Source organism: Klebsiella sp. GG_Kp173 (genome assembly GCF_040062415.1).
In the GTDB taxonomy this organism is placed as follows: domain Bacteria; phylum Pseudomonadota; class Gammaproteobacteria; order Enterobacterales; family Enterobacteriaceae; genus Klebsiella; species Klebsiella quasipneumoniae.
Genome location: NZ_JBEAFZ010000022.1, coordinates 1 through 57,074 on the forward strand (window position 1 = coordinate 1; position 57,074 = coordinate 57,074).

The 57,074-nt window shown below is 57.8% G+C and carries 52 protein-coding genes and 4 tRNA genes (1 of these 56 running past the window's edge); 14 read left to right on the top strand and 42 right to left on the bottom strand.

Annotation, left to right across the window (positions count from 1 at the left end; translation table 11 throughout):
• Positions 1-118: 118 nt before the first annotated feature.
• From hemG to pepQ, 4 genes are read right to left on the bottom strand one after another with little or no spacing between them, the layout of a single operon-like run.
• Positions 119-661 carry a menaquinone-dependent protoporphyrinogen IX dehydrogenase gene (gene hemG, locus ABLU50_RS12255; RefSeq protein WP_023319457.1) on the bottom strand — a complete coding sequence of 181 codons (543 nt, stop codon included), beginning with the start codon at positions 659-661 and terminating at the stop codon, positions 119-121.
• Between the two features lie 11 nt (positions 662-672).
• Positions 673-2,124, bottom strand: a complete 1,452-nt coding sequence (trkH, locus tag ABLU50_RS12260) for a Trk system potassium transporter TrkH (protein ID WP_004886724.1) — start codon at positions 2,122-2,124, stop codon at positions 673-675.
• 39 nt (positions 2,125-2,163) lie between these two features.
• On the bottom strand, positions 2,164-2,778 hold the full coding sequence (locus tag ABLU50_RS12265) for an IMPACT family protein (RefSeq protein WP_087832706.1): 615 nt from the start codon (positions 2,776-2,778) through the stop codon (positions 2,164-2,166).
• Positions 2,778-4,109, bottom strand: coding sequence for a Xaa-Pro dipeptidase (gene pepQ, locus ABLU50_RS12270; protein WP_087832705.1), 1,332 nt, complete (start codon positions 4,107-4,109; stop codon positions 2,778-2,780). The genes ABLU50_RS12265 and pepQ overlap by 1 nt, the downstream gene beginning before the upstream one ends.
• Before the next feature lie 191 nt (positions 4,110-4,300).
• On the opposite strand from pepQ, the gene fadB reads away from it, so the two are divergent.
• Positions 4,301-6,490, top strand: coding sequence for a fatty acid oxidation complex subunit alpha FadB (gene fadB, locus ABLU50_RS12275; protein ID WP_087832704.1), 2,190 nt, complete (start codon positions 4,301-4,303; stop codon positions 6,488-6,490).
• Positions 6,491-6,499: 9 nt separating this feature from the next.
• A complete protein-coding gene (gene fadA / locus ABLU50_RS12280; RefSeq protein WP_004886733.1) occupies positions 6,500-7,663 on the top strand; it encodes an acetyl-CoA C-acyltransferase FadA in 1,164 nt (387 codons plus the stop codon).
• 193 nt (positions 7,664-7,856) lie between these two features.
• Here the strand turns inward: fadA and fre are convergent, their stop codons facing one another.
• Together fre and ubiD are read right to left on the bottom strand one after the other, a co-directional pair.
• Positions 7,857-8,558: an NAD(P)H-flavin reductase gene (fre, locus tag ABLU50_RS12285; protein WP_004886735.1), complete on the bottom strand. Its 702-nt coding sequence runs from the start codon at positions 8,556-8,558 to the stop codon at positions 7,857-7,859.
• Positions 8,559-8,607: 49 nt separating this feature from the next.
• On the bottom strand, positions 8,608-10,083 hold the full coding sequence (gene ubiD / locus ABLU50_RS12290; protein WP_004886738.1) for a 4-hydroxy-3-polyprenylbenzoate decarboxylase: 1,476 nt from the start codon (positions 10,081-10,083) through the stop codon (positions 8,608-8,610).
• 178 nt (positions 10,084-10,261) lie between these two features.
• Between ubiD and rfaH the strand changes: the two genes are divergently transcribed.
• Positions 10,262-10,750, top strand: a complete 489-nt coding sequence (gene rfaH, locus ABLU50_RS12295; protein WP_004886742.1) for a transcription/translation regulatory transformer protein RfaH — start codon at positions 10,262-10,264, stop codon at positions 10,748-10,750.
• On the opposite strand, the gene tatD is transcribed toward rfaH, so the two are convergent.
• The 9 genes from tatD to udp form a co-directional block, all read right to left on the bottom strand.
• The gene (gene tatD / locus ABLU50_RS12300; RefSeq protein WP_023319455.1) at positions 10,747-11,538 is read right to left on the bottom strand and encodes a 3'-5' ssDNA/RNA exonuclease TatD; all 792 of its coding nucleotides are present in this window, start codon (positions 11,536-11,538) and stop codon (positions 10,747-10,749) included. The two genes, rfaH and tatD, sit on opposite strands and share 4 nt — an antisense overlap.
• 43 nt (positions 11,539-11,581) lie before the next feature.
• Positions 11,582-12,361 carry a Sec-independent protein translocase subunit TatC gene (gene tatC, locus ABLU50_RS12305; RefSeq protein ID WP_004886745.1) on the bottom strand — a complete coding sequence of 260 codons (780 nt, stop codon included), beginning with the start codon at positions 12,359-12,361 and terminating at the stop codon, positions 11,582-11,584.
• A 2-nt stretch (positions 12,362-12,363) separates the two neighbouring features.
• Positions 12,364-12,888, bottom strand: coding sequence for a Sec-independent protein translocase protein TatB (gene tatB / locus ABLU50_RS12310; RefSeq protein ID WP_057212548.1), 525 nt, complete (start codon positions 12,886-12,888; stop codon positions 12,364-12,366).
• A 3-nt stretch (positions 12,889-12,891) separates the two neighbouring features.
• Positions 12,892-13,143, bottom strand: a complete 252-nt coding sequence (gene tatA, locus ABLU50_RS12315) for a Sec-independent protein translocase subunit TatA (RefSeq protein WP_002883425.1) — start codon at positions 13,141-13,143, stop codon at positions 12,892-12,894.
• Between the two features lie 129 nt (positions 13,144-13,272).
• Entirely contained in the window at positions 13,273-14,913 is a 1,641-nt protein-coding gene (gene ubiB / locus ABLU50_RS12320) for a ubiquinone biosynthesis regulatory protein kinase UbiB (RefSeq protein ID WP_004886748.1), read from the bottom strand.
• Positions 14,910-15,515: an SCP2 domain-containing protein gene (locus ABLU50_RS12325; RefSeq protein ID WP_004886750.1), complete on the bottom strand. Its 606-nt coding sequence runs from the start codon at positions 15,513-15,515 to the stop codon at positions 14,910-14,912. The genes ubiB and ABLU50_RS12325 overlap by 4 nt, the downstream gene beginning before the upstream one ends.
• Positions 15,516-15,528: 13 nt before the next feature.
• Positions 15,529-16,284, bottom strand: coding sequence for a bifunctional demethylmenaquinone methyltransferase/2-methoxy-6-polyprenyl-1,4-benzoquinol methylase UbiE (gene ubiE, locus ABLU50_RS12330; RefSeq protein ID WP_004886751.1), 756 nt, complete (start codon positions 16,282-16,284; stop codon positions 15,529-15,531).
• 70 nt (positions 16,285-16,354) lie between these two features.
• The gene (gene rmuC / locus ABLU50_RS12335) at positions 16,355-17,803 is read right to left on the bottom strand and encodes a DNA recombination protein RmuC (protein WP_323084280.1); all 1,449 of its coding nucleotides are present in this window, start codon (positions 17,801-17,803) and stop codon (positions 16,355-16,357) included.
• 133 nt (positions 17,804-17,936) lie between these two features.
• Positions 17,937-18,698, bottom strand: a complete 762-nt coding sequence (gene udp, locus ABLU50_RS12340; RefSeq protein ID WP_002883419.1) for a uridine phosphorylase — start codon at positions 18,696-18,698, stop codon at positions 17,937-17,939.
• A gap of 272 nt (positions 18,699-18,970) precedes the next feature.
• Between udp and ABLU50_RS12345 the strand changes: the two genes are divergently transcribed.
• Positions 18,971-19,783 (top strand): dienelactone hydrolase family protein, encoded by an 813-nt coding sequence (locus tag ABLU50_RS12345; protein WP_004886756.1) that lies wholly within the window; start codon positions 18,971-18,973, stop codon positions 19,781-19,783.
• A gap of 58 nt (positions 19,784-19,841) precedes the next feature.
• On the opposite strand, the gene metE is transcribed toward ABLU50_RS12345, so the two are convergent.
• Entirely contained in the window at positions 19,842-22,106 is a 2,265-nt protein-coding gene (gene metE / locus ABLU50_RS12350) for a 5-methyltetrahydropteroyltriglutamate--homocysteine S-methyltransferase (protein ID WP_049116946.1), read from the bottom strand.
• 247 nt (positions 22,107-22,353) lie between these two features.
• Between metE and metR the strand changes: the two genes are divergently transcribed.
• Positions 22,354-23,307, top strand: a complete 954-nt coding sequence (metR, locus tag ABLU50_RS12355; protein ID WP_017899391.1) for an HTH-type transcriptional regulator MetR — start codon at positions 22,354-22,356, stop codon at positions 23,305-23,307.
• Here metR and ABLU50_RS12360 read toward each other — a convergent pair.
• The 3 genes from ABLU50_RS12360 to pldB all read right to left on the bottom strand — a co-directional run bounded on the left by ABLU50_RS12360 (position 23,195) and on the right by pldB (position 26,020).
• Entirely contained in the window at positions 23,195-24,094 is a 900-nt protein-coding gene (locus tag ABLU50_RS12360; RefSeq protein ID WP_002883414.1) for a carboxylate/amino acid/amine transporter, read from the bottom strand. The two genes, metR and ABLU50_RS12360, sit on opposite strands and share 113 nt — an antisense overlap.
• An 88-nt stretch (positions 24,095-24,182) precedes the next feature.
• The gene (yigL, locus tag ABLU50_RS12365; protein WP_017899394.1) at positions 24,183-24,983 is read right to left on the bottom strand and encodes a sugar/pyridoxal phosphate phosphatase YigL; all 801 of its coding nucleotides are present in this window, start codon (positions 24,981-24,983) and stop codon (positions 24,183-24,185) included.
• Between the two features lie 44 nt (positions 24,984-25,027).
• A complete protein-coding gene (gene pldB, locus ABLU50_RS12370) occupies positions 25,028-26,020 on the bottom strand; it encodes a lysophospholipase L2 (RefSeq protein WP_004886768.1) in 993 nt (330 codons plus the stop codon).
• Between the two features lie 109 nt (positions 26,021-26,129).
• On the opposite strand from pldB, the gene rhtB reads away from it, so the two are divergent.
• Both rhtB and ABLU50_RS12380 read left to right on the top strand, forming a co-directional pair.
• Complete coding sequence (rhtB, locus tag ABLU50_RS12375; RefSeq protein WP_002883411.1) at positions 26,130-26,750, top strand: homoserine/homoserine lactone efflux protein; 621 nt, start codon at positions 26,130-26,132, stop codon at positions 26,748-26,750.
• 162 nt (positions 26,751-26,912) lie between these two features.
• Positions 26,913-27,845 (top strand): Rpn family recombination-promoting nuclease/putative transposase, encoded by a 933-nt coding sequence (locus ABLU50_RS12380; protein ID WP_004886770.1) that lies wholly within the window; start codon positions 26,913-26,915, stop codon positions 27,843-27,845.
• 44 nt (positions 27,846-27,889) lie between these two features.
• Here ABLU50_RS12380 and rhtC read toward each other — a convergent pair whose 3' ends face one another.
• The 3 genes from rhtC to pldA all read right to left on the bottom strand — a co-directional run bounded on the left by rhtC (position 27,890) and on the right by pldA (position 31,326).
• Entirely contained in the window at positions 27,890-28,510 is a 621-nt protein-coding gene (gene rhtC / locus ABLU50_RS12385) for a threonine export protein RhtC (protein ID WP_087832702.1), read from the bottom strand.
• 61 nt (positions 28,511-28,571) lie between these two features.
• A complete protein-coding gene (gene recQ, locus ABLU50_RS12390; RefSeq protein WP_004886773.1) occupies positions 28,572-30,398 on the bottom strand; it encodes an ATP-dependent DNA helicase RecQ in 1,827 nt (608 codons plus the stop codon).
• A gap of 67 nt (positions 30,399-30,465) precedes the next feature.
• Complete coding sequence (gene pldA / locus ABLU50_RS12395) at positions 30,466-31,326, bottom strand: phospholipase A (RefSeq protein ID WP_087832701.1); 861 nt, start codon at positions 31,324-31,326, stop codon at positions 30,466-30,468.
• 152 nt (positions 31,327-31,478) lie between these two features.
• On the opposite strand from pldA, the gene yigI reads away from it, so the two are divergent.
• On the top strand, positions 31,479-31,943 hold the full coding sequence (gene yigI, locus ABLU50_RS12400; protein WP_087832700.1) for an acyl-CoA thioesterase YigI: 465 nt from the start codon (positions 31,479-31,481) through the stop codon (positions 31,941-31,943).
• Positions 31,944-31,991: 48 nt separating this feature from the next.
• On the top strand, positions 31,992-32,885 hold the full coding sequence (gene rarD, locus ABLU50_RS12405; RefSeq protein WP_004886781.1) for an EamA family transporter RarD: 894 nt from the start codon (positions 31,992-31,994) through the stop codon (positions 32,883-32,885).
• 87 nt (positions 32,886-32,972) lie between these two features.
• Here rarD and corA read toward each other — a convergent pair whose 3' ends face one another.
• From corA to ABLU50_RS12440, 7 genes are all read right to left on the bottom strand, one after another.
• Positions 32,973-33,923 carry a magnesium/cobalt transporter CorA gene (gene corA, locus ABLU50_RS12410; RefSeq protein ID WP_002883400.1) on the bottom strand — a complete coding sequence of 317 codons (951 nt, stop codon included), beginning with the start codon at positions 33,921-33,923 and terminating at the stop codon, positions 32,973-32,975.
• 355 nt (positions 33,924-34,278) lie between these two features.
• Positions 34,279-36,441 carry a DNA helicase II gene (gene uvrD / locus ABLU50_RS12415; protein WP_004886784.1) on the bottom strand — a complete coding sequence of 721 codons (2,163 nt, stop codon included), beginning with the start codon at positions 36,439-36,441 and terminating at the stop codon, positions 34,279-34,281.
• 63 nt (positions 36,442-36,504) lie between these two features.
• Positions 36,505-37,221: a 5-amino-6-(5-phospho-D-ribitylamino)uracil phosphatase YigB gene (gene yigB, locus ABLU50_RS12420; protein ID WP_057212559.1), complete on the bottom strand. Its 717-nt coding sequence runs from the start codon at positions 37,219-37,221 to the stop codon at positions 36,505-36,507.
• Positions 37,221-38,123 (bottom strand): tyrosine recombinase XerC, encoded by a 903-nt coding sequence (gene xerC, locus ABLU50_RS12425; RefSeq protein ID WP_004886788.1) that lies wholly within the window; start codon positions 38,121-38,123, stop codon positions 37,221-37,223. Before xerC ends, yigB begins: the two co-directional genes overlap by 1 nt.
• Positions 38,120-38,827: a DUF484 domain-containing protein gene (locus tag ABLU50_RS12430; RefSeq protein WP_004886790.1), complete on the bottom strand. Its 708-nt coding sequence runs from the start codon at positions 38,825-38,827 to the stop codon at positions 38,120-38,122. The genes xerC and ABLU50_RS12430 overlap by 4 nt, the downstream gene beginning before the upstream one ends.
• Positions 38,824-39,648 (bottom strand): diaminopimelate epimerase, encoded by an 825-nt coding sequence (gene dapF / locus ABLU50_RS12435; protein ID WP_002883394.1) that lies wholly within the window; start codon positions 39,646-39,648, stop codon positions 38,824-38,826. The genes ABLU50_RS12430 and dapF overlap by 4 nt, the downstream gene beginning before the upstream one ends.
• A gap of 35 nt (positions 39,649-39,683) precedes the next feature.
• On the bottom strand, positions 39,684-39,887 hold the full coding sequence (locus tag ABLU50_RS12440; protein WP_004886794.1) for a lipoprotein: 204 nt from the start codon (positions 39,885-39,887) through the stop codon (positions 39,684-39,686).
• Positions 39,888-40,033: 146 nt separating this feature from the next.
• Between ABLU50_RS12440 and cyaY the strand changes: the two genes are divergently transcribed.
• Entirely contained in the window at positions 40,034-40,354 is a 321-nt protein-coding gene (gene cyaY / locus ABLU50_RS12445) for an iron donor protein CyaY (RefSeq protein WP_004886799.1), read from the top strand.
• Positions 40,355-40,402: 48 nt separating this feature from the next.
• Here cyaY and cyaA read toward each other — a convergent pair whose 3' ends face one another.
• Positions 40,403-42,955 carry a class I adenylate cyclase gene (gene cyaA / locus ABLU50_RS12450; protein WP_002883383.1) on the bottom strand — a complete coding sequence of 851 codons (2,553 nt, stop codon included), beginning with the start codon at positions 42,953-42,955 and terminating at the stop codon, positions 40,403-40,405.
• 357 nt (positions 42,956-43,312) lie between these two features.
• On the opposite strand from cyaA, the gene hemC reads away from it, so the two are divergent.
• Genes hemC through hemY form a run of 4 tightly spaced genes read left to right on the top strand, consistent with a single transcriptional unit; the run spans position 43,313 to position 47,403 of the window.
• The gene (gene hemC / locus ABLU50_RS12455) at positions 43,313-44,254 is read left to right on the top strand and encodes a hydroxymethylbilane synthase (RefSeq protein ID WP_004886804.1); all 942 of its coding nucleotides are present in this window, start codon (positions 43,313-43,315) and stop codon (positions 44,252-44,254) included.
• Entirely contained in the window at positions 44,251-44,991 is a 741-nt protein-coding gene (gene hemD, locus ABLU50_RS12460; protein WP_017899402.1) for a uroporphyrinogen-III synthase, read from the top strand. The genes hemC and hemD overlap by 4 nt, the downstream gene beginning before the upstream one ends.
• Positions 44,992-45,012: 21 nt before the next feature.
• Complete coding sequence (gene hemX / locus ABLU50_RS12465; RefSeq protein WP_004886808.1) at positions 45,013-46,203, top strand: uroporphyrinogen-III C-methyltransferase; 1,191 nt, start codon at positions 45,013-45,015, stop codon at positions 46,201-46,203.
• Between the two features lie 3 nt (positions 46,204-46,206).
• A complete protein-coding gene (hemY, locus tag ABLU50_RS12470) occupies positions 46,207-47,403 on the top strand; it encodes a protoheme IX biogenesis protein HemY (protein ID WP_004886811.1) in 1,197 nt (398 codons plus the stop codon).
• A gap of 461 nt (positions 47,404-47,864) precedes the next feature.
• On the opposite strand, the gene ABLU50_RS12475 is transcribed toward hemY, so the two are convergent.
• From ABLU50_RS12475 to rfbA, 12 genes are all read right to left on the bottom strand, one after another.
• Positions 47,865-47,941, bottom strand: a tRNA-Pro gene (locus tag ABLU50_RS12475).
• Positions 47,942-47,983: 42 nt separating this feature from the next.
• Positions 47,984-48,070, bottom strand: a tRNA-Leu gene (locus ABLU50_RS12480).
• A gap of 23 nt (positions 48,071-48,093) precedes the next feature.
• A tRNA-His gene (locus ABLU50_RS12485) sits at positions 48,094-48,169 on the bottom strand.
• A 55-nt stretch (positions 48,170-48,224) separates the two neighbouring features.
• Positions 48,225-48,301 (bottom strand) — tRNA-Arg (locus tag ABLU50_RS12490).
• A 102-nt stretch (positions 48,302-48,403) separates the two neighbouring features.
• Positions 48,404-49,789 (bottom strand): amino acid permease, encoded by a 1,386-nt coding sequence (locus tag ABLU50_RS12495; protein WP_004886813.1) that lies wholly within the window; start codon positions 49,787-49,789, stop codon positions 48,404-48,406.
• A 205-nt stretch (positions 49,790-49,994) separates the two neighbouring features.
• The gene (wecG, locus tag ABLU50_RS12500; RefSeq protein ID WP_004886818.1) at positions 49,995-50,735 is read right to left on the bottom strand and encodes a lipopolysaccharide N-acetylmannosaminouronosyltransferase; all 741 of its coding nucleotides are present in this window, start codon (positions 50,733-50,735) and stop codon (positions 49,995-49,997) included.
• Between the two features lie 11 nt (positions 50,736-50,746).
• Positions 50,747-52,093: an ECA oligosaccharide polymerase gene (gene wzyE / locus ABLU50_RS12505; RefSeq protein ID WP_323084279.1), complete on the bottom strand. Its 1,347-nt coding sequence runs from the start codon at positions 52,091-52,093 to the stop codon at positions 50,747-50,749.
• Positions 52,090-53,166, bottom strand: coding sequence for a TDP-N-acetylfucosamine:lipid II N-acetylfucosaminyltransferase (locus ABLU50_RS12510; protein WP_087832699.1), 1,077 nt, complete (start codon positions 53,164-53,166; stop codon positions 52,090-52,092). Before ABLU50_RS12510 ends, wzyE begins: the two co-directional genes overlap by 4 nt.
• A complete protein-coding gene (gene wzxE, locus ABLU50_RS12515) occupies positions 53,163-54,413 on the bottom strand; it encodes a lipid III flippase WzxE (RefSeq protein ID WP_004886828.1) in 1,251 nt (416 codons plus the stop codon). The genes ABLU50_RS12510 and wzxE overlap by 4 nt, the downstream gene beginning before the upstream one ends.
• 1 nt (position 54,414) lies before the next feature.
• A complete protein-coding gene (gene rffA, locus ABLU50_RS12520; protein WP_004886831.1) occupies positions 54,415-55,545 on the bottom strand; it encodes a dTDP-4-amino-4,6-dideoxygalactose transaminase in 1,131 nt (376 codons plus the stop codon).
• 4 nt (positions 55,546-55,549) lie between these two features.
• Complete coding sequence (rffC, locus tag ABLU50_RS12525) at positions 55,550-56,224, bottom strand: dTDP-4-amino-4,6-dideoxy-D-galactose acyltransferase (protein ID WP_004886833.1); 675 nt, start codon at positions 56,222-56,224, stop codon at positions 55,550-55,552.
• Positions 56,202-57,074, bottom strand: partial view of a glucose-1-phosphate thymidylyltransferase RfbA gene (gene rfbA, locus ABLU50_RS12530; protein WP_004886836.1) — the 3' portion only. It continues 9 nt past the right edge of the window; 873 of the gene's 882 nt are visible here — the last part of the coding sequence; its start codon lies beyond the right edge, outside the window; it ends in the stop codon at positions 56,202-56,204. Before rfbA ends, rffC begins: the two co-directional genes overlap by 23 nt.

Below are 57,074 nucleotides of genomic sequence, written 5' to 3' on the forward strand. Positions count from 1 at the left end.
GCGGCTTGCTTGCCGTTGTTCCGTGTCAGTGGAGGCGCATTATAGGGAGTAATTCCGAGGTGACAAGGGGAAATGCAAAAAAACTTTTCGTTCGCTCGCTTTTCCATCAAGACGCTGTTTAAACGCCCTGTTTGCGGATCATTTGCGCGATTTCTCGGGCAAATCGGGAGACCTGTTGCCAGTCGGTATAGACCACTTCTTTACGGGTATCCGTTTCGCCCCCGGTCATTTTCATAATCAGGCGGATCATAAACCGATCGTACCAGCGGTAACGCGGGTAACGTAGCGCCCCGGCAAACACCGCGCAGCTCTGCGGCTGCCAAGGCGAGTTGAGCAGAAACTTGCGCGTATAGCTATTGGTCTGCGGCGTGCGCTTTTCGGGTTTGCGCGCAACCAGGTTCACCGAAAAGAATGCCCCCGGCAGCGCCTGCAATGCTGCCAGGTGCTTTTTCACAAAGCGGTCCACCGCCGGATGAAAGTGTCCGTAGCGAATCGACGCGCCAATCACCACGCGATCATAATGATGCCATTCCACGTTATCGGTACGGTTCAGATTCAGGGTATCCGCATCGATACCCAGCTCTTTCAGCTCCGAGGCGAGAAACGAAGCGATTTCACGGGTCTGCCCGTCGCGGGTGGAAAAGAGAATTAAAGTTTTCACGAGCACTCCTGTTATTCGCGCCAGAAAGTGGGAGTAAAGAGCACCAGTAAGGTGAACACTTCCAGACGACCAAACAGCATATTAGCAATCAGGATCCATTTCGCGACCGGGTTCATGGTGGCAAAGTTGTCCGCGACGACGCCGAGCCCAGGCCCGAGGTTGTTCAATGTCGCCACCACGGAGGCGAAAGCAGAGAAGTCATCCACCCCGGTGGCGATAATAGCCAGCATACTAATGATAAAGACCAGCGCATAGGCGGAGAAGAATCCCCACACTGCTTCCAGAATACGTTCCGGCAGCGCGCGGTTACCTAATTTAATGCTATACACCGCATTCGGGTGAACCAGACGCTTAAGCTCACGGTTGCCCTGCTTGAACAGCAACAGGATACGGATCACCTTTAAGCCACCGCCCGTGGAGCCAGCGCAGCCGCCGATAAATGCGGAGCACAGCAGCAGCACCGGCAGGAACAGCGGCCAGCGCGCAATGCTATCGGTGGTGAATCCTGCGGTGGTCGCCATCGACACCACCTGGAAAAACGCCTGATTCAGCGTCGTCAGCACCGAGCCGTACACGTTATGAAGCCATAGCACCAGCGTACAGACGATGACCAGCGTCAACTGGACGCCAATGAACATTCGAAACTCAGGGTCGCGCCAGTACACCTTCAGGCTGCGTCCGCTCAACAACGAAAAATGCAGACCGTAGTTACAGCCGGAGATCAGCAGGAAGATGGCAATGATGGAGTTGATCATCGGGCTGTTGAAATAGCCGACGCTGGCATCGTGAGTCGAGAAACCGCCGATAGCGATGGTGGCGAAGCTGTGCCCTATCGCATCGAAGGCCGGCATACCGGCAAACCAGAGCGCCAATGCGCAGGCGACCGTTAGTAACACATAGATAAGCCACAATGTCTTTGCCGTCTCGGCGATGCGCGGGCGCATCTTGTTATCTTTCAGCGGGCCGGGCATTTCCGCGCGGTAGAGCTGCATCCCCCCGACGCCGAGGATAGGCAGAATGGCCACCGCCAGCACAATGATCCCCATGCCGCCGAACCACTGCAGCATCTGCCGGTAAAAAAGAATAGCGTGCGGAAGCGAGTCCAGCCCCACCAGGGTGGTCGCCCCGGTCGTCGTCAGGCCGGAAAATGACTCGAAGAAGGCATCCGTCACCGTCAGGTTCGGCTGTTCGGCGAATATAAAGGGCAAGGCCCCTACGCTACCCAGCACGGTCCAGAACAGCACCACGATCAGAAACCCTTCACGAGATTTCAGTTCGCCCTTTTGCTTACGGTTCGGCCACCACAGCATGGAGCCGATCGCCAGAGCGACAAAAAAAGTTTGAGTGAAGGCCCGTCCCGCGCCATCGCGATATATCAGGGCCACTAATCCCGGGACGATCATTGTCCCCGAGAATAAGATGACCAGCAGTCCAACGATTCGGGTTATGGCGCGAAAATGCATCTCTGGCGCTTCCTTTGATAGGCAAAAAAACAGAGGGGATTATTCGTTAATCTTCAGTAATTGCAATGAACCGCGACTAAAATCAGCCAGTTTTGCTGAAAAAGCCGCCACTTCGGCCTGGGGAAGCGCCACGCGCAGCCGAACCGACGCCAGATATTCGCTTTCAACGACATTCCCGGAAAATTGGGCGAGCAACGCTTCAACGCCGGCCAGTTGCCCATATTCACATTGCAAAGTATATGCCGTTAACGGCGTCTTGCGCAGCGTCGTCAACTGCGCCAGCGCCTGATGGACACCGCCGCCATAGGCTTTCACCAGGCCGCCGGTGCCCAGCAGGATACCACCGTAATAACGTACGACGACAGCGGTTATCTCACCGACGCCGCTACCCATCAACTGCGCCAGCATCGGTTTACCCGCCGTTCCCGCCGGTTCGCCATCGTCTGAGAACCCAAGCCGTTGCGAATCATCAGGCGGTCCGGCGACCCACGCCACGCAGTGGTGGCGGGCATCAGGGTGATCCGCTCTGACCGACTCGACAAAGGCTTTCGCCGCCGCCACGCCGTCGGTATGCGCCAACAGCGTGATAAAACGGCTCTTTTTGATCTCCTCAACGACGGAAACTGGCGCCGCCGGGATTAACCAGCTCTCCATCAGGCCAGCTTCAGATCGCGCGTCATGTTTTCGATACTGTTTTCGTGAACCACCACGTTATCTTCGATACGGATCCCGCCGAATGGCTTCATGGCGTCAATTTTTTGCCAGTTGAAGTGCTTGCTGAACGGGCCTTCACGCCACAGCGCCAGTAACGACTCGATAAAGTAGATGCCGGGTTCAATGGTCAACACCATCCGCGGCTCGATAATACGGGTGCAGCGCAGATACGGGTATTTCGCTGGCGCCGCCAGATGCGTACCGGAGTCGTCTTGCATAAAGCCAGCAACATCATGCACCTGCAGACCCAGCGGATGACCAATCCCGTGCGGCATAAATGGCCCGGTCAGATCGTTCTCCACCATCGCCTCTTCGCTCATGTCAGTGACTAACTGGTGTTTACGCAGCAGCTTCGCAATACGCTGATGGAACTGGATATGGTAATCAACGTAGCGCGTCCCGGCTTTCATGGTGCTAATCAGCGCCAGCTGCTCGTCGTTAACGTCTTTAATCAGATGGGCGAAATCGTTATCGCCGTGTGCCGCCCAGGTCCGCGTCAGATCCGCGGCATAGCCGTTATATTCCGCGCCGGCGTCGAGCAGGAAGCTGCGCATCTCCGCCGGAGCGCGATGGTCCAGTTTGGTGTAGTGCAGGACGGAAGCATGCTCGTTCAGCGCCACGATGTTGCTGTAAGGCACATCGGTATCGCGGTGACCGGTGGCGGTAAGATAGGCCTGGTTGATATCGAATTCGCTCATCCCGGACTGAAAAGCCTCATAGGCCGCACGATGACCATTCACCGCCGACTTCTGCGCTTCACGCATACAGGCCAGCTCGTAATCGGTTTTGTAAGCCCGGTAGTAATGCAGATAATCGATAACCCCTTTCGGGTTGATCTTATCCGCGGCGATTCCCAGGCCCAGCGCGCGCTCCGGCACCGGCCCGATATAGCCAATATTACCGCGAGCGGCAGGCAGTTGGCTGCCGATGCCATCGGCCTTCGGCAGCGCGACCACATCGACCTCTTCGGTCCAGAACGAGGTCGGCAGCGGCTCAACGTTATGCCAGTAATCAACCGGCAGATAGAACCACAGCTTCGGTTTATTCACACCGTCCACCAGCAACCAGCAGTTAGGCACCTGAGTCACCGGCACCCAGGCTTTGAACTGCGGATTGACCTTGAACGGGTATGGATGGTCATCAAGGAAGACGTTAACCAGCTCGCCGGAGTGAATCAGCAGAGCATCCATCTGAAAACGGGCCAGGACGTCGCGGGTACGTTCTTGTAGGGTAACAATATGATTTTTATAGAGCGCGGCCAGGGATTCCATCTTTTGTCCTTTGCTTTTATGGGATCGTGATACTCCGCATCTTAGCACATCGACCTGCGTACGGGTGATTTCCGCCGGATGTGATCCGACCAGCAATTATTTAAAGAGTAATTTGCAATTCTTTAACATAAATTCCACACTCCGTTTCATCTGGTATGACCAGATCATATTGCTGGATTCAGGAGACTGACATGCTCTACAAAGGCGACACCCTGTACCTCGACTGGCTGGAAGATGGCATCGCCGAACTGGTGTTCGATGCCCCAGGTTCGGTCAACAAGCTTGATACCGCAACCGTAGCCAGCCTCGGTCACGCGCTGGATGTACTGGAAAAACAAAACGATCTCAAAGGCCTGCTGCTGCGCTCTGAAAAAGCGGCGTTTATCGTCGGCGCGGATATCACTGAATTCCTCTCACTGTTCCTGGTCCCTGAGGAGCAGTTAAGCCAATGGCTGCATTTTGCTAACAGCGTCTTCAACCGTCTGGAAGATCTTCCCGTCCCCACTATCTCTGCCGTCAATGGTTACGCGCTGGGCGGCGGTTGTGAATGTGTCCTGGCGACCGATTACCGCCTGGCGACGCCGGATCTGCGCATTGGTCTGCCGGAAACCAAACTCGGCATTATGCCAGGCTTCGGCGGCTCAGTCCGTTTGCCGCGCCTGCTCGGCGCCGACAGCGCGCTGGAGATCATTGCTGCCGGGAAAGATGTCGGCGCCGAGCAAGCGTTGAAAATCGGCCTGGTGGATGGCGTGGTCGCCGCGGAAAAACTGCGCGACGGCGCGCTGGCGATCCTGCGCCAGGCGATTCAGGGCGACCTGGACTGGAAAGCGAAACGTCAACCGAAGCTGGAGCCGCTGAAACTCAGCAAAATTGAAGCGACGATGAGTTTCACCATCGCCAAAGGCATGGTCGCGCAAACCGCCGGGAAGCATTATCCGGCGCCGATCACCGCGGTGAAAACCATCGAAGCCGCTGCGCGTCTTGGTCGTGAAGAAGCTCTGGTGCTGGAAAATAAAAGCTTTGTCCCGCTGGCTCATACCAACGAGGCCCGCGCACTGGTCGGTATCTTCCTGAACGACCAGTACGTCAAAGCGAAAGCGAAAAAACTGACCAAAGATGTCGAAACACCGAAGCATGCTGCCGTACTGGGCGCTGGCATTATGGGCGGCGGTATCGCATACCAGTCGGCCTGGAAGGGCGTGCCGGTGGTGATGAAAGACATTAGCGACAAATCGCTGACCCTTGGGATGACTGAAGCGGCGAAGCTGCTGAATAAACAGCTGGAACGCGGCAAAATTGACGGTCTGAAGCTGGCCGGAGTCATAAGCATCATTCAGCCGACGCTGGAGTATAGCGGTTTTGATCGCGTGGACGTGGTCGTTGAAGCGGTGGTGGAAAACCCGAAAGTGAAGAAAGCGGTGCTGGCGGAAACCGAAGAGAAAGTGCGCCCGGATACCGTACTGGCATCCAACACCTCAACGATCCCCATCAGCGAGCTAGCCAGCGTTCTGCAGCGCCCGGAGAACTTCTGCGGCATGCACTTCTTTAACCCGGTGCATCGCATGCCGCTGGTTGAAGTGATTCGCGGCGAAAAAACCTCGGATAAGACCATTGCCAAAGTGGTGGCCTGGGCCAGCAAAATGGGCAAGACGCCAATCGTGGTCAATGATTGTCCCGGTTTCTTCGTCAACCGCGTGCTGTTCCCCTACTTCGCCGGATTTAGCCAGCTGCTGCGCGACGGGGCGGATTTCCGCAAAGTCGACAAAGTGATGGAGAAACAGTTTGGCTGGCCGATGGGCCCAGCTTATCTGCTGGACGTGGTCGGCATTGATACCGCGCACCATGCTCAGGCGGTCATGGCGGCGGGCTTCCCGCAGCGGATGCAGAAAGATTATCGCGACGCTATCGACGCCCTGTTTGACGCCAACCGTTTCGGGCAGAAGAACGGCCTCGGCTTCTGGCGCTATAAAGAAGACAGCAAAGGTAAGCCGAAGAAAGAAGAAGATGCTGCCGTCGACAGCCTGCTGGCCGAAGTCAGCCAGCCGAAGCGCGATTACAGCGATGAAGAGATTATCGCCCGCATGATGATCCCGATGGTTAACGAAGTCGTCCGCTGCCTGGAAGAAGGCATTATCGCCAGCCCGGCGGAAGCGGATATGGCGCTGGTATACGGCCTCGGCTTCCCTCCGTTCCACGGCGGCGCCTTCCGCTGGCTGGATACCATCGGCAGCGCGAAGTATCTCGATATGGCGCAGCAGTACCAGCACCTTGGGCCGCTGTATGAAGTCCCTGCCGGTCTGCGAGACAAAGCGCGCCATAACGAAGCGTATTATCCCCAGGTAGAGCCAGCCCGTCCGGTTGGCGCTCTGAAAACGGCTTAAGGAGTCACAATGGAACAGGTTGTCATTGTCGATGCTATTCGCACCCCGATGGGCCGTTCAAAGGGCGGCGCATTTCGCCACGTGCGCGCGGAGGACCTCTCCGCGCACCTGATGCGCAGCCTGCTGTCGCGCAACCCGTCGCTTGAGGCAAGCGCGATAGACGATATCTACTGGGGCTGCGTACAGCAAACCCTCGAGCAGGGTTTTAACATCGCCCGTAACGCGGCGCTGCTGGCGGAGATCCCGCATTCGGTACCGGCAAACACGGTTAACCGTCTGTGCGGTTCTTCCATGCAGGCGCTGCACGATGCCGCACGCATGATCATGACCGGCGATGCCAGCGTCTGCCTGATTGGCGGCGTGGAGCACATGGGCCATGTGCCGATGAGCCACGGCGTCGATTTCCACCCGGGCCTGAGCCGTAACGTGGCAAAGGCGGCAGGGATGATGGGGCTGACCGCTGAAATGCTGGCGCGTTTGCACGGCATTAGCCGGGAAATGCAGGATCAGTTCGCCGCGCGCTCCCACGCCCGCGCCTGGGCTGCGACCCAGTCCGGCGCATTCAAAGCCGAGATTATCCCCACCGGCGGCCACGATGCCGATGGCGTACTGAAGTCCTTTAACTATGACGAAGTGATCCGCCCGGAAACCACCGTCGAGACGCTGTCTACCCTAAGGCCGGCGTTTGACCCGGTGACCGGTACGGTAACGGCGGGCACCTCTTCCGCCCTTTCCGATGGCGCGGCGGCGATGCTGCTGATGAGCGAAAGCCGCGCCCGCGAACTGGGTCTGAAGCCACGCGCCCGCGTCCGTTCGATGGCGGTGGTCGGCTGCGACCCGTCTATTATGGGCTATGGCCCGGTTCCCGCTTCGAAGCTGGCGCTGAAAAAAGCGGGCTTATCCACCAGCGATATCGACGTCTTTGAAATGAATGAGGCCTTTGCCGCGCAGATCCTGCCGTGCATTAAAGATCTGGGCCTGATGGAGCAGATCGATGAGAAGATCAACCTCAACGGCGGGGCGATCGCGCTCGGTCATCCGCTGGGTTGTTCCGGGGCGCGTATTAGCACCACGCTGATCAATCAGATGGAGCGTAAAGATGCCCAGTTCGGCCTCGCCACCATGTGCATCGGCCTGGGACAAGGGATCGCCACCGTGTTTGAGCGGGTGTAAATTTACAAAAGGGTATCTCACAGCCAATGGCGTCAGAACAAGGCGGCAAGCGAGCGAATCCCGATGAGCTTACTGAAGTAAGTGATTCGGGTGAGCAAGCGCAGCCAACGCAGTGATGACGTCATTGGCGAAGAGAGACAGTTTAGTTGCCGTTCTTCCCGCCTGTCAGGGGCGGGTTTTTTATTTGCAGATATCAGATAAAAGCAAACGCGTCGCCAAACAGACGATCTTCGCGCGCGCCGCGTTCGTTGCAGAACAGGTCGCGAGCAATCTTAGCCATCTCGAAACGCCCGGCAATATAGATATCGTGATCGGCCAGGGTACCGTAATCCTGCAGCACCGCGGTCAGCACGGTGCCGGAACGCCCACGCCAGCCCTCTTCCGGCTGCTCAACCACCGGCTCGATGCGCAGATTTGGATGCTTGACGCTCAAGGCTTCCAGCTCGGCCAGATCGTACAGATGTTTGGTCTCGCGACCGCCCCAGTAAATCGCGATATCGCGCTGAGGATTGCGTGACAGCGCGGTGAGCAGAATAGAACGCACATAAGAGAAGCCGGTACCGCCGGCAATCAAAATCAGCGGGCGGTCTTCATCTTCACGCAGCCAGGCTTCGCCATGCGGAATATCAACCTCAATTTCACGCTCTTTCAGGATGCGATCCATGACCGCCATCGCGTACAGATTGAGCTCCGAGGCGCCGATATGCAGTTCGATAAACTCCTGTTCCGCCGGCGTGGAGGCCATGGAGAATGGGCGTTTGTCGCGCTCATCCATTACCACCATCAGATACTGGCCAGCGCGGAAAGAGAATGCCGCTTCCGGTACTAATCGAACACGATACACGGTATCGGTAATCGCCTCCACCGAGGTCACTTTACAGCTTAAGGTTGTCATGCGTCCCCTCTGTCGGGTCTAAAGAGCAAAACAGCGGCGTTAGCCCCGCTTACTGTTGTTTAAAGATGGCCAGATCATCCCAGATGGCGTCAATGCGCGCCGTGACGGCAGGATCTTTTTTGATTGGGCGACCCCATTCACGCTGGGTTTCGCCAGGCCATTTATTGGTGGCATCCAGCCCCATTTTTGAACCCAGGCCGGAAACCGGCGAGGCAAAATCCAGATAATCAATTGGCGTATTCTCTACCAGTACCGTATCACGAGCCGGGTCCATACGGGTAGTGATCGCCCAAATCACATCGTTCCAGTCGCGGGCGTTAACATCGTCATCGCAGACAATCACGAATTTGGTGTACATAAACTGGCGCAGGAACGACCAGACGCCCATCATCACGCGCTTGGCATGGCCTGCGTACTGTTTTTTCATCGTCACCACCGCCAGGCGGTAGGAGCACCCTTCCGGCGGCAGATAGAAATCGACAATTTCCGGAAACTGTTTCTGCAGGATCGGGACGAAGACTTCATTCAGCGCCACGCCCAGCACCGCAGGCTCATCCGGCGGACGGCCGGTATAGGTCGAATGATAAATCGCGTCTTCACGCTGGGTAATATGGGTAACCGTAAACACCGGGAACTGGTCTACTTCATTGTAGTAGCCGGTATGGTCGCCATACGGACCTTCCGGCGCCATCTCCCCGGCCTCGATATAACCTTCCAGCACAATCTCTGCGCTGGCAGGCACTTCAAGATCGTTCGAGACGCATTTCACCACTTCGGTTTTGGTGCCGCGCAGCAGCCCGGCAAAGGCATATTCTGACAGCGTATCCGGCACCGGGGTCACTGCACCAAGAATGGTCGCCGGGTCGGCGCCGAGCGCCACAGAAACCGGGAAGCGTTCCCCCGGACGCGCCGCGCACCACTCCTGGAAATCCAGCGCGCCGCCGCGATGAGACAGCCAGCGCATAATCAGTTTGTTTTTGCCAATCAGCTGCTGGCGATAAATCCCCAGGTTTTGCCGCTCTTTGTGCGGCCCACGGGTCACCGTCAGCCCCCAGGTGATCAGCGGCGCGGCATCTTCCGGCCAGCAGGTCATAATCGGGATTTTCCTCAGGTCGACGTCATCGCCCTGGATGATTTTTTGCTGACAGGGGGCGCCGCGCAGACGTTTGGTGGGCATATTCAGCACTTGCTTAAACTGCGGCAGCTTATCAAACAGATCACGGAAACCTTTGGGCGGCTCAGGCTCTTTCAGAAAGGCTAACAGCTTACCCACCTCGCGCAGCGAACTGACGTCCTCCTGGCCCATCCCCAGCGCCACGCGCCGCGGCGTGCCGAACAGGTTGCACAGCACCGGCATGGTATAGCCTTTCGGATTCTCAAACAGCAGCGCAGGACCGCCAGCGCGCAGGGTGCGGTCGGCAATTTCGGTGATTTCCAGGTGAGGATCGACCGGCAGAGTGATACGTTTTAGTTCGCCCTGTTGTTCCAGGAGTGTCAGAAAGTCGCGAAGATCGTGATATTTCATGAAAGTGTTATTGACCTCTCTACAGGCGGCTAATTATACGGTGTTCAACGGCGAGATGCTGTAATTTTGTTAAATTAGCGTGAAAGAACGCTGAAATTTGGATTTCAATTATAATGGCTTTCGCGATTACACCAGCCATTTGTTATGCTTGCCGTTATTAGAAGTGGAATGAGTCATTATGCAAGCCTGGTACTTACTGTATTGCAAACGTGGGCAGCTACAACGAGCCCAGGAACATCTGGAACGTCAGTCAGTTAACTGCCTGATGCCGACGATTGCGCTGGAAAAAATCATTCGCGGTAAACGCACCATGGTCAGCGAACCGCTGTTCCCGAACTACCTGTTTATTGAGTTCGATCCAGAGGTGATTCATACCACCACCATCAGCGCCACCCGCGGGGTTAACAACTTCGTGCGCTTTGGCGCCCTACCCGCTATCGTCCCCTCGGCGGTCATCCACCAGCTCTCTATCTACAAACCGGAAGGCATTACCGACCCGGAAACGCCGCATGAGGGCGATAGCGTACTGATCACCGACGGCGCGTTCGAAGGCTTACAGGCTATCTTTACCGAGCCGGACGGTGAAGCACGCTCTATGTTGCTGTTAAACCTGCTGAATAAGCAAGTCCTGCAGAGCGTTAAAAACACCGATTTCCAGAAAATCTAAGCGCCGTTAACGTCGACGCCAAACAGCGCCCTGACGTTTGCGTCCGTTTGCATCTCAAGCCACTGCGCCTCCTCGCCGCGCCAGGCCGCGACGCTGGCCAGGATATGCGGCAAATACGCGGGCTCGTTACGACGCGAGGCGGGTTTAGGCTTGAGGTCGCGCGGCAGCAGATAGGGCGCATCGGTCTCCAGCAGCAGACGTTCCGCCGGGATCGCCGGCAATAGCTCCCGCAGCTCGAGCCCTCGCCGCTCATCGCATACCCAACCGGTAATACCGATAAACAGCCCCAGATCCAGACATTCCTGCACCTCGCTGCGGCTGCCGGTAAAGCAGTGCAGCACCGCGCCCGGGATCTTCCCGAGCCAGGGTTTAAGCAGCGCCAGAAACCGGTCGTGGGCGTCGCGGCAGTGTAAAAACACCGGCATCGACAGCTCGGCGGCCAGCGCCAGCTGGGCACTAAACGCCTCCTCCTGCTCCTGGGGCGTGGAGAAATTACGATTAAAATCCAGACCGCACTCCCCTATCGCCACCACCTGCGGCTCGCGGGCGAGGGCATAAATCGCCTCGGCGACCGCTGGCGTCCAGCTGCTGCCGTCATGGGGATGAACCCCCGCCGTGGACCAGCAGCCGGCGTAATGACTCGCCATTCTCTGCGCCTGCTGGCTCTCCGGTAAATTTGTGCCGGTCAGCAGCATGCCGTGAACCCCTGCCGCCCGGGCGCGCGCCACCACCTCATCATGGTCGCGGGCAAACTGTGAACTGGTCAGATTAACGCCGATATCAAACATGATCGCTCCATATGCCAACCGCCCTGACGGGCGGTTGGCGGTATTACTCTTCTCTGTGCTCAGCGGCTTCAGCTTCGGCCGCGGCATCGTCATCACGCGTCAGGCGCTTCCCGGTGTAGAAGCGGGCGAAGAACACCCCGACTTCAAACAGGCAGTACATCGGAATAGCCAGCAGCGTCTGCGAGAACACGTCCGGCGGCGTCAGCAGCATCCCCACCACGAAGGCGCCCACCAGTACATACGGCCGCTTTTTGCGCAGCTCTTCCGGCGTGGTGACACCCATCCAGCAGAGCAGCACAATGGCGACCGGCACCTCAAAAGAGACCCCGAACGCCATAAACAGCGCCATCACGAAGTCGAGATAGCTGCGGATATCGGTCGAGACCAGCACCCCCTCCGGGGCAGCATGGGTAAGGAAGCCGAACGCCAGCGGAAACACGACAAAATACGCGAAAGCCATACCGATATAGAACAGCAGCGTGCTGGAGACCAGTAAGGGCACCACCAGCCGGCGCTCATGCTTATACAGCGCCGGCGCGACGAAGGCCCATACCTGATACAGAATAATCGGCACCGACAGGATCACCGACACCATGAAGGTCAGCTTTATCGGCGTAAAGAAAGGTGAAGCGACATCGGTGGCGATCATCGTCGCGCCTACCGGCATCTTGCTGATAAGCGGGGCCGAGACCAGCTGATAGATATCATTGGCGAAATAGACCAGCGCCAGGAAGATCACCAGGATAGCAATGATGCTGTTGAGCAGACGCTTGCGCAGCTCAATCAGATGCGAAATTAGCGGTTGTGTATCGTCTACGCCCATGTTTACGGTTTATCACTCGATGCGGGGGAAGAATGGGGGGCAGCCGCCGTAGCGGATGTTTTCTCTGCCGGTGAAGCGGGTTGCTCGTCGGCCACGGGATCCGGCGCATGAACCGGAGCGCTGGCCTGATGTTCTGCCGTCGCCGGCGTGACGTCCTGCCGCTGCGCTTCGCTGCCTTTCACCACCGGATTATGGATGGTATTCGCTTCGTCACTGGCCTTTTCCGGATCGTGGGCGCTATAGGAGCGCTTCATCGACTCCGCGGCCTCGCGCAGCTCATCCATGGAGGCTTTCAGCTCCGGCGTCAGGTTATTCAGGCTGGCCTTTTCCACCTTCTTGAGGCTCTCCTGGAACTCCTGCAGTTTTAGCTCCTGAGCCAGCTCATTCTGTACCGTGGTCGCCAGCGACCGTAGCGTACGGATCCAGCCAACCACCGTTTTAACCGCGACGGGAAGCCGCTGTGGCCCCAGAACGATGAGGCCAATCACAAACACCAGCAGTAGTTCACTAAAACCAATATCGAACACGAGTTACACCTGCTCTTTGTCGTGGCGTTTTGTCTCGTCTTTTTTTGCATCATCCTGTTTATCGGCGATAGTTTTCGCCGTGAAATCTGCGTCTGGCGCCGACTTTTCAGGTTTATCATCATCACTCATGGCTTTTTTAAAGCCTTTGATGGATGCCCCTAAGTCTGACCCCAGTGAGCTCAGCTTCTTCGTCCCGAAAAGCAGAACTACGATGACGACAACAATTAATAACTGCCAAATACTGATACCACCCATACACGTTCCCCTATGACAGATGATGAATTATGTGGACGCATTATACACGCCATCCTGCCAGCCGCCTCGCCGTCAGGCCACCGGCATGATTTTGCGCAAATAAGCCTGCGTCATGAAGAGGCGAACCGATCAGCGGGTTTTTCGCCAGCCAATCAGCCAGGTCACGATACCGCCGGCCATCAGCCAGCCGGGCATCATTCCCCACTCAGGGCGATGGATAAAGAGCAGCGTACCACTGAGCAATAAAACCGCGCCTATACCAAACAGATAGCGGGATTGGCCCTGGCGCACATGACGCACATGCATATCCCGCACGATAGTATCGACGCTGGTCTGCAGCTGTTTGCTCTGCTGCAGGCTCTGATACACCAGCTCAGGTATTTCAGGCATTCTTTCGATCCAGAACGGCGCTTTGTCTTTAAACGCGCGCACCAGCGCCGGAATACCGACCTGATCTTTGATCCACGACTCAAGGAAAGGCTTCGCCGTTTTCCACAAGTCTAACTGAGGATAGAGCTGCCGGCCTACCCCTTCTACGTAAAGTAATGTCTTCTGTAGCAAAACAAGCTGCGGCTGGACTTCCATATTGAAGCGCCGCGCGGTGTTGAACAGATTTAGCAGCACGTGGCCGAAGGAGATCTCCGCCAGCGGCTTCTCAAAGATGGGCTCGCAGACCGTGCGGATCGCGAACTCAAACTCTTCAACATTGGTGTCCGGCGGAACCCAACCGGAGTCGACGTGCAGCTCGGCAACCTTACGATAATCGCGGTTGAAAAAGGCGATAAAGTTTTCCGCCAGATAGCGCTTATCTTCTTTGTTCAGCGAGCCGACAATACCGCAGTCGATACCAATATACTGCGGATCTTCCGGGTGCTCGTAGCTGACGAAGATGTTGCCAGGGTGCATATCGGCATGGAAAAAGCTGTCGCGGAACACCTGGGTGAAGAAGACCTGCACACCCCGCTCCGCCAGCAGTTGCATATTGGTTCCCTGAGCCTCGAGCGCCTCCACGTCGGACACCGGAATGCCGTAGATGCGCTCCATCACCATCATGCTTTCGCTGCAGTAATCGGGGTACACTTCCGGCACATACAGCATCGGGCTGTCTTCGAAATTACGCCGCAACTGAATGGCGTTGGCGGATTCCCGCAGCAGATTCAGCTCGTCCAGCAGCGTTTTTTCATACTCACGAACCACCTCCTGCGGGCGCAGACGGCGGCCGTCAGGCAGCAGTCGCGGCACCCAGCGCGCCAGGCGATAGATGAGCTTCATGTCCGCTTTAATGATCGGCAAGATATCCGGACGGATAACCTTGATCACCACCTCTTTGCCGTTCTCTTTCAGACGCGCGGTATGCACCTGGGCAATAGACGCCGAGGCTAACGGCTCAACGGAGAAATCATCAAACCAGGCCTCCACCGGCAGGCCACCCATCGCTTTTTCTATCTGCTGCTGCGCAAGCTTCCCTTCAAAGGGCGCCACGCGATCCTGCAACAGCGCCAGCTGATCGGCAATATGCGGCGGAAAGAGATCCCGCCGCGTGGATAGCATCTGGCCGAATTTAATCCACACCGGCCCCAGCTCCTGGAGCGCCAGCCGCAGACGGGCGCCAAGAGGTTGATCCTGATGGCGGTTTGGCATCCAGAAGAGCATCCGCCGCCAGATACGCAGCGGCAGCGTGATCCGCATTTTGGGGATAAGCTCATCGAGCCCGTAGCTCAAAAAGGTGTGGATGATGAAATACAGGCGCCGTAATTCTCCTGGCGTCATTTGCCCTCCAGCGTTTCCAGCCGTTTTTCCAGTGCGGCCAGCGCGCGTTCAATAGCCGTCGTCTCTTCAGCAAACCAGGCCAGCTCCAGCGGCCCCGGTGCCAGGCGCCACTCTTCAGTGATCGCTTCAGCGACATAACGCTGCTGGCGCTGCGCGCCCTTCAGTAAAAACTGAGCGCCGCCGCGGAGGACTTTACCGACGCCTTCGGCCACGATGTCACCGGTATAAGGCGCCAGCAGCTCAGCGGGATCGAACTCTGCCAGATCGCACAGGGTGACCATGTTCTGCACCACCTGCAGATCGCCCTGCACTTCCAGCTCGCCGCTACGGATAAGCGCCGTCAGTTGTTGACGGTTGCGTAGTTTTGGCAGCACGCTGAGCCGGGTAATCACGGTGCAGTCAGCCTCTCCGTCCCAGGCGCTCAGAACATCAACCTGGCGTTCACTGAACACCAGCACCACGGGCGTAGCGAAATCCTGCAGCTGTACCCGCAATACCTTGCCCAGCAGGCGCTGGCGGGCGGGTTTTAGCGCTTTGTCGCGCCAGAGGAAAGTATTTAGCGCCGTTTCAATGCCAGCGGTCACCAGGGGTGTGAAAGGCATAGCGTCCCTCCTGTCAGAACTTGTAACCGCGATGCAAAGCAACGATACCCGCCGTCAGGTTGTAGTAGTCCACGCTTTCGAAGCCTGCATCCTGCATCATCCCTTTCAGGGTTTCCTGGTCCGGATGCATACGAATAGATTCCGCCAGGTAGCGATAGCTGTCGCCATCTTTTGCCACCAGCTCGCCCACTTTCGGCAGGATATGGAAGGAGTAAGCGTCGTAGGCTTTGCTCAGCGGTTCGATAATGGGTTTAGAAAACTCCAGCACCAGCAGACGTCCACCCGGCTTCAGCACGCGGTACATCGAGCGCAGCGCTTTCTCTTTGTCGGTCACGTTACGCAGACCGAAAGAGATGGTGATGCAGTCAAAGGTATTATCAGCAAACGGCAGGGCTTCCGCGTTGGCCTGAACATACTCAACGTTACCCACGATGCCGATATTGCGCAGCTTTTCGCGGCCCATTTTGAGCATTGAATCATTGATATCAGCAAGCATAACGCGGCCGGTTTCCCCTACCAGACGGGAAAACTTAGCCGTCAAATCACCGGTCCCCCCCGCCAGATCCAGCACGGTCTGCCCGCGACGTACGCCGCTGCAGTCGATGGTGAAACGCTTCCACAAACGATGGATACCAAACGACATCAAGTCATTCATCACATCATACTTTGCGGCGACAGAATGGAATACATGCGCCACCATGTCTGCTTTCTGCTCTTTAGCGACCGTCTGAAAGCCAAAGTGCGTCGTTTCTTGTGAATCCTCAACCATCTTTATGCCTGCTTGCTTTTCAAGAAAATGTTCACTGAGTGTATCAGACTCAGCGCATTTCCCATACGTTTCAGCGTGGCGGAGCCGCCTCCCGGCTACGCACCGGCTCGGCAGAGTCGGGTGAAAATGCCTCATTTTCCGGCAGGTTATCCTCCTCTTCGAGACGATATTGATCGTCCTGAGCAATGGCTTGTTCAACTAAATCAGGATTAATCCCGCGCTTGACCTCCACGCCCAACCCGCGAAAAGCCTCCGCCTGGGCCAGAAGATTACCGCGCCCGGAAGCGAGCTTTTTCATCGCCTGGCGATAGTTCTCTTGCGCTTTATCCAGACTCTGGCCGATAGCGGACATATCGTCCACAAACAGGCGCATTTTGTCGTAAAGGCGCCCCGCCCGCTCGGCGATCTTCTGCGCGTTGCGGCTTTGGTGCTCATAACGCCACAGATTGGCGATGGTGCGCAGGGCCACCAGCAGCGTCGTCGGGCTAACCAGCATAATATTATTTTGCAGCGCCTCGCTGATAAGCTCGGGCTGACGGTCGATGGCCAGCAGGAATGCCGGCTCGACGGGAATAAACATCAGCACATAGTCGAGGGAGCGCAGGCCTGGCAGTTGCTGATAATCCTTGCGCCCCAGCAGGCGAATATGATTTCGCACCGAAGCAAGGTGCTCCTGCAGCGCGACTTCGCGGGTGTAGTCGTCCTCGGCGTTGAAATAACGCTCATAGGCGACAAGGGTCATTTTGGCGTCGATAACCACGTCTTTACCCTGCGGCAGGCGCACGATGACGTCCGGCTGCATCCGCGAGCGGTTGTCGGTCTCGATGCTGACCTGGGTTTGGTACTCATAGCCTTCCCGCAGGCCGGAGGCCTCCAGCACGCGGGTGAGAACCACTTCCCCCCAATTGCCCTGGGTTTTGTTATCGCCCTTCAGCGCTTTGGTCAGGTTCAGCGCCTCCTGCGCCATCTGCGCGTTCAGCTGCTGCAGGTTACGGATCTCATGCGCCAGGGTGTGCCTTTCTCGCGCCTCCTGACCGAAGCTCTCCTGCACCTGCCGGCGGAACCCGTCAAGTTGTTCGCGCAGCGGTGTCAGCAGGCCATGCAGGCTCTGGCGATTTTGCTCATCGACGCGTCGGTTGCTGTGTTCGAAAATGCGGTTGGCGAGGTTTTCAAACTGCTCGCTCAGGCGCTGCTCGCTGTTCACCATCTGGCGGATCTTATCTTCCGCATGCAGCTGGGTGGATTCGAGCCGGGTGGTAACCTCACGCAGATCGGCCTCCAGCGAGGTATTGATATCCCGCAGGCTGCGCAGCTCGTTGTTCAGCAGCTCGCACTCTTCACGCCAGTGGGCTTCCTGTACCAGTTGCTGACGGGCAGCGCTCAGCTCAATATCCAGCTCTCGCCGCTCCTCGATAAGATCGGCCCGAATTTGATCGGCGCGCGCTTTGGTCGCCAGCCAGACGACGATTAACCCGGCAGCCAGTGCGATAACCGCGCTGATAATAATGGAGAGATCCACGACGCCCCCTGCGATAACCTGATGACACAAAATAGAATTGTGCTGTACAAACGTCCAGTTTAAAAGGAATTTCCTGCGAGAGGCGACGCAAAAAAAAGGCCGGAGGATCCGGCCTGAAGGGAAAGCGGTTTAATTACAGCAGACGGCGCGCCGCTTCGACGACGATTTTAACCGCGTGGCTTTCGGTTTGCTTCATGGTTTCGGCGTTAGGGATCTCTTGCTGGGTACGGTTAACGATAACCCCAGCCACCATCCCGGCGCGCAGGCCCTGGCTGGCGCACATGGTCAGCAGCGTAGCGGATTCCATTTCATAGTTCATCACGCCCATCGCCTGCCACTCTTCCATAGAGCCTTTGAAGCGGCTCACCACGCGACCGGAGAAGGTGTCGTAACGCTCCTGGCCCGGGTAGAAGGTATCCGAAGAGGCGGTCACGCCGATATGGGTGGTGGCGCCAATGGATTTCGCCGCTTCCACCAGCGCGGTGGTGCAGGCGAAATCTGCGACGGCCGGGAATTCCATCGGCGCGAAGTGCAGGCTGGCGCCGTCCAGGCGAACGGAAGCGGTAGTCACCAGCACATCGCCAACGTTGATGTGCGGCTGAATGGCGCCGGTGGTGCCAATGCGCAGGAAGGTACGTACGCCAAGCTGCGCCAGCTCTTCCACAGCGATAGACGTAGACGGGCCGCCGATGCCGGTGGAGCAGACGATCACCGGTTTGCCGTCCAGCTCCGCGCGCCAGGAGGTAAATTCGCGGTGGGATGCCAGCTTAACCGGCTTATCCATCAGCGCGGCGATCTTTTCCACACGCTCCGGATCGCCAGGGACGATAGCCAGCGTAGCCCCTTGTAAATCGTTCTTGGTGAGGCCGAGATGAAAAACATCAGACTTGGACATAAAAAACTCCTCTGTGGGTCGAATTATCAGCAGAAGCAAAACGGTACTGTACAGAAGCCCCAGGCAACATTTTGTGATGATAGTCACCAAGAACAATAATGATTGCAGTTGTTTTTCAGTAAATAGTGATACACATCACATTAACAAGTTATATTCATCGTCACAGAACAAAAGATAGCCGCTTTCAGGCACTGTGCTTTATTACCGCCCGAACTAAAGGTAAAGGGTCTATAGTTACTGATGCGCTAATAAATAAGGGTACGGAGAATACCATGACCACCACCAAGCAACCTGGATTCGCACCTGCAGCCTCGCCGCACGCCGCAACCGCCGTTCATACGCCGGAAGAGCATATTGTCGCCGGAGAGACCTCTATTCCCTCTCAGGGGGAAAACATGCCGGCTTACCATGCCCGTCCGAAAAACGTCGATGGCCCATTGCCGATCGTCATCGTGGTACAGGAAATTTTCGGCGTGCATGAGCATATTCGCGATCTTTGTCGCCGCCTGGCGCAGGAAGGCTATCTGGCTATCGCGCCTGAGTTGTACTTCCGTCAGGGCGATCCGAATGAGTATCACGATATCCCAACCCTGTTTAAAGAGCTGGTTACCAAGGTGCCGGACGCGCAGGTGTTGGCGGATCTCGACCACGTCGCCAGCTGGGCGGCGCGTCATGGCGGCGATGCCCATCGTCTGCTGATCACCGGCTTCTGCTGGGGCGGACGCATCACCTGGCTGTATGCCGCACATAACCCGCAGCTTAAAGCGGCAGTGGCCTGGTACGGCAAGCTGGTGGGAGAAAAATCGCTGAATTCGCCAAAACATCCGGTGGATATCGCCGTCGATCTCAACGCCCCGGTGCTCGGCCTGTACGGTGCGAAAGACGCCAGCATTCCGCAGGACACCGTCGAGACGATGCGTCAGGCGCTGCGGGCGGCTAACGCCACAGCGGAAATCGTGGTCTATCCCGAAGCCGATCACGCCTTTAACGCCGACTATCGCGCCAGCTATCACGAAGAGTCAGCCAAAGACGGCTGGCAGCGAATGCTGGCCTGGTTTGCGCAGTATGGCGGAAAAAAAGGGTAATCGCCCAAAGCATGAAAAAAGGAGGCAAATGCCTCCTTTTTGATTTTTCCGGTGACGATCAAGCGGACTGGCGCAGATTCCGCGCCGCTTGCACCATATTCGCCAGCGCGGCGCGCGTCTCCGGCCAGCCGCGGGTTTTCAGGCCGCAGTCCGGGTTGACCCACAGCCGCTCCGCCGGGATACGCTGCGCGGCTTTTTCCAGCAGCGCTTCGATCCACTCCACGCTCGGTACGTTTGGCGAGTGAATATCATATACTCCCGGCCCGATCTCATTGGGATACTCGAACACTTCGAACGACTCCAGCAGTTCCATGTCGGAACGCGAGGTTTCAATGGTGATCACGTCAGCATCCAGCGCGGCGATGGAGTCCATGATGTCGTTGAACTCGCAATAGCACATGTGGGTATGGATCTGAGTATCGTCTTTGGCCACCGCAGCGTTAAGACGGAAGGCTTCCACACCCCACTGCAGATAGGCATCCCAGTCGCTGCGCTTCAGCGGTAAACCTTCGCGCAAGGCTGGCTCATCAATCTGGATGATGCCGATACCGGCCGCCTCCAGATCCGCCACTTCATCACGCAGGGCCAGCGCAATCTGTTTCGCGATGGTTTCACGGCTGACGTCTTCCCGCGGGAAGGACCAGCACAGAATCGTCACCGGTCCAGTGAGCATCCCTTTCACCGGCTTGTCGGTCAGCGACTGCGCGTACTTCGCCCATTCGACGGTGATCGCCTGCGGACGGCTGACGTCGCCGATCACCACCGGTGGCTTCACGCAGCGGGAGCCATAGCTCTGCACCCAGCCGTTTTGCGTGAAGATGAAACCGTCCAGATGTTCACCGAAGTATTCCACCATATCGTTCCGCTCGGCTTCCCCGTGCACCAGTACGTCTAATCCTAACCGCTCCTGCTCGACGATCGCCTGCTTAATATGTTCCGCAATGCCGGTACGATAATGACTGGCGTCAAGATTTCCCTTTTTGAAGTCCAGGCGCAGGCCGCGGATCTCGGTCGTCTGCGGGAATGACCCGATGGTGGTGGTCGGCCAGGCCGGCAGGTTAAAGCGTTGACGCTGTGCCTGAGCGCGAACCTCATAGGGGCTGGCGCGCTGGCTGTCCTGAGGAGTGATCGCCGCCAGCCGTTTTTCCACCGCCGGGTTGTGTACCCGAGACGAATGGCGACGAGCATGGACTGGCGCGCTCCACTCGGTAATCGCCGCCGTATCGCCGCTGTTCAGCGCATCGCGCAACAGCGCCAGCTCACCGCATTTTTGCAGAGCGAAGGCAAACCAGCTCTTCACTTCCGCATCAAGGCGCGTCTCCACGCTCAGGTCGATCGGGCTGTGCAGCAGAGAGCAGGATGAAGCGACCCACAGCTCGCGCTTACCGACGAGGTCTTTAATTTGCGCATACTTTTCGGCGAGATCGGCGCGCCAGACGTTACGCCCGTTGATCAGGCCGGCGGACAGCAGCCAGTCGGCCGGCAGACGTTTATGCAGTTCGGCGACATCATCTTTACCGTGGACCAGATCGACGTGCAGCCCCTGGACCGGTAGCGCAGCAATGGTCTCGAGATTGTCGCTAACGCCTTCAAAATAGGTGGTCAGCAGCAGTTTGACCTGGCCCTGCAGGGCGTCATAAGCCGGTTTAAAGGCCTCCAGCCACGCTGGCGGCAGCTCCAGCACCAGCGCCGGTTCATCAATCTGCACCCACTCAATGCCGCGCTTCGCCAGTTCGGCCAGCACCTGCTGATAAACCGGCAGGATGGCATTCAGCAGGCTCAGACGGTCAAACGGTTCGCCTTTCACTTTGCCCAGCCACAGATAAGTCACCGGCCCCAGCAGCACGGGCTTGATCTTGTGGCCCAGCGCCAGCGCTTCGTCCACTTCATCCAGCAGTTGGGTCCAGGTCAGTTTGAACTGCTGGCCCTGCACGAACTCCGGCACCATGTAGTGATAGTTGGTGTTGAACCACTTGGTCATTTCCGCGGCGGCCGCTGGCTCGCCGGTGGGCGCGCGGCCGCGGCCAATGCGGAACAGGGTATCGATATCGACAGAGCCGTCTTTGTTCTGATGACGAGCCGGCACGTTGCCAAGCAGCAGGCTGGTGGTCAGAACATGGTCGTACCAGGCGAAATCGCCCACCGGCAGCAGGTCAATCCCGGCCTGCTTCTGCTGCTCCCAGTGACGGGCGCGCAGTTCCCGGCCTACCGCCAGCAGCTCCTCGCGAGTGGCATTGCCCGCCCAGTAGCTCTCTTGCGCTTTTTTCAGCTCGCGACGCAGGCCAACGCGAGGGAAACCGAGGGTGTGGTTAATAATTGTCATTTTTGTTCCTCTCTTATTTCATTGAATCTGAAGAAAAACTCTAAATAGTTCGGCTTGCAGGAAGGCGGCAACGATGCGCATCCCCAGGAGCTTACTGAAGTAAGTGACTGGGGTAAGCGAGGCAGCCAACGCATCTGCAAGTCGAAATATGACGAGTTTTAGACGTCCAGATGTTTACACATCCATAATTGGCAGTTACTGTATATTCCTCAAGCGCAAATTGCTCATGGCGAAGTGAAGGACTTTCATGATCGAAATTAAACATCTGAAAACGCTGCAAGCGTTGCGGAATAGCGGTTCACTGGCGGGCGCAGCGGCTGCCCTGCACCAGACCCAGTCCGCCTTGTCTCACCAGTTCAGCGATCTGGAACAGCGTCTTGGCTTTCGTCTCTTTGTGCGTAAGAGCCAGCCGCTGCGTTTTACCCCTCAGGGGGAGATCCTCTTACAGCTGGCCAACCAGGTGCTGCCGCAGATCGCCCGCGCCCTGCAGGACTGTAACGAACCGCAGCAGACCCGGCTGCGGCTGGCTATCGAATGCCACAGCTGTATTCAGTGGCTGACGCCGGCGCTGGAGAATTTCCGCGCCCGCTGGCCACACGTGGAAGTCGACTTCCATTCCGGCGTCACCTTCGACCCGCAGCCTGCGCTGCAGCAGGGCGAACTGGATCTGGTGATGACCTCCGATATCCTGCCGCGCAGCGGTCTGCATTACTCGCCAATGTTTGATTATGAGGTGCGCCTGGTGCTGGCGCCTGAGCACCCCTTAGCCATGAAGACCCTGATTACGCCGGAGGATCTGGCCGCGGAAACGCTGCTGATTTATCCCGTACAGCGCGGACGCCTCGACATCTGGCGCCATTTCCTGCAGCCGGCCGGTATCAGCCCCCAGCTGAAAAGCGTCGATAACACGCTGTTGCTGATCCAGATGGTGGCAGCCCGGATGGGCATCGCCGCGCTGCCGCACTGGGTGGTGGAAAGTTTTGAACGCCAGGGTCTGGTGGTGACCAAAACCCTGGGAGAGGGATTATGGAGCCGGCTGTACGCGGCCGTTCGCGATGGCGAGCAGCGTCAACCGGTCACCGAAGCGTTTATTCGCTCTGCGCGGAACCACGCCTGCGATCATCTGCCGTTTGTCCGGAGTGCGGAGCGACCCAGCGTCGATGGACCCACAGCGAGGCCAGGATCACCAACGCTCCGCTAATAAAGCTCGGCCAGTGCGGCTGCTCCTGCCAGATGGCAAGGTTAACCAGCAGCCCGGCGGGGACATGGACGTTATTCATGATCCCCAGCGTGCCGGCATCCACCTGGGTGGCGCCATAGTTCCACATAAAGTAGCCCAGCCCGGAAGCCACCACGCCGAGCCACACCAGCACGCTCCACTGCAGCGTGGTGGTCGGCAGCTTCTGGGCGTTGCCGAGCATAAACCACGCCGCCACCGCCACGATAAAGGCCCCGACATAGAACCAGGCAAAGGCATTGTGCTGCGGCATCGGACGCACCTCCATCAGGCGCTTGTAACCCACCATCCCGATGGCGAAGCAGAGGTTTGACAACTGCACCAATAACAGCCCGGTCCAGAAATGATCGCTGACTTTGTCGTAACGGATAATCGCCGCCCCCAGCACCGCCAGCGCGGCGCTCAGCAGATAGCCCCAGCGCAGTTTCCGTCCGCTGAGCAGATCGTAGATCAGCGTGATATACAACGGGGTAAACACGGTAAACAGCAGGAATTCCGAGACCGTCAGATAGAGATAAGCGCGGAAGGCCAGCAGGTACATGATGCCAAGCTGCATCGCGCCCACCAGCATATAGAGCACGATCGTGCGCGGAGACTGGCCTCGCGTGCGCAGGAAAGGCAGGAACACCAGCGCCGCCAGGCCCACGCGCATCAGTACCGAAAAATAGCTGTCGACGCTACCGGCCAGGTACTCGCCAATCAGGCTAAAAGAAAAGGCCCACAGGATAGTGGTGATAATTAACAGCGCCACAATGGTCGTCTCGTTGGATAAAGAACAGGCATTGTAGCGAAGAGTCAGGTTGACGACTGGGTAATTATTCGCCAGTCGTCAATCTTTGTCAGTCGAGGTATAGCTTACGCAGGTAGTGCGGGACCGCATCGTCGGCGTTGCTACCGATCACTTCCAGTTCCGGATGCAGATCCTTCAGCCGCTGGTGGGCGTTGGCCATAATGCAGCCTTTGCCGGCCATCGACAGCATCTCGGCGTCGTTCATGCCGTCGCCGAAAGCGATGCAATCTGACAGACTGTAGCCGAGCATTTTCGCCACTGCCTCCAGCGCATGCCCCTTCGATACCCCACCCGCCATCACCTCCAGGCAGGTTAAGGTGGAGAAGCTGACGTTCACGCGATCGCCCCAGCGGGCGTTCATCGCCTGCTCAAGCGGTAGCAAATGTTCGTGATCCTCACAGGTAAAGAACACCTTGCTGATCCCCTGCGGATCCAGTTCGCCCGGCTCATACAGCTTGTAGTTAAACACCGCCTCTTTGAAAAAGCGCATCTCTTCCGGGCGATGGCGGTTCATATACCACTCATCTTCCCGATAGACGTTAGTGACGATTTTCGGATCGTTACGCACGATCTCAAACAGGTCGGCGGCAATATCACGGTCGAGGTTATGGGCGAAGATTTGCTGACCATCGCTATCGTGAACGCGGGCGCCGTTAGAGGTGATCATGTACGACCGGATGCCGAGATTATCGCGGATCTGCCCGACGTCGATGTAGTGTCGGCCGGTGGCGAAGACGAAATTGATCCCACGGGCGGTAAGCAGCTTCAGCGTCTCTTTGGCATAGGGGGTCAGGAAATGATCGGGGGAAAGCAGCGTGCCGTCTAAATCAGACGCAACAACCTGGTACATAAAAAAGTTAACCTCTAAGCAGGGCGACGAGCGTTATCGTCGGATTAAGTATGTCGATTGAAAAACTCGACGATGGCATTGAGCGCGACTGAGCGCATAGCGTCCTTTTCAAAAAGGATCTCATGGTATGCCCCTTCAATGACGAGCGGCTTTCCGCCCTCACAGGGATGGCCGGCGGCGGCCCGTAATTCACAATAGCGGTCGTGCATCAGATTATCGACTACCCGCTCCTCCTCCGCCTGCAGCAGCAGCGTCGGGGCGGTATCTTTTTCCACATTCGCCAGCACTTCGTCACCGGCCAGCATGCCTTCGCGCACCCAGTGCCAGGTCGGGCCGCCGACCTGCAGTCGCGGCTCGTCGGCATAGAAGCGCAGGTTACGACGATAGCGTTGTCGACTGTGCGTCAGCACGTTAACGGCAAAAGGCAGCGCCCGCCAGCGTCCGGTGCCGATGGCATACTCTTCGCGAATGCGCTGATGGCCCTCAGCCCAGTCAAGAATATGACGCACCATCCAGTCCGGCAGCCGAATGATAATCCCGAACATCGGCGCGCAGAGCGCAATCGCATCGCAATGCGCCTGGTAGCGTTGCAGAAAGAGCGTAGCAATCGCCCCGCCCATAGAGTGAGCGAGGATAAACCGTTTTCGCCAGTGGCCGGGGACCACCTGCTGCTGCCAGAGCGCAGCCAGGTCATCAACATAATCGCTGAAGTTCACCACGTGCCCGCGGTGAGTATCAGAGAGCAGACGACCCGAGCGACCCTGACCGCGATGGTCGATGATCATCACGTCAAAGCCGCTGTGAAAGAGATCGTAGGCCACTTCAGCATACTTCACGTAGCTTTCAATGCGCCCAGGGCAAATCAGCACCAGTCGATCGTGATTTTGCGCGCAAAAGCGAACAAAGCGTACCGGTACATCATCGACGCCTTTAAATTCAGCCTCTTCGCGCTGTCGCCAGAAATCCGTCAGCGGCCCCATGCTAAAGGCCGCAAACGCGTTTTCTCGTGTTTCCCAGTCCTTTTTCTGCCCAAACATCGGGTTTACACCCCTGTTAACCGCTGAAAATCGTTTTTTTGCCGTGCATCACACAATGCTGACACAATAGCGTATTGTGGCATAAAAACAGACAATCAGGGAGTTTCTCATGACCATTGAGTGGTGGTTCGCCTACCTGCTGACATCAATCATTCTCAGCCTGTCCCCGGGTTCCGGAGCGATTAATACCATGACCACTTCCATTAATCACGGGTACCGCGGCGCGGCGGCGTCAATTGCCGGTTTGCAGACCGGGCTGGCCATTCATATCGTGCTGGTCGGCGTCGGTCTCGGCACCCTGTTCTCCCGCTCGGTGCTGGCCTTTGAGGTGCTGAAATGGGCCGGCGCAGCCTATCTTATCTGGCTGGGTATCCAGCAATGGCGCGCGGCAGGGGCCATCGACCTGAATACGCTGGCGAAGGCGCAGACGCGCGGCAAACTGTTCCAGCGCGCGGTGTTCGTGAATCTCACCAATCCCAAAAGCATTGTTTTTCTGGCCGCCCTGTTTCCGCAGTTTATCCTGCCCCATCAGCCCCAGGTGATGCAGTATCTCGTTCTGGGCGTCACCACCATCGTCGTCGATATCATTGTGATGATTGGCTATGCGACCCTGGCGCAGCGCATTTCAGCCTGGATTAAAGGGCCAAAGCAGATGAAGGCGCTGAACAAAGTCTTTGGTTCACTGTTTATGCTGGTTGGGGCGCTGCTCGCCTCCGCCCGTCACGCCTGAATGATGAAATCTCGCTCGCAAACAGAGGTTCGCCTGGCGGGCGAAGCAATCTCTCTGCGCGAGCCGGCGCGCAAAGCGGGAAATTAATTTTTTTGCCGGCTGTCGACGCTGAGCCCACCGTGCCAGGATGCCGCCAGATAGGTGATTCACGGATGAACGGCGATGGCAGAAACGGCGACCCCTCATGATGCGGTATTTAAAACTTTTCTCTCACGGATAGAGACGGCGCGCGATTTCATCGAGATCCACCTGCCTCCGGCGTTAACAGCGATCTGCAAACTGGATACCCTACGTCTGGAATCCGGCAGCTTTCTTGAAGACGACCTCAGGCCCTACTACAGCGATATTCTCTATTCGCTGGAAACCACCCGCGGTAAGGGGTATGTCCATGTTCTGATCGAGCACCAGAGCGCACCCGATAAACTGATGGCCTTTCGCTTAATGCGCTATGCCGTCGCCGCCATGCAGCGCCATCTGGAGAACGGCCATAAAACGCTGCCTCTGGTTATCCCGGTCCTCTTCTATCAGGGACGACGCAGCCCCTATCCCTGGTCTATGAGCTGGCTGGATAATTTCGCCGATCCCGAGACCGCCCGCCAGCTCTATAGCGGAGCGTTTCCGCTGGTCGATATCACGGTGATCCCCGACGACGACATTATGCAGCACCGCAGCATGGCGGCCCTGACGCTGGTGCAAAAACACATCCGTCAGCGCGATATGGCGCAATTGCTGGATAAGTTGACCCAACTCTTAATGCTGGAGCAGATGAGCGGACAACAAATCACCGTATTGGTAAACTATATGGCTCAGGCAGGGGATGCCGAGGATACTCGGACACTCTTATACGGGCTGGCACAGCGCGTGCCGCAGCATGGAGGATTACTGATGACGCTGGCGGAAACATGGCTCGCAGAAGGTATGGAAAAAGGCATCAGGAAAGGCGTACAGCAAGGTATAAAGGAAGGTATAAAGGAAGGCAAACATCAGGCCCTGCTGCAGGTTGCCGAAGCGATGCGCAAACGCGGTATTGATGACGAAGCGATTATGGAAATGACCGGTCTGTCTGAAGACGAGCTGCAGCGGCTTCGCCACTGACACTTTCTCCACCCGGATATAGCCGGGTGGAGCATCACGCCAGGTTAACGCGAGATAATCAGGTGGATGCCGAAGCCCGCAAACAGCGTGCCGGCGATACCGTCGATCCACTTCGCCATCCGCTGATAGCCGCGGCGCATCCCCGGCAGGGCGAACAGGCTGGCAACCACCATAAACCAGGCCAGCGTCTCCATGATAATCAGCAGAAAAATGCCCCAGCGCGCGCCGGCGCCAACGCTGTCACCGACAAACAGCGAGAACACCGAGCCGAAGTAGATAATCGCTTTCGGGTTCGCCAGATTGGTCAGCAATCCCTTCAGGAAGCTGCGTCCGCTGCGGGCCAGCTCAACCTGCGGCTCTGCCGGGGACACCGCCTCTTTTTTCAACGCGCCGCGCAGCATCTGGTAGCCCATCCAGCACAGGTACAAGCCCCCGCCGACCATAATGATGTTGTGCAGCCACGCCATTCTGGCGAGGATCAGGTTCAGGCCGAGCAGCGCTACCCCCGCCCAGATCATTACGCCGCAGGTGATCCCCAGCACTCCCATCAACGCCTCTCTGCGCGAGCGGCTGATGGCCGTTTGTGAGACAAAGAAAAAATCCGGCCCCGGACTCATCAGCGCAATGATATGCACCAGCGCCACGGTAAGGAAAAGCATCAGCATAGTTAACTCGCAGGAAAATAATGAAGAGGATAACTATTCTGGCACTTTTATAGCCAGCTGACTACTCGTCGTCGCCATCGACATGCGACCGGATCAGCGCCATAAACGGCTTGCCGAAACGCTCGAGTTTACGTGTCCCCACGCCGTTGACGCTGAGCATTTCGCCGGCGGTTAGCGGCGACTGCTCCGCCATCTCAATAAGCGTCGCGTCGTTGAAGACCACGTACGGGGGAATGTTTTCTTCATCGGCAATCGCTTTACGTAATTTGCGCAGCTTGGCAAACAGCTTACGATCGTAATTACCGCCGAAGGATTTCTGCATCGCCTTCGGCTTCAGCGCCACGATACGCGGTACGGCAAGCTGCAGCGGGACGTCGCCGCGCAGCACCGGGCGTGCGGCTTCGGTCAGCTGCAGCGCGGAGTGCTGGGCGATATTCTGCGTCACCAGCCCAAGGTGAATCAGTTGGCGGATCACGCTCACCCAGTGCTCGTGACTCTGTTCCCGGCCGATGCCGTATACCGGGAGCTTATCGTGGCCCATCTCACGGATGCGCTGATTGTTGGCGCCACGCAGGACTTCCACCACGTAACCCATCCCGAAGCGCTGGTTGACCCGATAAATAGTGGAGAGCGCCTTACGGGCGTCCATTAAGCCATCGTACTGCTTCGGCGGATCAAGACAGATATCGCAGTTGCCGCACGGCTCCTGGCGTCCTTCGCCAAAGTAGTTCAGCAGCACCAGACGACGACAGGTCTGGGCTTCAGCAAACGCCCCCATCGCGTTCAGCTTATGCCGTTCGATATCCTGCAGCGGCCCGGCGGGCTTCTCTTCCAGACAGCGGCGCAGCCACGCCATGTCCGCCGGATCGTAAAACAGCATCGCTTCCGCCGGCAGGCCGTCACGCCCGGCGCGGCCGGTCTCCTGATAGTAGGATTCAATATTGCGCGGGATATCAAAATGCACCACAAAGCGGACGTTCGGCTTGTTGATGCCCATCCCAAAGGCCACTGTCGCCACCACAATCTGCAGATCGTCGCGCTGGAATTTCTCCTGCACGTCGGCGCGCACGTCGTTTTCCAGGCCGGCATGGTAAGCCGCCGCGCTGATGCCGCGGCTCTGCAGACGCGCGGCGGTATCTTCCACTTTCGAACGGCTGTTGCAGTAGATAATGCCCGATTTGCCGCGCTGATCCTGGACGTAGCGCATCAGCTGGTCGAGCGGCTTGAATTTCTCCATCAGCATATAGCGGATGTTCGGCCGGTCGAAGCTGCTGACCTGTATGAGCGGATCGTTAAGTCCCAGCAGACGGACGATATCGCGGCGGGTGGTGTCATCGGCGGTGGCGGTCAACGCCATAAACGGGATCTGCGGCATCCGCTGACGAAGCTGGCCCAGCGCGGCATATTCCGGGCGGAAGTCATGGCCCCACTGGGAGATGCAGTGCGCTTCGTCCACCGCCAGCATCGCCAGATTCCAGTTCGCCAGATGCTCAAGGAAGTTGTCGAGCATCAACCGTTCCGGGGCGATATACAGCAGACGAACCTGCCCGCTGCGGCAGCCGGCCATCACGTCCTGCTGCTGTTCGCGGCTCTGGGTCGAGTTCAGACAGGCCGCCGCCACGCCGTTGGCCAGCAGCTGATCGACCTGATCTTTCATCAGCGAGATCAGCGGCGAGACCACTACCGTCAGGCCGCCCATAACCAGCGCCGGTACCTGATAACACAGTGACTTGCCGCCACCGGTCGGCATGACCACCAGGCAGTCACGGCCCTCGAGCACCGTCTCGATAATCGTCTCCTGGCCAGGGCGGAACTGCTGGTAGCCGAAGGTCTCTTGTAAAACCTGCTTAGCCAGCGATTCCTGATTTAATACTTCCGCCTGTGCCACGTTGACCCCATTTGCCTGAAAAGAAAACAGGCGCTATTTTCAGCGCCTGCGAGCCAGAGTGCAACGATTAAAACAGATCGTTGAGCATTAGCCCGACGCCGACGCGCGTTTGATTAAAGTTGTAGTCGATAAGCGATTCCCCGTAGCCGCTGTAGATCTGGGTGTAAGCGCGAACATGTTTGGTGATGGGATAGCTCACCCCCAACTCCGCCCCGCCGTAGCCAGTGTTCCAGTTATACTGCCCCTGCGCGCTGAGGATCGCCTCGCCCAGCTGGTAACCCAACTTCAGGCGGTAATAGCCCATATATTTGGTGATGTCCGGGTTATCATCGGTGCTGCCCACCACATACCAGGGTTTCACTTCCACCAACCAGTTGCCATTTTGCGCCATCAGGCGGGCATAGAGCCGGTTCCAGCTGCGCGAGGTGGGATCGGAGCGGCCATTCGAGTCGTGGTTATATCCCATTTCGATATCGCGCAACGTCCAGCCGGCAAACTGATAGTCGGTGGCAAAGCCAAGAAACAGCTGGGGTTCGTAGTTGGTTTCGCGAAACGGCGCCGACTCTTTGCTGTTGGAGAGCTGCCACCAGGACTTCTGGGTATAGGACGCGCCGAGCAGCGAATTATCCCCCAGGATGCCGCGCCACAGCGGGAAGGCGAGGCTCAGCTGAAACTTGACTTCATCTTTACGGGCATTTTCGGCCCAGTCATAGCTACGAATCGCCTCTTTATTGAGATCGCTGGTCCACGTGTAGAGCAGATAGTTGCTTTCATAAGGGTAGAGCAGAAAAGGATTATCATGATCCTGTAGCAGGTTGGCGATAATACTGCCGCGCACTGCTGGTTTGTCGTGTACCGACGCATCCTGCGCCATAACACCAGCCGGTAGCGCGCACAGCGCCGCCAGGCAGGCCAAAGAGATACGCATGCTGGTCTCCTGATAAATAGTTTTTATTTTTGTTTCACCTGAAGACATTCTACCTGTTTATTAATCCCCTGCCCCCAAATCCACTCCGAAAGTGGAAATCAATATTTTAGAAGCATAAAATCAACATTTTATTAACGAATGGAACCGGTGTTATGTCTGAACTTACTGCCGAAGCAGCTCTGAAACTGGTGGGGGAGATTTTCGTCTATCACATGCCGTTTAACCGCGCCCTCGGCCTCGAACTGGAGCGCTATGAAAAAGCGTTTGCCCAGCTCAGCTTTAATAATCAGCCGATGATGGTCGGCAACTGGGCGCAAAGCATTCTGCATGGCGGTGTAATCGCCTCCGCGCTGGACGTCGCCGCAGGTCTGGTCTGCGTTGGCAGCACCCTTACCCGCCATGAAACCATCAATGAAGAAGAGCTGCGCCAGCGGCTTTCCCGCATGGGAACCATCGACCTGCGCGTGGACTACCTGCGTCCGGGTCGCGGCGAACGTTTTACCGCGACCAGCACCCTGCTGCGCGCCGGCAATAAAGTGGCGGTAGCCCGTGTGGAACTGCATAACGAAGCTCAGGTATATATTGCCAGCGCAACAGCGACCTATATGGTGGGTTGATTGCCCAAAATCGAGTAACATCACTCTCTTTGGCAATGGATTTTACCGATGGAAGCGAAACAGACGCGGTTGGGGATTATTCTGGCCCTCGCCGCCTACTTTATCTGGGGTATCGCGCCGGCGTACTTCAAACTTATTTACTATGTTCCCGCCGATGAAATTCTGACCCATCGCGTGATCTGGTCTTTCTTCTTCATGGTGGCGCTCATCAGCGTTAGCCGTCAGTGGCCGCAGGTGAAAAAGCTGCTGAAGACGCCGCGCAAGATCTTCCTGCTGGCGCTCTCTGCGGTGCTGGTCGGCGGTAACTGGCTGCTGTTCATCTGGGCGGTGAATAACCACCATATGCTGGAAGCCAGCCTCGGCTACTTTATCAACCCGCTGGTGAATATTCTGTTAGGGATGATTTTCCTTGGCGAACGTTTCCGTCGCCTGCAGTGGCTGGCGATGATCCTCGCCTTTTGCGGCGTGCTGGTGCAGCTCTGGACCTTTGGTTCGCTACCGATAATCGGCCTTGGTTTGGCCTTCAGCTTTGCCTTTTATGGTCTGGTGCGGAAGAAAATCGCTGTCGATGCGCAGACCGGCATGCTGGTGGAAACGCTGTGGCTGTTGCCGGTGGCGGCGATTTGGCTGTTCGGCATCACCGACAGCCCCACCAGCCATATGGGGCAGAACCCCTGGTCGCTCAATCTGCTGCTGATGGCGGCGGGCGTGGTGACCACCATCCCTCTGCTGTGCTTCACCGGGGCGGCAACGCGTCTGCGGCTCTCCACGCTGGGCTTTTTCCAGTACATCGGCCCGACGCTGATGTTCCTGCTGGCGGTGACGTTCTACGGCGAAGTGCCGGGCAAGGATAAAATGGTCACCTTTGGCTTTATCTGGGTGGCGCTGGCGATATTCGTGATGGATGCGGTGTATACGCAAAGGCGGGGGCGTCGGAGCTAGGACATTGCCGGATGGCGGCTCCGCCCTATCCGGCTTACAAAAGTACAGCACTCAGGCCGGATAGGCGCAGCGCATCCGGCACAACAACTACAGCCAGTTTTTACGCTTGAAGTAGAGATACGGCGCCAGGCCAGCCAGCATCATAAAGACGATCGCCCCCGGGTAGCCGAAACTCCAGTGCAGCTCAGGCATAAATTCAAAGTTCATCCCGTAGCTGGAGGCCACCAGAGTTGGCGGCAGGAACACCACCGACACCACCGAGAAGATCTTGATGATGCGGTTCTGCTCGATGTTGATAAAGCCCATCGCCGCCTGCATCAGGAAGTTCACCTTCTGGAACAGCGATTCGTTGTGCGGCAGCAGGGATTCGATATCGCGCAGGATCTCCCGCGCCTGCTCCAGCTGGCCCGCCGGCAGGCGCGCTTTGCGCACGAGAAAGTTCAGCGCGCGCTGGGTATCCATCAAACACAGGCGGACCTTCCAGCCGATATCTTCCAGCTCCGCCAACGTCGACAGCGCTTCGTCGTACTCATCGCCCTGGTGGCCTTCCATAATCACGCGGCTCAGCTTTTCCAGGTCGCTGTAGATGTTTTCTATCTCATCCGCCAGCTGTTCGATTTTGGTCTCGAACAGATCTAACAGCAGCTCGTAGGCGTTGCCGTCCACCAGGGTCTGGTTACGCACGCGCATGCGGTAGAGGCGAAAAGCGGGCAGTTCACGCTCACGCAGCGTAAACAGGCGCCCTTCGCGGATGGTAAACGCCACGGTAGAGTTACCCGCGTGATCGTCGGCATCTTCGAAAAAGAAGAAGGAGTGGATATGTAACCCGTCTTCATCTTCAAAGAAACGCGCGGAGGCTTCGATATCTTCCAGCTCCGGGCGCGTCGCCAGGTTCTGACCCAGTTCCGTCTGCACGCGGCTTCGCTCATCGTCGTCAGGCTCGACCAGATCGACCCACACCGAGCTGGCGAGGTGCTTGATCTCATCGGCTTCCAGGCGCGTTAAACGATTGTTTTCCAGTTGAAATGCGCTCAGCATGACCGGGACTCCCAATGCAAAAAAATTATCGGACAGTTCGGTGGGCACACAGAAACAAATTGGGTTTCAGACCATTAAGCCTGACTCAGCGCGACGGGAATGGGGCAGGTCGCTGACAACCGCTAAGGCTATCAGCATAAGAGGATAGCCTTAGGAGTTGTTCCTGAATGACAGGAAGTTGAGCCAGCATCTACTGGGTGTGTCCAAGGCGAATGTCCTCTTAGCGTAATCGTGCGCGCATGTTACGCCAGCGCAAAATCGGCGTCAACACGCAACGGAACGCGAAAGCGCAAATCAGGCGCCTTAACGTATAAAGGTAGCAGAATATTACAAAATAATGATATTTTTCTTAAAGTTACACTTCCTCGAGCCGGGCGTAAGCCGCGACCAGCCATTTGATCCCCTGCCCCTGAAAAGCCACCTGCAGCCGGCTGTGCTCGCCGCTGCCTTCGAGGTTAACGATGGTGCCTTCGCCAAACTTCGGATGCCGTACGCGCTGGCCTAATTTGTAGCCGGTATCGCTCTCGGCAATCGGCGCGCCCAGTCGCTGATGGTTTACCGGGCGGCTCACCGTAGCCCGCAGACGCACTTCTTCTACGCACTCCTGCGGCAGCTCTCCAATAAAGCGCGACGGCCGATGGTAAACCTCTTTGCCGTACAGACGGCGGGTTTCCGCGTAGGTCAGCGTCAGCTTCTGCATGGCGCGCGTCACGCCAACGTAGGCCAGACGACGCTCTTCTTCCAGGCGGCCGCCTTCATCAAGGGCCATCTGGCTCGGGAACATCCCCTCCTCGACGCCGACGATGAACACCTGCGGGAACTCCAGCCCTTTCGCCGAGTGCAGGGTCATTAGCTGAACCGCGTCCTGCCAGGTATCCGCCTGTCCCTCGCCCGCTTCCAGCGCGGCGTGGGAGAGGAACGCCTGCAGCGGCATCAGATCTTCATCTTCTTCGTTGTAGCTAAACTGGCGCGTCGCCGTCACCAGCTCCTCTAAGTTTTCAATACGGGTCTGACCCTTCTCGCCTTTCTCCTGCTCGTACATCGCGCGCAGCCCGGAGTCTTTAATCACCCGATCGGTCTGGACGTGCAGCGGCATATCGGTGGTCTCCTGCGCCAGCGCGTCAATCAGCTCCATAAAGCGCTGCAGGGCGCTGGCGGCGCGACCGGCCAGCGCTTTATCTTTCAGCAGCTCACGGCTGGCCTGCCACAGCGTCAGCTGACGATCGCGTGACGTCTGGCGCACCACGTCCAGCGTGCGGTCGCCGATGCCGCGGGTCGGCGTATTGACTACGCGCTCAAACGCCGCATCGTCGTTACGGTTGGCGATCAGACGCAGGTACGAGAGCGCGTCTTTGATTTCCTGGCGTTCGAAGAAGCGCATGCCGCCATAGATGCGGTACGGCATACTGGCCTGCAGAAGCGCCTCTTCCAGCACGCGCGACTGGGCGTTGCTGCGATAGAGGATGGCGCACTGCTCCAGCGCCCCGCCGTTCTCCTGCCAGGTTTTTATCCGGTTCACTACGAAGCGTGCTTCGTCGAGATCGTTGAAAGCGCAGTACAGCGAGATCGGCTCGCCGTCGGCGCCGTCGGTCCATAGCTTCTTGCCCAGGCGACCGTTGTTGTTTTCAATCAGGGCGTTGGCGGCGCTGAGGATGTTGCTGGTCGAGCGATAGTTCTGCTCAAGGCGGATGGTTTCCGCACCGGGAAAATCGTTAAGGAAACGCTGAATGTTCTCGACCTGCGCGCCGCGCCAGCCGTAAATCGACTGATCGTCATCGCCGACGATCATCACCTTGCCGGTATCGCCCGCCAACAGGCGGATCCACGCGTACTGAATGTTGTTGGTATCCTGGAATTCGTCGACGAGGATATTGGTGAACCGCTCACGGTAGTGCTGGAGGATATGCGGCTTATTCAGCCACAGCTCGTGGGCGCGCAGCAGCAGTTCGGCGAAGTCCACCAGCCCGGCGCGATCGCAGGCTTCCTGATAGGCCTGATAGACCTTCTGCCAGGTCTGCTCGACCGGGTTGCCGTAGCTCTGAATATGATGCGGGCGCAGCCCTTCATCTTTCTGGCTGTTGATGTACCACATCGCCTGACGCGGCGGCCACTGCTTCTCATCGAGGTTCATCGCCTTAATCAGACGCTTCAGCAGGCGCAGCTGGTCTTCGCTATCAAGGATTTGGAAATCCTGCGGCAGGTTGGCGTCCAGATGGTGCGCGCGCAGCAGGCGGTGGGCCAGGCCGTGGAAGGTGCCCACCCACATGCCGCCCTGGGTGGTGCCCATCAGCTGGCCGATACGGTGGCGCATCTCTGCCGCCGCTTTGTTGGTAAAGGTCACCGCCATAATAGAATACGGCGAGCAGTTCTCCACGCTCAGCAGCCAGGCGATACGGTGCACCAGAACGCGCGTCTTACCACTGCCCGCCCCTGCCAGAACCAGCATGTTGGTGCGCGAGGCCGCTACGGCTTCACGCTGTTTGTCATTAAGGCTGTCGAGCAGGTAAGAAACGTCCATTGGCACCGCCGGAAGAGAAGGGGTTCCACGAACCCCTGTTAATATATACAGAGTAACTGGTGATTATATCAGCGAGGTCAGAGATGCCAACTGTGAAATTTCAATATGCGGCAGCAGGCGGCTGTCCGCGGTGTGCATCAGGTCCGCGCCTTGCGGTTTGATCCAGCAGGCCTGCATGCCACAGCGCAGCGATCCGGCGACGTCAGTGGTCAGGTCATCGCCGACGTGCAGAATATGCCCGCGCGGTAAGTTCAGGCGCTCCGCCGCCAGATGGTACATGTCGGCAAACGGCTTGGAGCGGCCATCCGGCCCGGCGCGCAGCACAAAGCGGAAATAGTCGCTCAGGCCAAACAACTCTGGTCGGGCGTTGCCGTTGGTAATCGCCACCAGCGGCCACTTCTCCGCCAGCTTCGCCAGCGTATCGTGGGTCTCCTGCGGGACATCGACGCGGCTGCGCCACTGGGCGAAGTGTTCCATCGCCGCATCGGCCCCCGCTTTCGCCTCGTCGGCGGAGAGTCCGGCGTTACGCATGCCTAACTCCAGCGCACGGTGGCGCCAGACGGTCACGTCGTGATAGATCTCAGGCTCGGATGACAACAGCGTCTGGCGCAGCTGATTAAGCTCATGGGCGTCGAACTGGCTGAGCGACGGATGGTAGCTGCGTACAAAAGCCAGCGACTCGTGCATCGTCCGGTCAATGACCGGGCGGTTATCATAAAGGGTATCGTCCAGGTCAAACGTCAGCGCGGAAATCTGGCCCAGAGGTCGGTAAAAACGCATTATTTCCCCCGTTTTGCGCGCGGATGCGCGGCATCGTACACCGAGGCAAGGTGTTGAAAGTCGAGATGGGTATAGATTTGGGTGGTGGAGAGGTTAGCATGACCCAACAGCTCCTGCACACCGCGCAGATCGCCGCTGGACTCCAGCATATGGGTGGCAAAGGAGTGGCGAAGCTTGTGCGGATGCACATGGCTGTTCAGCCCCTGCTTAATGCCCCACTCGGCGAACCGCTTCTGTACGTTGCGCGCCGAAATGCGCTTGCCCAGTTTCGACAAAAACAGCGCGTCGTCGTCAGTACCGAACAGGCCGCGTAAATCCAGCCAGTGCTCAATCCACATCACGGCGTTGCGACCGATCGGCAAGCGGCGCTCTTTGCTACCTTTGCCCATCACCCAGACCTCGCCGCTTTCGAGATCGAGATGTTTGATATCAAGGTTGACCAGCTCGGACAAACGCAGCCCCGCGCCGTACATCACCTCCAGCATCGCCCGGTCGCGCACCGCCAGCGGATCGTTGAGATCAATATCCAGCAGCCGATTGACGTCATCGACATCGATATTTTTTGGCAGGTGACGGGGAATTTTCGGCGCGGCAATCCCTTTCGCCGGATTGGCGCTGAGCTCGCCCTGGCCGACCAGCCAGTCGAAGAAACTGCGCAGCGCCGACAGGCGAAGCGCCAGGCTTGCCGGGCCTAATCCCGCGCGGCGACTGCGCACCGCAAAACTTCGCACCTGAGCGGCATCGCACTGCGACCAGCTTTTCAGACCCGCCTCATCCGCCAGGGCAATCAGCGCGTCCAGCTGTCGCTGGTAATTCAGTAACGTGATCGGGCTGAGCTGGCGTTCAACGCCAAGGTGGCGCAGAAAGCGGGCGACGGCGGAGAAGAGAGGAGAATCGGTCATGCGCGTTCAATCCAGCGCTCCAGCAGGCCGGGCAGCATCTGGGCGATCTCCTGCAGCAGTTGCGTCCCCTGTCCTGGCTGATAATGCTGCGCATCGCGGCTGCTAAAGAGCATCACGCCAGGGGCATTATCGCCGCCCAGCAGCGACATCGCCACTGACCCAATGGCTTTCGCCTCCGGCAATACCACCAGCAACTCCGGACCGTTCAGCGGCCCAAGGTAGTGGCGCGCCTGGCCCAGACGCTGAATACGGATCGGCTCAAACGCCTGCCGGCTTAACGCCAGGTGGGTAAACTTCGAAGGCGCGCCCAGGCGCCAGCTGTCAGGGAACAGGCGCACCGTGGCGCCCGCCAGCCCCAGCTCGCGCGCCCAGCGGTGAAGGCGGTTAAGCATATCGTCGAGGCTCTCCGCCGCCGCCAGCCGCGTTTGCAGCTGCAGCAGGCGCTGGAACAAGCTTTCATTGGCTACCGCCTGCTCCATCAGCAGCGACATATTCTCTTCCAGCACATGGATATGGTTACGCGCCCGCATCATGTGCCACTCCACCAGCGAAATCGTACCGCGCACCGGATGCGGGACGCGGAGATGTTCGACCTGGGCGGCATTACGAATAAAAAATTCAGGATTTTGCAACAGATAGTCCACCACTGCACGATCGTTCAATGCGCTGGCGACCTCCTGCTGTTCTTCCCCGATTGGTTTCATAAATGAATAAATCCATCATAGACATGGGCCGCCGGGCCGGTCATAAACAGCGGCTGGCCCGGGCCTTTCCAGGCGATATCAAGACGACCGCCGGGTAATTCCACACGTACCGTTTCAGCGAGCAACCCCTGCTGGATCCCCACCGCCACCGCGGCGCAAGCGCCGCTGCCACAGGCCTGGGTTTCCCCCGCGCCGCGTTCGTAGACGCGCAGACGAATATGGGACCGGCCGACCACCTGCATAAAACCGATATTCGCGCGCTCCGGAAAACGCTCATGGCTTTCCATCACCGGGCCGAGGGTTTCCACCGCCGCCGTATCCACATCATCCACCTGGATAACGCAGTGCGGGTTCCCCATGGACACCACGCCGCACAATACTGTCTGCTCGGCGGCACGCATGATATAGGTCTTTTCCGCTTTGTTGGCGCGGAACGGCACCTGGGAGGGCTCGAAGTTGGGCTCGCCCATATTCACCCGCACCAGATCGTCTTCCGTTACGCTTAATACCATACGGCCGTTGGCCGTACTCACGCGGATATCACGTTTATTGGTCAGGCCTTTCAGCCGGACGAAACGCGCGAAACAGCGCGCGCCGTTGCCGCACTGCGACACTTCGCTACCGTCGGCATTAAAGATCCGGTAATGGAAATCCAGATCCGGATCGTAGGGCGGCTCCACCACCAACAGCTGATCGAACCCGACGCCAAGGTGGCGATCCGCCAGGCGGCGAATCAGCTCCGGCGAGAAAAAAACATTCTGCGTTACCGCGTCAACGACCATAAAATCGTTGCCAAGGCCATGCATTTTAGAGAACTGCATCATCTACTCCAGTTGCGCGGAACAGAACGTTATCGTTAGTAATTGACCTGGCTCGGACCACCGGTATCGCCACGATCGTTACGATCCGGCGTTGAGCTCTGAATGCCCGGGTTAACCGGTTTGGTCGGCGGCGGCGCGGTTTTATCAGCCGGCGGGAAATAGAGAGGCCCTTTCAGACCGCAGCCGGTCAGGCTGAAGATCGCAAACAAAACGGCAAGCGTAGGAAAAACGTTTTTCATTGATAGTTGCCCGTGATTCATTCTTTCTGCTTTCTATCATCGCAGGAGAAGACGTAAAAGCAAGCCTTTAGCATCCGACTGCGCGCGCTTTTGTTTCGCGCTATACTGCGACCCATCTTCAAAAATCAAAAAAGCAGAATAAAATTATGAACGACAGTGAATTCCATCGCCTGGCCGATAGCCTGTGGATGACCATCGAAGAACGCCTGGATGACTGGGACGGCGATAGCGACATCGACTGCGAAATCAACGGCGGCGTGCTGACTATTAGCTTTGAAAACGGCAGCAAAATCATTATTAACCGTCAGGAGCCGCTGCACCAGGTGTGGCTGGCCACCAAACAGGGCGGCTACCATTTCGATCTCAAAGGCGACGAGTGGATCTGCGATCGCAGCGGTGAAACCTTCTGGGATCTGCTGGAGCAGGCGGCGAGCCAGCAGGCCGGTGAGACGGTGAGATTCCGTTAATGACATGTTTCCCGGATGACGGCGCATTGCGCCTTTTCCGGGCCAAATCTACGAGTAGCGCTGCTGCAGCACCGGCGAGGCGGTAACGTCCTGGCTGGTGGGTATCGCGGCGGCAATCGCCTGGGTGCGGAAAGGGATCACCTGGGTGCGCCCGTCCACCTCGACAATCTGATAGAACTGCGGCAGGTTGAAGTTGATAAAACTGGAGCCGTAGGTAAAACGATCGTGCGATGACGAATAGAAGCGGCTGACGTCGCGCACCAGCTCCTCTTTGCTGCCCTCGCAGTGGTGATAGACCTCAGCGCGGTTGCTCTCATCGAGAATATAGATGTTAAAGCCGCTGTCGTTGTTATCCGCGTCTTCAAAGAAGAACTGGATAATCCCTTCGCTGGCGAATCCGTCCACTACCGCCGGCAGCTTAACGTGATTGGTTTCCACCTGCACCGACAGGCCATGGAGCTTGTTGTGCGAGATAGCGCCGTAGAACTCAATGGCGTTTTCCAGCTTCTGCACCGAAACGTTAAGACGCTCGAAGAACAGTCCCCAGGTCTGGCCGGAGACGCGCAGCGCTTTAAAGCGCCCGGTATCCTGACGGGTACTGGAGAGACGCAGTTCGATGCACTCGGAGATCATCTGCTGTACGCGGGTGCGGATCAGGCCGCGCAGATGCTGGCTATAGCAGAAGACCTCCACGCTGTCCGGCGGCGCGGCATCCTGATGCATTTTACCAAGGATCGTTTTCAGCGCTTCAATCATCGCCTGCTCGCCGTTGAAATGCAGCGTACGCACTTCATTCCACGAGTTGCGATACAGCAGGTCGACGCTGCCGATCAGACATTTTTGCTCTTCGCCGAAGCTGAAGACATCGAGCTTACGGAAATCGAAGTGCACCACCTGATTGCGGAAGGCCGCCGTCGGGTCATATTCGAGGTTGACGATAATCGCCAGGTGGCGAATTTCGCACGGGCTGTATAGCGCTTTTGGCGTGGGCGCCGGCAGGCGCAGCGGGAAGTGGTGCGACACATCGGCCACCATCTCCTGCAGCTTCGCCAGATCGACGATGCCGTTGCCCTTAATAAACAGGCGGGTGCGTGAGGTCAGCAGGCCGTTAAACCAGGCCCAGGCCACCAGCTTATTAAGATAACGGTTATATTCCAGCGGCTGATGGCTGATGATCGATTCCATATCCGGCGCGCGGTTATACAGATACCAACCGGTACGGTTGGCGCGACCCGGCGGCACGTGAATAAAGGTCAGATTCGGTTCCGACAGATCCGGCGAAATTTGCGGGTTCACCAGCGTCACTTTGCCCGGCAGCGCTTCAAAGGCCGCATACAGCTTACGCGTCAGCACGCCGATATCCTGCGGACTAGCGGAGACGCTGAGGTTATTGCGCCGTGCGAAGCGGATCAGATTACGATAGCTCTGCATCATCGCATCGAGCAGTTCGTTGTGCGCCTTGCGCACTTCATCAATTTTCCAGTTCGCCCGGTTGTCGAGCATCATCAGACGCTTTTCATCCCAGCCCCACGCGTTGACCAGCTGGCTGACGACTTCGCGACGCCAGCCGACGCAGGCGCGCTCGCGGCTGAGTTTTTCGCACACTTTCAGGTAGAAGCAGCGGCGCACCAGGTCGAGACGAGTTTCATCTTCAATGGCCTGGAGGTAGGTGGTCACGCGCTCCAGCATCATGCAGTAGGGGTCGAGTCCGAAGGAGACGATCTCGCCGTCGTGCAGGCGCTGTTTGATATCTTTCGCCAGCAGGCGGTTGTTGGGGTATTCCCAGGAGTAGGCTTCCAGCAGCAGCGTTTTCAGCACCGCTTTATAGGGCGAGTCGATACTCTTATACAGCTGCCACAGGCTGGCGCCGAAGTACTCTTCCGCCGACAGTGAACTAAGGCCGCCGAGATCGAGCCACTCGTTTGGCGTCAGCACGCCCTGGGCATACAGCCCCATGACGTAATCGTCGTAATGCTCTTCTTCATCGCACGGCACCATATTCCACAGAATACGCTTGCCGGCGAGACGCACCGCGGTGCGGTAGAACTCATCGAGCAGTAAAATATGCTGGGTCGAACCGCAGTCTTCGCCGCCGAGGCTGCCGCTTTCGTTATGGCGGAAGCGGTTTTCGTCGATCAGGAAGAAGCTGACTTCCACGCCGAGCGAGGCCGCCCAGCTCTCAAGCAGGCTGCATTTTCGCTGCAGCAGCTGGCGCTCTTCGCTATCCAGCCAGGCCTGGTGACATACCCAGATATCAAGATCGGAAGAACAGCTCTGGCCGACGGAGGAGGTACTACCCATCGAGTAGACGCCGGTGATCGGCAGCTCGCCTTTTGGCGGCTCCTGGGTCTGCATGCCGCGATGCAGTTCCAGTTCTTCAAGATAGTGGCGTTGGGTTTCATCAGGCGTGTAGAGGCAAATGCCACGGGGAACGTTACCGTCAAGGTAACCCGGCATCAGCGGGTGATGATAATGTAATAACGTTGGCAGTAGACTGTAAACCTGCTGGAAAGCGGGTCCCATGGCAGCAAGCGCGCGATCCACGCGCAATTGGTTGATGGCATCCAGTCTCTGTTTCAGTGTCTCAATATAGAGGTACAAGACATATCGCCTGATGTTCAAAAACCCGAGGTACAATAGTACGGAGGATTTCAGTATTTCAACAAAAACCGTCACCATTCGTCGTCGGTGTGGTTGTGATGAGCAGCGGACGGACAAATGGTTTAAAACGTGATCAATTTAACACCTTGCTCATTGACCGTAAAGAAAGATGCGCTACATACAAGTGTAGCACCGTTTATTACCTGTAAATTCCTCACTACGCCTCCGGCAACCGCCACGCGCATGAAAGGTTAAAAAAGAGTGGGCCGGAGCTATCTCCCACATAAACCGTGAAAACTAACATCCGTAAGACAACAATGTTAGGATGGTTAGTGGTCGACAATGACGGTAACAAGCATGTTAGACAAAGTTTTGAAAATTGCCACACGGCAAAGCCCGCTTGCGCTATGGCAGGCGCAATATGTTAAGGCGCGCCTGGAACACGCGCATCCCGGACTGAAGGTCGAGTTGGTGCCGATGGTCACTCGCGGGGATGTCATCCTTGATACTCCGCTGGCAAAGGTGGGAGGCAAGGGCTTATTTGTGAAAGAGTTAGAGCTTGCCATGCTCGAAGGGCGCGCCGATATCGCCGTTCATTCGATGAAAGATGTGCCGGTGGAATTCCCAGAGGGTCTGGGGCTGGTGACTATCTGCGAGCGCGACGATCCGCGCGACGCGTTTGTCTCCAATCACTATGCCTCGATTGATGAACTCCCGGCCGGCAGCGTCGTTGGCACATCAAGTTTACGCCGTCAGTGCCAGCTGGCCGCCACTCGTCCGGACCTGGTGATCCGCTCTCTGCGCGGTAACGTCGGTACCCGACTGAGTAAGCTGGATAACGGCGAGTATGACGCCATCATCCTCGCCGCCGCCGGCCTGAAACGCCTGCAGCTCGAGGCGAGAATTCGCCAGCCGCTGTCGCCGGAGCAATCCCTGCCGGCGGTCGGCCAGGGAGCGGTCGGCATCGAATGCCGTCTCGACGATGCATGGACCCAGGGGCTGCTAGCGCCTCTCAACCATACGGAAACGGCAGTGCGCGTGCGCGCCGAGCGGGCGATGAACACTCGTCTCGAAGGCGGCTGCCAGGTGCCGATTGGCAGCTATGCGGAACTCGTCAACGGCGAACTGTGGCTGCGGGCGCTGGTTGGCGCCCCGGATGGTTCGCAGATGGTACGCGGCGAACGGCGCGGGCCAGCAGAGCAGGCTGAAGCGCTCGGCATCTCGCTGGCGGAAGAGCTCCTGGATAACGGCGCGCGCGACATTCTCGCGGCAGTTTATGATGGAGAAGCCCCACGATGAGCATCCTGGTCACTCGTCCATTACCGCAAGGAGAAGCGCTGGTCAGCCGTCTGCGGGCCATGGGACGCGTGGCCTGGGGCTTTCCGCTGATAGAATTTACGCCTGGCCGGGAGCTTCCCGCGCTGGGCGACGCGCTTGCCCGCCTCGGGCCTGACGATCTGCTGTTTGCGCTGTCCCAGCATGCGGTGGAGTTCGCCCATGCCCGCCTGCAGCAACAGGGGCTGCCCTGGCCCACTTCCCCACGCTATTTTGCCATTGGCCGCACGACGGCGCTGGCCCTGCATACGGTCAGCGGGCAGCATATCCATTACCCGTTAGATCGGGAAATTAGCGAAGTCTTGCTACAATTACCTGAATTACAAAACATTGCCGGGAAAAATGCGCTGATCTTACGCGGCAATGGCGGGCGGGAACTCTTAGGCGCGACGCTGACCGAGCGCGGCGCCAGGGTCACATTTTGTGAATGTTATCAACGTAGTGCAAAGCATTACGATGGCGCAGAAGAAGCGATGCGCTGGCAATCTCGCGGGGTCACCACGCTGGTGGTCACCAGCGGCGAGATGCTGCAGCAGCTATGGTCGTTAATACCGCAATGGTATCGCGAACGGTGGCTCCTGCACTGCCGCGTTGTCGTTGTCAGCGAACGTCTGGCCCTTCAGGCCCGGGAGCTGGGCTGGCAGGAGATTCAGGTTGCCGATAGCGCCGACAACGATGCGCTGCTACGCGCATTACAATAACTCTCAACATTGGAAGCCATAATGACGGAACAACAAAATCAATCCGCCGTGGTTGAAGAGACCAGGGAGGCCGTGGAGACCACACCACAGCCAGAGAACACTGATAAGAAGAAGGCTGGCAACAAAACCAGCCTGGCGCTCAGCGCGATCGCTATCGCCATTGCGATAGCCGCCGGTATCGGTCTGTATGGCCTGAACAAACAGCAGGCCTCGCGTCAAAACGAAACCACCTCTGAATTATCAAGCCAGGTCGCGGCGCTGCAAAAAGCGCAGGAGAGCCAAAAAAGCGAACTGGAAGGCATTATCAAACAGCAGGCCGACCAGCTAAACGAAGCTAAACGCCAGCAGGAGACGCTGGCCAAACAGCTGGACGAAGTCCAGCAAAAAGTGGCGGTCATTTCCGGTAGCGACGCCAAAACCTGGCTGCTGGCCCAGGCCGACTTCCTCGTCAAGCTGGCGGGACGTAAGCTGTGGAGCGATCAGGATGTCACCACCGCCGCCGCGCTGCTGAAAAGCGCCGACGCCAGTCTCGCCGACATGAATGACCCGAGCCTGATCGGCGCCCGCCGGGCGATTACCGACGACATCGCCACTCTCTCCGCGGTGAACCAGGTGGACTACGACGGCATGATCCTCAAGGTTAATCAGCTGGCGAACCAAATCGATAACCTGCGGCTGGCGGATAATAACGATGACGATTCGCCGATGGATTCTGATAGCGATGAGCTCTCCAGCTCCATCAGCGAATGGCGCATCAATCTGCAGAAAAGCTGGCAGAATTTTATGGACAGCTTTATCACCGTGCGCCGCCGCGATGAAACGGCGGTCCCGCTGCTGGCGCCGAATCAGGATATCTATCTGCGGGAAAATATTCGCTCTCGCCTGCTGGTCGCCGCGCAGGCGGTGCCGCGTCATCAGGAAGAGACCTGGAAACAGTCGCTGGATAACGTCTCGACCTGGGTACGCGCCTATTACGATACCGATGACGCCACCACTAAAGCCTTCCTTGAAGAGGTGGATAAACTCAGTCAGCAAAGCATTACCATGACGGTGCCGGAGACGCTGCAGAGCCAGGCGTTGCTGGAAAAACTGATGCAGACCCGGGTGCGTAATCTGATGGCGCAGCCTGCCGTTTCCGCGGGCGGCGCGCCCGCACCTGCACCGTCTGCACCTGCTGCACCGGCCGCCCCCGCTGCGCCGCAAGGAGAGTAACGCATGCTGAAAATTCTTTTACTCTTCGCACTGTTGATCGCCGGGATCGTGCTTGGCCCGATGATCGCCGGCCATCAGGGCTACGTCCTGATCCAGACTGATAACTACAATATCGAGACCAGCGTGACCGGGCTGGTGATTATCCTGATCCTCGCCATGGTGGTGCTGTTCGCCATTGAATGGCTGCTGCGCCGCATTTTCCGCACCGGGGCGCATACGCGCGGCTGGTTTGTCGGCCGTAAACGCCGTCGCGCACGTAAGCAAACCGAGCAGGCGCTGCTTAAGCTGGCGGAAGGTGATTACCAGCAGGTTGAGAAGCTGATGGCGAAAAACGCCGATCACGCCGAACAGCCGGTGGTGAACTATCTGCTGGCGGCGGAAGCGGCCCAGCAGCGCGGCGATGAAGCGCGGGCTAACCAGCATCTGGAGCGCGCCACAGAACTGGCGGGGGATGATCTGATCCCGGTGGAAATCACCCGCGTTCGCCTGCAGCTGGCGCGCAATGAAAATCACGCCGCGCGCCATGGCATCGATAAGCTGCTGGAGATCACCCCGCGTCATCCGGAAGTGCTGCGCCTCGCCGAACAGGCTTATACCCGCACCGGCGCCTGGCAGTCGCTGCTGGATATCATTCCGTCGATGGCGAAAGCTAACGTCGGCGATGAAGAGCACCGCGCCGCGCTGGAACAGCTGGCGTGGGTTGGCCTGATGGACAAAGCGCTGGCCGATGGCGGCAGCGAGGGGCTGCGTGAATGGTGGCGCAACCAGAGCCGTAAAACGCGGGCGCTGGTGCCGCTGCAGGTGGCGATGGCCGAGCGCCTCATCGAGAGCGACGATCACGATACCGCGCAGCAAATTATCATTGATGGTCTGAAGAAACAGTATGACGACCGTCTGGTGATGCCGATCCCGCGCCTGAAGACCAATAACCCGGAACAGCTGGAGAAAGTACTGCGCCAGCAGATCAAAGCCGTTGGCGACCGTCCGCTGCTGTGGAGCACCCTGGGCCAGTCGCTGATGCGGCACGGTGAATGGCAGGAGGCCAGCATCGCCTTCCGCGCCGCGCTTAAGCAGCGTCCGGATGCCTTTGATTACGCCTGGCTGGCCGATGCCCTGGATCGCCTGCATCAGCCGGAGGAAGCGGCCACCATGCGCCGCGATGGCCTGCTGCTGACGCTGCAGAATAACCCTCAGCAATAACCTGGTCTGGCTATCGCCTCCTGCGGGGCGATAGCGCTTCTCCCCCGACTTCGCGTTGACGATCCCCTGAAAGAAAAAAACGCCTGCGCTGAAATCAGGGCAGGCGTTAAAACAGGTCTGTTTGACAACAAATTGGGTGCTTCACTCAACGTAATGTCCATGGTGTTTGATGAGGCATAAATGCGACATCTGTCAGTGGACGATAAGCACCGTAAGAACGGCTCTGCATCATTCCGGAGTTTATGAGGCACGAAGGCGAACATAAGAGATGGAATGAGCATCTACCCGGTTATTATCGCACAGGATCCGGGGAAATTGCATCTACCACAGTGATGAATTGAGAGTTTTCCTGACGCGTATTCTTAAGCAAAGAGAAGATTTTTTATCAGCAAGATCAGGGGAATAAGTCATGGCAGGAAATAACAGAAAACAAAAAACCCCGCCGAAGCGGGGTTCAAAATTGGTCGGCGAGAGAGGATTCGAACCTCCGACCCACTGGTCCCAAACCAGTTGCGCTACCAAGCTGCGCTACTCGCCGAAATACTGCTTTTTGAATTTTTAGTTCAATTCGTTAAAGTCGTGGTGCGAGGGGGGGGACTTGAACCCCCACGTCCGTAAGAACACTAACACCTGAAGCTAGCGCGTCTACCAATTCCGCCACCTTCGCAAATTCACAACTCTATCAAATAATGGGGTGGCTAATGGGATTCGAACCCACGACAACTGGAATCACAATCCAGGGCTCTACCAACTGAGCTATAGCCACCACTGCAAACCTTTTACGCGGTATTAAAACCACCGCAGCTCCAGCACCGGGTTAATGGTGCGCCCGACAGGATTCGAACCTGAGACCTCTGCCTCCGGAGGGCAGCGCTCTATCCAGCTGAGCTACGGGCGCTTAGCGCCGTTGCGGGGTCGGATAATACGGACTTCCTCCCCCGCTGTCTAGTGCCTTTTTAAAGAAAATTATCGTTTGCTCATGCTTTGTTCGTTTTGACGCTTATTCAGCCGGATTATTGATTTGTCCCTGTCTTCCGAGGCCAAACACCTTATAAATCAGGGTAACGGCAGCAAGGAAAATAATACCGACAAAGAGCGACATCCGGGTTTCATCATTCAGCCCCATCCCGACCAGCACGCAGATCAGGAAAGCCATGGTGAAATAGTTGGCCCACGGAAACAGCAGCGAACGGAACGGATGGCTGGCTATCGCTGCCTGATGTACGCGACGGAAACGCAGCTGACTAATCAGGATCACAAACCACGGCACCATCCCCGGCAGGACGCTGGCGCTATAGACATAGACAAATACCCGCTGGGGATTAGGAATGATGTAATTCAGGCAGGAGCCTACCAGCAGGATCAGAATCGACAGCGCTACGCCGACGGCAGGAACGCCGTTGCGCGATACCTTACCGATCGCCGCCGGCAGCTGACGGTTCTTCGCCAGGGCGTACAGCATACGTCCGCAGCTGTACATCCCGCTGTTGCAGCCGGAAAGCGCCGCCGTCAGCACCACGAAGTTGATAATCCCCGCCGCGGCGGTAATACCGATTTTGGCAAACGTCAGTACGAACGGGCTGCCGTTGGAGCCGATTTGATCCCATGGGAAAATGGTGACGATAACGAAAATCGCGCCGACGTAGAAAATCAGGATCCGCCACAGCACTTTGCCCACCGCGCTACGTAACGTAACCTGCGGATTTTTCGCTTCACCTGCGGTAATGCCGATGAGCTCCACGCCCTGATATGACGCGACCACGATACACAGCGCCGTCAGGAAGCCCTTCCAGCCGCCGGCAAAGAAACCGCCATGTTCGGTCAGGTTGCCAAAACCGATGGAGTGGCCGCCGTTGCCAAAGCCGAAGAAAATGACGCCCAGGCCCACGACGATCATCACAATAATGGTGGTCACTTTAATCATGGCGAACCAGAACTCGATTTCACCGTACAGCCGGACCGCCGCGAGGTTTGCCAGCGCCACCAGCCCCACGGCAATTAATGCCGGGATCCACTGCGCCATCTCCGGGAACCAGAACTGCACATAGACGCCGATGGCGGTAATCTCCGAGATGCCCACCGCCATCCACATAAACCAGTACGACCACGCGGTCAGGTAGCCGAAGAAGGGGCTCATATAGCGATGCGCATACACCGCGAAAGAGCCGGTGACGGGCTCAAGGAACAGCATTTCGCCCATTGAGCGCATAATGAAAAAGACGAAAAGGCCAGCAATAATGTACGCCAGCAGCACGGAAGGTCCAGCCCACTTCAGCGTACTGGCAGCCCCCATAAACAACCCCACGCCAATCGTCCCACCAAGGGCGATCAGTTCAATATGCCGGGCCTCCAGTCCACGCTGGAGCTCCGCTTTTTTCTCAGTCATATATCCTCTTGTGTTTGCCGTATTCCGGGTACTCCCGGTTATTGTTATTAACTGAACTCATAGCCTTGCCGACGCGCAGGTCTCCCCCGCGCGTATAAAGCCTGCGAATGGTTAATTAATTTTGCAGAAATGGCAAATAAAGTATCAGGCGAGTGAAGAGATTACACAGAATATGTATGCAAACTCGCCTGGTTGCAGTGGAATATCAGAGCTTACCGGAATAATGCCAACGTAAATAGCGCAGTAGGCGGAACTGTCTCTTGATGCGGCTCGGCTGTAAAAGCAGACGATAGAACCATTCCAGCCCCAGATCCTGCCAGAACTTCGGCGCCCGATGCACGTGCCCGGTGAAAACATCGTAAGTGCCGCCGACGCCCATATACAGCGCGTGCGGGTACAGACGCCGACAGTCGCGCATAAAGATCTCCTGACGCGGGGACCCCATGGCGACGGTGACGATTTTCGCCCCGCTGTCGCGAATGCGTTCGAATAATGCCTGGCGCTGTTCAGGAGCAAAATAGCCGTCCTGGGTGCCGACGATATTCACCTGCCAGCGCTGGCGCAGGCTGGACGCTGTCTGCGCCAGGACTTCAGGTTTACCGCCGACCAAAAACACCGGTGTGCCTTCAGCGCCGGCGCGCTGCATTAACGCTTCCCAGAGATCGGCCCCTGCCACGCGGGATACCTGGGCTTGCGGATATTTTTTACGCAGCGAACGCACCACGCTGATGCCATCCGCATATTTAAACTCCGCCGCCTCAATCAGCGCCCGCACCTCCGGGTTATCCTCTACGGCCAGCATTTTCTCGGCATTAATCGCCACCAGCGTCCCCTCGCGGAGAACGCCGTCGGCATACAAATAATCCAGAGCGTGCTGCATATCGCGCCAGCCTATGAGCTGCAGCCCTCTTAACAGGTACAACGGCGCGGAAATGGTCCCAGTCATGTCCATCCTTCTCAGACTTGCGGTTGCGAAAGCGGTTTTACGCGCTTATGAATCAGTCCCACGCTATCCAGGAACCAGTACAGCAGTTTCGCCGCCAGCAAGCAGATACCAAAGATCACGAGGAAAAACACCACGCGGGAGCCGAACGAATCCAGCCCCTCGCGCGCCAGCACTATCATGTTGAAGATAGCGCCGAAACAGAAACTGTGCAGGATAGCCGCTTTATAGCGATTGCTCTCCCGGTTGCCCAGCTCATACAGCCAGTCGAACCATTTAATAATCAACCCGACCGCCACGGCGCCCAGCGGCACAAACCAGACGCCGCCCATCACCACCAGCGAGCCAATCAGCGTCGGCGAAATCGCCAGCCCCGATTGGTTGTTTAATACTTCCCAGGTAAAGTAGTTGGCGGTATTGAGCACCATCGTCGGGCGACCGTGCCACATCCAGCTGGGGATAAAGACGTAGAAATCGCGGATCATCGGCGCCAGCCCCTGGAAATCGATCTTGTCGTAGTTTTGCAGCAGCAGCGCCAGGTTCTCCCACGGCGAGAAGGTATCGCGTGTGAGATAGAGAAAGGTATAAAACGCTTCGTCGCCGCTGACGTTCATCCCGTAGCGCTTCAGCGCCAGCCAGAACATGCCGACAATGCCCAGCACGCCCGCCGCCGCCAGCATCCACAGGCTGATCCAACCGCGAATAATGCCGATAAACAGGAAGATGGCGAAGGCGATGATGATATTGGCGCGCGTCCCGCCGACGATGGCGTAGGTCAGCAAACCAAAGGCCACCGTGCTGACGAGGAAGAAGATCCACGCCTTATAATCCTGGCGCAGGAAATAGACCACCAGCATCGCCGGAATAAAGAAGTAGAAGAAGCGCTTCAACGCCACGCCGGAGACTTCAGCAGAGAAAATCTGGCTGTAGGAGTTGAGCTTAAACAGCAGGAAACCGTTGTGGGCGAAAAAGATGCCAACGCACAGCAGCGCCAGCCCCATCAAAATGCCCCACGCCAGATGGGTTTCTACCCGGTTCATGGTAAACAGCGGCCGACGCGCAACCTCACGCGATGCCGGACGCAGCCGCGTTTTATAGGTCACGTAGTAAATCGCGTAGAAGCACACCGCGATCAGCAGCGTCTGCAGCAAAATCTCCGGCGGCGCCACGCTGACGTCAAAGCGGAACACCAGAATACTGGTCAGCGGGAAACCGAAGAAGAAAGTCAGCAGAAACAGCAACGAGAAAAAGACGTTGAAGTTGAAGCGTACCCGGCGGAACTCAAACCAGGTGGCGGTAGCGATAAACAGCGTCGACAGCAGCCAGACTACCAGCAGCCCGCTAAATTGCATTAACGTCATGCCTGCCCCTCCGCCGCTAACCGTAGCGCCCGCTGCCAGCCCGTCAGATAGTTCGGCCGGAAGAAAGCGATACCCGACTTATCCACGCTCGCCAGTTGGCGCTGCGCTTCGCGCACCACGCTGACGTCCAGCGCATCGCTGGTGAACAGCACCGGCACATGCTGCTCGGTCATATCTTGCCAGAACGGGTTTTCGCGGTTGAGCACGCAGGGAATGCCCGCCTGAATCAGCAGGCACAGGGTGCCGATCCCCTGCTGACGCGCGAACAGGAAATAGCCCAGATCGCAGCGGCGCAGCAACGCCAGATAATCATGAAACTCCAGTTTCTCGCTGAGGATCTGCAGATGCTCACCGCTAAACAGCGCCGCCCCCGCCTCACGAACCTCATTGATATAGGTCTCGTTATTCGCCGGATAGCCCATCGGCACGATGACGTTTACCGTATCGCCAAACTGCTGATGAATAGCCTTCAGCGCGGCAATATGTTCATTGCTGCGATCCCCGGAGTTACCCACCAGAATGGTCAGCGTGTCGCCGCGCGGCGCGTTTTCGGCCAGGGTATTCAGCGCCGGATCCATACGGGTCGGGAAATAGAGCAGTTCGCCCGGGACGCGCGGATGACGGTTTGCGAACCAGCTCAGATCGCCGCGGGTGGCGAAAACGCGCCCTACCCGCCCCTGCGCCAGGCGGCGCAGCGGATAGAACAGGCGGAACTTCAGGCTGGTGGCGTTTTCGTACAGATCCGCCCCCCAGATATGCCAGTTAAACTGCGATGGGCGGATACCACCGCCCAACAGCGCCAGCCACAGGCCGGTATTGAACTGGCCGTGGAAGAAAAAGCGCTGCTGGCGGTTGGCTTTGGCTTGCGCAATCACCGCCTGCGCCAGCGACTTCTTCCCCGGATAACAGGTGATGTCCAGCGCCGGATACCCATCACGCACGCTAGCCTCATCACCGACGATCATAAATCTCCTGGCCTGCGGATCGGCGGCCAGTTCGTCGTTAAAGAACCGCAGTACGGTCTGGTTATGATGCGGGATATCTGATCCCAGTACATGTATCAGTGCTGTCATGCCCGTTTACGCCAGAGTAAAAACACGCCACTACAAAGGGCGAAATAAACAATATAAGTGGCCATATACGCCTGCGCCGCGCCAACCGCGCCGTGCGCCGGTATAAGCCAGTGTGAGAATGCGGTCAGCAGTGTGAACTGGCTGATTTCCGTCAGAATATAAAAACGCAGCGACGCTTTGGCGATCACCAGATAGCCATAGACGTAGGCGCCTACTTTTAAAACGTCGCCCACCAGCTGCCAGGCGAACAGGTCACGCATCGCGGTAAAGCGATCGGAAAACAGCAGCCAGATGGCAAAATCGCGCAGCAGCCAGACCGTCAGGCTCGCCGCCGCCACTGCCGGCAGGACGAATTTCAGCGACTTGACTATCTCGCGGGTGATATCCGTTTTGGCGCTCAGCCGCGACAGCGTCGGCAGGAGATAGACGCTGAACGAGGCGGTAATAAACTGCAGATAGGCATCAGAGATGCTGCTCACCCCCTGCCAGATACCGACCGCCTCCCAGCCATAATGCGCCGCCAGCAGATTACGCATCATCACATAAGCCACCGGCAGGGTCACTGAGGTTATCAGCGCCATCAGGGTAAATTTCGATAGCTGTCCCGCCAGACCGTTATCCCAGCGCGGACGCAAGGCGCTCAGCGGGATATTACCCCGCCGCCAGAGCATAATACCCGCCGGAACCACCACCAGCGCCGGAACTAACGCCAGCCCCAGCAGCGCGCCCTGATAGCCTCCCAACACGTAGCAAGCATAGTAAGCCGCCACGCCGATCAGGCTCCCGGCAATCAGCGAGAAGGCGTTACCCGCCGCATCGCGAAAGCCTTTCATCAGCGCCAGCAGGAAGTTCGCCCAGGCGATCCCCATCTGTACCAGCGCCACCAGCCGTACCAGATTCTGATAATGAGTATGGCCGAACAACCCCTGGCTTATCGGCGCCGCGGCCAGTAAAAACACCAGCGCCAGCAGTGTGGAAAAGCCAAGCACCATCGCCGACGAGGTGCCCACCACCTGCTTCAGGCGCGGGGGATCGTCGTGATGCTGCGCCACCAGCTTCGTGACGCCATTAAATATCCCGGCCCCGGCCAGCACGCCGAGCACGGTGACCAGTTGCCGGAAGTTACCGGCCTGGCCAACGCCCGCGGGCCCAAACGAGACGGCCAGCAGCTTGACGACCAACAGCCCGGCGCCGATTTTGACCAGCGTCGATGCCGCCGTCCACAATGAAGCTTTTGCTAACGACATATCAGGAGAAGTAGCTCAGCAGCGAGTTAATCACCGTCCGCTGGTTCACCACAGACAGATTGTAAAACAGCGGCAGGCGTACCAGGCGCTCGCTCTCCTGGGTGGTATAGCGGTCTTCACCGTGGAATTCGCCGAAGTGTTCGCCTGCCGGACAGCTGTGCAGAGGAATGTAATGGAATACCGCGAGGATCTCCGCCTCTTTCAGCCAGGCGATCAGCCTGCTGCGATCCTCGATATCGCGCAGCTTAATGTAGAACATGTGCGCGTTTTGCCCGCAGTCGGCCGGGATCGTCGGCAGTTCGATACGTCCCGCGCGTGCCAGCGGCAGCAGGGCGTCATAGTAGTTCTGCCACAGCGCCAGGCGCTGTTGGTTGATGCGCTCCGCCGCTTCCAGCTGCGCCCACAGGTAGGCGGCCTGCAGGTCGGACATCAGATAGCTGGAGCCAATGTCCCGCCAGGTATATTTATCCACCAGGCCACGAAAGAACTGGCTGCGGTTGGTGCCTTTTTCGCGAATGATCTCCGCGCGCTCCACCAGCGTGCGATCGTTGATGAGCGTCGCCCCGCCCTCACCGCCAGCGGTGTAGTTTTTGGTTTCATGGAAGCTGAAGCAGCCGATATGGCCGATGGTGCCCAGCGCACGCCCCTTGTAGGTGGACATCACCCCCTGCGCGGCATCTTCCACCACGAACAGGTTGTACTTGTCGGCGATGGCCATGATGATATCCATCTCGCAAGCTACGCCGGCATAATGCACCGGGACGATCGCCCGGGTTTTATCGGTGATAGCGGCTTCGATTAACGTTTCATCGATATTCATGGTATCGCGACGGATATCGACGAAGACGATTTTCGCCCCGCGCAGCACAAAAGCATTGGCGGTGGAGACAAAGGTATAGCTGGGCATAATCACTTCGTCGCCCGGCTGGATATCCAGCAGCAGCGCGGCCATTTCCAGCGAAGCCGTGCAGGAAGGGGTTAGCAGGGCCTTTGCCGTGCCAAAACGCTGCTCCATCCACTGCTGGCAGCGGCGCGTAAAGCCGCCGTCGCCGCACAGCTTGCCGCTGTTCATCGCAGACTGCATGTAATCAAGCTCGGTTCCAACCACCGGCGGCGCGTTAAATGGGATCATGAGGTCACCTGTATAGCCAGTAGGCGGTGCTTTCCACATTAGCACCGCTGAGAATATAACGTTTAAGCGCGGCGGTGTTGCCCATCTGGGTCGCCACCCGCAGTGTAGAAAGTCCGCGCGAAGCGGCCCAGTACCGCGCCGCCTGCATCAGCTGCGCCCCGGCGCCGCGTCCGGCCAGCAGGCCGATACGCGCCTCGGTGGCATTGAGCTGGCGCAGGGAGACAAAGGCGCGAATATCGCCCTCAGGATGGCGGTAAATCAGGCACTGATGATCGAAGGTGCCGCGCACCGCATTTTCAATCCACTGGGCATAGAAGCGGCCGCTGGCATCGGCAGCGTACCAGGGCGCACGAAAGCGGCTCAGGGCAAAGGCCTGCGCCGCCAGCTCGCGCAGTGGCGCAATATCCGCCTCCACGGCGACGTCGGCGCCCGCATCCGCAGGGTTGCCAACCGGTAGCGCCAGATCGACCTCGCCTTCCACCAGCTGAAAACCCAGCTGCTGCAGCGCGTCGAGCCGGACGGTGTCGCTGGCGGCTACCTTCGCCTGCACCCGCGACCACCCCGCCAGCGCCTCAGGCGTCAGCAGCGGCGCACGCTCGTCAAAGTGAACGACGGCGCTGTTAACGGCAAAGAAGCGGTTCTCCCACTCCAGGGGATCAATACTGGCGCGGACGGGCACGGAGCAGATCCAGCAGATATTGGCCGTAGCCGGTTTTTTCCAGCCGCTTCGCCGCGCGTTTGACGCCGTCGTCGTCCAGCCAGCCGTTGCGCCAGCCGATCTCTTCCAGACAGGCGATTTTAAAGCCCTGACGCTTCTCGACGGTCTGCACAAACATGCTGGCCTCGATCAAGCTATCGTGGGTGCCGGTATCCAGCCACGCAAAGCCGCGTCCAAGCAGTTCGACGGTTAATGCGCCATCTTCAAGGTACATCTGGTTGATGGAGGTGATTTCCAGTTCGCCGCGCTCGGATGGCTTGACCCGTTTGGCGTACTCCGCCACCTTGCCATCGTAGAAATAGAGACCGGTGACCGCCCAATTCGACTTCGGCTGCTTCGGCTTCTCTTCCAGCGACAGCGCGCGGAAGTTGTCATCAAACTCCACCACGCCAAAGCGTTCAGGATCCATCACCTGATAGCCAAAAATCGTCGCCCCTTCCGTGCGGGCAGCCACGCTGCGCAGCTTGGGACTGAAGCTCTGGCCGAAGAAGATGTTGTCGCCTAACACCAGGCACGCCGGTTCACCGTTAAGAAAGGCTTCGCCGATGATAAACGCCTGGGCTAAACCATCCGGCGACGGCTGTACGGCATAGTGCAGCGCAATGCCAAACTCTGAACCATCGCCGAGCAGGCGCTGGAAATCGCGCAGATCGTCCGGTGTGGTGATGATCAGGATCTCACGGATCCCGGCCAGCATTAATACCGACAGCGGGTAGTAGATCATCGGCTTATCGTAGATCGGCAACAGCTGCTTCGACACGCCGCGGGTGATAGGATGCAGTCGCGTTCCGGACCCCCCCGCCAGAATAAT

What these genes read in the sequence shown, in the direction of transcription:
- trkH (WP_004886724.1), bottom strand. Translation starts at nt 2,124, where the DNA reads ATGCATTTTCGCGCCATAACCCGAATCGTTGGACTGCTGGTCATCTTA.
- ABLU50_RS12265 (WP_087832706.1), bottom strand. Translation starts at nt 2,778, where the DNA reads ATGGAGAGCTGGTTAATCCCGGCGGCGCCAGTTTCCGTCGTTGAGGAG.
- pepQ (WP_087832705.1), bottom strand. Translation starts at nt 4,109, where the DNA reads ATGGAATCCCTGGCCGCGCTCTATAAAAATCATATTGTTACCCTACAA.
- fadB (WP_087832704.1), top strand. Translation starts at nt 4,301, where the DNA reads ATGCTCTACAAAGGCGACACCCTGTACCTCGACTGGCTGGAAGATGGC.
- fadA (WP_004886733.1), top strand. Translation starts at nt 6,500, where the DNA reads ATGGAACAGGTTGTCATTGTCGATGCTATTCGCACCCCGATGGGCCGT.
- fre (WP_004886735.1), bottom strand. Translation starts at nt 8,558, where the DNA reads ATGACAACCTTAAGCTGTAAAGTGACCTCGGTGGAGGCGATTACCGAT.
- ubiD (WP_004886738.1), bottom strand. Translation starts at nt 10,083, where the DNA reads ATGAAATATCACGATCTTCGCGACTTTCTGACACTCCTGGAACAACAG.
- rfaH (WP_004886742.1), top strand. Translation starts at nt 10,262, where the DNA reads ATGCAAGCCTGGTACTTACTGTATTGCAAACGTGGGCAGCTACAACGA.
- tatD (WP_023319455.1), bottom strand. Translation starts at nt 11,538, where the DNA reads ATGTTTGATATCGGCGTTAATCTGACCAGTTCACAGTTTGCCCGCGAC.
- tatC (WP_004886745.1), bottom strand. Translation starts at nt 12,361, where the DNA reads ATGGGCGTAGACGATACACAACCGCTAATTTCGCATCTGATTGAGCTG.
- tatA (WP_002883425.1), bottom strand. Translation starts at nt 13,143, where the DNA reads ATGGGTGGTATCAGTATTTGGCAGTTATTAATTGTTGTCGTCATCGTA.
- ubiB (WP_004886748.1), bottom strand. Translation starts at nt 14,913, where the DNA reads ATGACGCCAGGAGAATTACGGCGCCTGTATTTCATCATCCACACCTTT.
- ABLU50_RS12325 (WP_004886750.1), bottom strand. Translation starts at nt 15,515, where the DNA reads ATGCCTTTCACACCCCTGGTGACCGCTGGCATTGAAACGGCGCTAAAT.
- ubiE (WP_004886751.1), bottom strand. Translation starts at nt 16,284, where the DNA reads ATGGTTGAGGATTCACAAGAAACGACGCACTTTGGCTTTCAGACGGTC.
- udp (WP_002883419.1), bottom strand. Translation starts at nt 18,698, where the DNA reads ATGTCCAAGTCTGATGTTTTTCATCTCGGCCTCACCAAGAACGATTTA.
- ABLU50_RS12345 (WP_004886756.1), top strand. Translation starts at nt 18,971, where the DNA reads ATGACCACCACCAAGCAACCTGGATTCGCACCTGCAGCCTCGCCGCAC.
- metE (WP_049116946.1), bottom strand. Translation starts at nt 22,106, where the DNA reads ATGACAATTATTAACCACACCCTCGGTTTCCCTCGCGTTGGCCTGCGT.
- metR (WP_017899391.1), top strand. Translation starts at nt 22,354, where the DNA reads ATGATCGAAATTAAACATCTGAAAACGCTGCAAGCGTTGCGGAATAGC.
- yigL (WP_017899394.1), bottom strand. Translation starts at nt 24,983, where the DNA reads ATGTACCAGGTTGTTGCGTCTGATTTAGACGGCACGCTGCTTTCCCCC.
- pldB (WP_004886768.1), bottom strand. Translation starts at nt 26,020, where the DNA reads ATGTTTGGGCAGAAAAAGGACTGGGAAACACGAGAAAACGCGTTTGCG.
- rhtB (WP_002883411.1), top strand. Translation starts at nt 26,130, where the DNA reads ATGACCATTGAGTGGTGGTTCGCCTACCTGCTGACATCAATCATTCTC.
- ABLU50_RS12380 (WP_004886770.1), top strand. Translation starts at nt 26,913, where the DNA reads ATGGCAGAAACGGCGACCCCTCATGATGCGGTATTTAAAACTTTTCTC.
- rhtC (WP_087832702.1), bottom strand. Translation starts at nt 28,510, where the DNA reads ATGCTGATGCTTTTCCTTACCGTGGCGCTGGTGCATATCATTGCGCTG.
- pldA (WP_087832701.1), bottom strand. Translation starts at nt 31,326, where the DNA reads ATGCGTATCTCTTTGGCCTGCCTGGCGGCGCTGTGCGCGCTACCGGCT.
- yigI (WP_087832700.1), top strand. Translation starts at nt 31,479, where the DNA reads ATGTCTGAACTTACTGCCGAAGCAGCTCTGAAACTGGTGGGGGAGATT.
- rarD (WP_004886781.1), top strand. Translation starts at nt 31,992, where the DNA reads ATGGAAGCGAAACAGACGCGGTTGGGGATTATTCTGGCCCTCGCCGCC.
- corA (WP_002883400.1), bottom strand. Translation starts at nt 33,923, where the DNA reads ATGCTGAGCGCATTTCAACTGGAAAACAATCGTTTAACGCGCCTGGAA.
- uvrD (WP_004886784.1), bottom strand. Translation starts at nt 36,441, where the DNA reads ATGGACGTTTCTTACCTGCTCGACAGCCTTAATGACAAACAGCGTGAA.
- yigB (WP_057212559.1), bottom strand. Translation starts at nt 37,221, where the DNA reads ATGCGTTTTTACCGACCTCTGGGCCAGATTTCCGCGCTGACGTTTGAC.
- xerC (WP_004886788.1), bottom strand. Translation starts at nt 38,123, where the DNA reads ATGACCGATTCTCCTCTCTTCTCCGCCGTCGCCCGCTTTCTGCGCCAC.
- ABLU50_RS12430 (WP_004886790.1), bottom strand. Translation starts at nt 38,827, where the DNA reads ATGAAACCAATCGGGGAAGAACAGCAGGAGGTCGCCAGCGCATTGAAC.
- dapF (WP_002883394.1), bottom strand. Translation starts at nt 39,648, where the DNA reads ATGCAGTTCTCTAAAATGCATGGCCTTGGCAACGATTTTATGGTCGTT.
- ABLU50_RS12440 (WP_004886794.1), bottom strand. Translation starts at nt 39,887, where the DNA reads ATGAAAAACGTTTTTCCTACGCTTGCCGTTTTGTTTGCGATCTTCAGC.
- cyaY (WP_004886799.1), top strand. Translation starts at nt 40,034, where the DNA reads ATGAACGACAGTGAATTCCATCGCCTGGCCGATAGCCTGTGGATGACC.
- hemC (WP_004886804.1), top strand. Translation starts at nt 43,313, where the DNA reads ATGTTAGACAAAGTTTTGAAAATTGCCACACGGCAAAGCCCGCTTGCG.
- hemD (WP_017899402.1), top strand. Translation starts at nt 44,251, where the DNA reads ATGAGCATCCTGGTCACTCGTCCATTACCGCAAGGAGAAGCGCTGGTC.
- hemX (WP_004886808.1), top strand. Translation starts at nt 45,013, where the DNA reads ATGACGGAACAACAAAATCAATCCGCCGTGGTTGAAGAGACCAGGGAG.
- hemY (WP_004886811.1), top strand. Translation starts at nt 46,207, where the DNA reads ATGCTGAAAATTCTTTTACTCTTCGCACTGTTGATCGCCGGGATCGTG.
- ABLU50_RS12495 (WP_004886813.1), bottom strand. Translation starts at nt 49,789, where the DNA reads ATGACTGAGAAAAAAGCGGAGCTCCAGCGTGGACTGGAGGCCCGGCAT.
- wecG (WP_004886818.1), bottom strand. Translation starts at nt 50,735, where the DNA reads ATGACTGGGACCATTTCCGCGCCGTTGTACCTGTTAAGAGGGCTGCAG.
- wzyE (WP_323084279.1), bottom strand. Translation starts at nt 52,093, where the DNA reads ATGACGTTAATGCAATTTAGCGGGCTGCTGGTAGTCTGGCTGCTGTCG.
- ABLU50_RS12510 (WP_087832699.1), bottom strand. Translation starts at nt 53,166, where the DNA reads ATGACAGCACTGATACATGTACTGGGATCAGATATCCCGCATCATAAC.
- wzxE (WP_004886828.1), bottom strand. Translation starts at nt 54,413, where the DNA reads ATGTCGTTAGCAAAAGCTTCATTGTGGACGGCGGCATCGACGCTGGTC.
- rffA (WP_004886831.1), bottom strand. Translation starts at nt 55,545, where the DNA reads ATGATCCCATTTAACGCGCCGCCGGTGGTTGGAACCGAGCTTGATTAC.